This window comes from Allokutzneria oryzae, assembly GCF_042429765.1.
Taxonomy (GTDB): Bacteria; Actinomycetota; Actinomycetes; order Mycobacteriales; family Pseudonocardiaceae; genus Allokutzneria; species Allokutzneria oryzae.
The window spans coordinates 1-55,847 of the sequence record NZ_JBHLZU010000021.1; the positions used below are offsets into that span (position 1 = coordinate 1).

The window sequence follows — 55,847 nt, forward strand, 5'->3', positions numbered from 1 at the left end:
GTTTTCCGGCCTTCTGGAGTTCTTTGTGGTTGAGGAACCGGGCCTGCTCGGCCAGGACTTTCTCGGCGTCGTCGGTGACCTCGACCGGGAGGGTGGCGGGGAGGGCGCGGAGGACGTCGGAGACCGCGAGGGCGTGGTCGAGGGTGATCGCACCCTCCCGCAGGGCTTGCTGGGTTTCGGGGAGGGCGGGGAGTTCGTGGACGAGACGGCCGCGTCGGCGGGCTTCGTGCGGGGTCAGGTTGAGCGCGCCGCGCAGCAGGGCGGCGATGTCGCGGCAGCCGTGCCGGGTGTGCAGGCTGCGCTGCTCGGCCTGGGTCGCTAACTCGTGGGAGACGGCGGTGATGAGCCGGGAGGCTTTCTCCAGGGCCTGCAACATGGGCAGGATCTCGGCTTCGGGCATCTGGTTCGAACGGCCGGACGCGAGGTGCTCCGACAAGTGATCGATGTAGTCGTGGGTGTCCATGGGGGTTCACCTCCTTTCGGTTTCCATTGAACTCGAACACGTGATCGACAGCAAAGCGCGAGCGGGTGAAACCGTTGGGGTGAAAGGGAAATCGGAGACGCGGCACTCCCCAACCGGGTGACGGGACCGTACCCGAGCGGCGAGATTGCCAGAACGCCCCGGACCCGGTCCTCCAACGAACCGCTTGACGACGCGACCAGGACCGGCCGAGAGACGGCCGCACACACGGTCCCGCTCGCGGACAGGACTCCGTCAACGAGGCAGGCAACGATCACCTCGGCGACACAGTCACTGCACGGGCAAACCCGTTGGAGCGAAAGGGAAACCGAAGACACACCACTCCCCAACCGGGCGACGGGACGGCACCCAAGCGGCGAGACGGGACGGCACCCGAGCGGCGAGACGGACGCGGGGCCTCGGCATTGCCGAGGCCCCGCGACTGCCACTGCACGAGCGCGGGCTATCTGGCCCGCGAGGTTGCCAGGACGTCTCGGATCCGGTCCTCCAGCGAACCGCTTGACGACGCGGCCGGGACCGGGCGAGGGGCGGCCGCACACGCGGTTCCGTTCGCGGGCAGGACTCCGTCGACTAGGTAGGCGTCGATCACCTTGGTGACGCAGTCGTTGCGCGCGTAGTGCCCGTGCACTCCACTGTCTACAACGGACACGAGGCGGTAGCCCATTCGCGATGCCATCACGGGGCCGCCCGCGTATCCCGTCACCGGGTCGTGGTCCCCTTGCACCACAAGGCCCGTCGGGTAACCCGCACGGCGCAGGTTCACCATCGGCTCGGGTGGGGTGAACGACCGGAACGCGCATTCCGAGGCTGCTGCGGCGTGCGCACCGCGTCCGTAGGGGTAGATCGCCGCGAAGTGGCGCATCTGGTCGGCGTAGAGCCGCGTGTCACGCGACCAGTCCGCCTCGCACGTCACCGTGGCGAACGCGCCGGAGTGCAGCAGTCCCAATCCGATCCGGAGATCGTCGAGCATCAGGCCGATCGCCTTCGCGGTGTCCAGGTCCAGCGTTCCCGACGCCGCCGCGTCGCGCACCTTCTTGATGGTCGCGGCGAACACGTCCCACGCCGCGCGGTTCGGGGTCTGCGATCCCAGCACGATGTCCAAGGCGTTGCGGTCGATCGGGTGCGGCGCGCCCTGGACCACCAACGGCTTCCGCGCGAGCCGCTGCCCGAGGTTGTCCATTGTGGACTGAACTGCCGTCGCCGTTGCGCCGAAACCGTACTGGGCGTCGTGCTCAGCGGCCCATGCCGACCAGGTGCGGAAGTTCTGGCGGGCGGACACCGCCTGCTGCTTGGCCTGCTCGTAGTACAGCCAGTCCGGGTTCATCGAGGAGTCGAAGACGCTGCGGTTCATCCGGTGCGGGAACAGCGAGCCGTAGACCGCTCCGAGGTACGTCCCGTACGAGAAGCCGAGATAGTTGATCTTCTTGCCGCCCAGGGCGGCCCGGATGACGTCCATGTCGCGTGCGGCGTTCGGCGTGTTGATGTGCCGCCGGACCGCGCCTCCCGCCTGCTGGCACGCGCGCTCGCGACGCCGCGCGTCCAGGGTGTACTGCCGGATCTGCTCCTCGGTCGGCCTGGTGACCGGAAGACCGGGCTCCGGACCGGTGCCGCAGTCCAGCAGGGAGCTCCCGGTTCCCCTCGGGTTGAAGCCGACGACCTCGAACTTCGCCGCGATCGCGTTGTCCTTGAACGCCATCGGCAGGCCGATGCCCTCGCCGCCGGGGCCGCCGGGGTTGAGCAGCAGGAGCTCCCGCCCCTTGCCGCCCGTCGCCTTCAGCCTGCTCACGTCGATCGTGAGGCTGCCGGAAGCCGGGGCGCGGTAGTCCAGGGGCACGTCGAGCTTGGCGCACTCCAGCTCCGCCGGGAGCTGGGAACAGGCTCCCCAGGTCACCGCGGGGACGGGGTGCGCGAGCGCCGGGCTCGCCGTCACCAGCACCGCGGCCCCCACGCACAGTACGAGCGCCCGTGTCTTTCTCAGTCTGTTCAGCACAGTCGCTCTCTCCCTGTCAGCACAACAACAGGGGCATGTTACCCAAAAGAGACCTGCCGCTTTTCCCTTCTACAGCAGGGAAAAGCGGCAGATTACGTTCTTTCGGACCTAGCGCGGAACGCTCCACTTCTGGTTCGCGGCGCCCGAGCAGGACCACACCTGCAACCGGGTGCCGTTGGCGGAGTTGTTGCCCGTCACGTCCAGGCACCTGTTCCCCGAGATGCTGACGATGTCCCCCGCCGCGGGCGTCGCCCACTGCTGGTTCGCTCCGCCGTGGCAGTCCCACAACACCACTGCCGCACCGTCGTTGGCGCCGTTGTTGTTCACGTCGAGGCACTTGCCCAGTGCGCGGATCGTGCCGTCGGAGGCGACGGTCCAGTTCTGCGCGGCGTTGCCGTTGCAGTCATGGAGCTGGATCGGCGTTCCGTTGGCGTTGTTGGCGTTCGCCACGTCGACGCACTTGCCCGCGAGGCCGGTGATCCGGCCGGTCGGGCCGGTCGGGCTGCCACCTCCGCCGTTGCCGTCCGTGACGCGGACGTAGTCCACGACCAGCTGCTGCGGGAAGACCGTGCTGGCGTTGGGGTCACCCGGCCAGTAGCCGCCGACGGCCAGGTTGAGGATCAGGAAGAACGGGTGGTCGAAGACCCACTGGCGGCCGCCGAGGTCGGCAGGAGTGCGCGTCTGGTAGGCGTTCCCGTCGACGTACCAGGTGATCCGGTTCGGCGCCCAGTCGACGGCGTAGGTGTGGAAGCCGTCGGAGAAGTTGGGGCCGTTGTAGGCGGCGCCGATGCCCCCGGAGCCGGAGTAGCCGGGGCCGTGCAGCGTGCCGTGCACGGTGTTCGGCTCGAAGCCGACGTTCTCCATGATGTCGATCTCACCGGCCTGCGGCCAGCCGACACTGCCCATGTTGTTGCCCAGCATCCAGAACGCCGGCCACATGCCCTGGCCGCGCGGGAGCTTCATCCGCGCCTCGAAACGGCCGTACGCCTGGGTGAACCGGCCCGCGGTGTTCAGTCGCGCCGAGGTGTACTCGCACCGGCCGTACCAGCACTGGTAGTTGCCGGGGTTCTCCTTGCGGGCGGTGATGACCAGGTTGCCAGCACCGTCGTGCACCGCGTTGCTGGTGCTGTTGGTGTAGTACTGCCGCTCGTGGTTGTTGACGTTGTCGCCGGTCTCCAGCTGCCATTTCGAGCCGTCGACCGGGGTGCCCGCCGGGGCGTTGAACTCGTCGGAGAAGGTCGTCGCCATGGTCGTCGGCCCGCTGGCGGGAGCCGGGTTGGCGGCCTGGGCGGTGCCGCCCAGTGCGAGTGCCAGCACGGCGACCATGGCCGCACCGGCGCGGAACGCGCGCGCAGGGAGTTTCGTTGACATCACGCTCGCCTCTCATGCAGGGACCCAGGACGCTCCGCGGGGGCGGAGGCGTCCGTGGACACCACTGAGGCGGCAGTCAGCGGTGACTACGGGACAGGAGCCCGGCGAGGTGCAGGGGCCGCCGGGCTCGTGCGTGATCGGGAGTATGTCCGGCCGGGACCGCCAAGGGCAATACCCGTGGCGGAACCGGTTCCGGGCAGTTCAGCGGGCCAGGTGCGCCAGCAGCTCGGGGATCACCTCGTCCGGCGCCTCCTCCGGCAGCCAGTGGCTGGCGCCGGTCAGCTCGACGAAGCGGTAGGGCGCGTCGACGAAGGCCTCCGTGCGGTGCGCGGCCTCGCGGCCGAGCGCCACGTCCTCGCTGCCCCAGAGGTAGAGCGTGGGCACGGTGGTCCGCCCCGCCGGGATGCGGAGCTGGTCGTTGGCGGCGCGGTACCAGTTCAGCGTCGCGGTCAGCGCTCCCGGCTCGGACAGCCGCCGCACGTTCTCCTCGACCAGGTGCGCGGGAACCCGCCCGCCGTAGGCGGCGCGCAGCCGCTGGGCGTCGTCGGCGAGCAGCGACTGCTCGGCGAGACCGCCCGGCTGCCGGAAGAACCGGACGTAGTCGACCCGGCGGGACTGGTCCTCGGAGCTGGCGATCACCTCGCCGAGCGCCTCCGGGTGCGGCGTCGCGAGCACCGACAGCGTGACCAGCCGGTCCGGGTGCGCTCCGGCGACCGCCCACGCCACGATGCCGCCCCAGTCGTGGGCGACGAGGTGGAACCGTTGCGCGCCAAGGGCGTCAGCGAAGGCGATCACATCGGAGACGAGGTGCTCCACGTGGTATTCGGCGATCTCCCGCGGTCGCGCGCCCGGCGAGTAGCCGCGCTGGTCCACCGCCACCGCGCGGTATCCGGCGTCCGCGAGGGCGTTGATCTCCTCGGTCCAGCAGTCGGCGAACTCCGGCCAGCCGTGCAGGAGCAACACCAGCTGCCCGTCCCTCGGTCCGGCCGCGAGCGCGTCGTACTCGTGCTCGCCGACCGCGATGGTGAACCTGTCCAACGACATCACTTCTCCTCCGGGAGCCAGGGCAGGGCGATCCGGTGCTGGGGGTCGAGAACCTCTTGCAGCTCAACGATGTTGCCGTCCGGGTCGTGACCGTAGGCGGTCCAGACGCCGGGGAAGACCTCCTGCGGCTCGCTGTTGAACGGCACCCCGGCCGCGCTGAGCCGCTCGTACTCGCCGTGGATGTCCGTGACGTCAAGGCAGAAGTGCGTGACGCCCGGCTCGTGCGGCTTCAGCTCGGCGTTGGGCCTGCCGGGCTCGGGGGTGAAGTACTGGAACAGCTCGACGTAGGCGTTCCCCTTGCGCAGCATGAGGCTTCGCGCCGAGGTGCCGGTCAGGCCGGTGACCTGGTCGGCTGCCTTGTTGCCCGGTTCCCACCGGTAGTCGGTGACGACCTCGCACCCGATCAGGTCGAGGTAGAACGGCAGGATGGCTTCGATGTCCTTCGTGGCCACACCGACGTGGTGGACTCCGCGGATCATGACTTCGTCTCCCTGGGTGGTCAGATCTTGGCGCGCAGGTCGGCGAGCCAGCCCTCGTGGTCGGCGCCCTTGAACGCCATCCGCTGTGCGACATCGGGGTGCGGCAGAATCAGCAGCCGCTCGGCGTCCATACCGTCCACAACGGACTGGGCGACGTCCTCCGGGTCGATCAGCCCGGCCGCGGCGACCACAGTGGACGCTCCTTCGGTCTGTCCCATGGCGGCGTCGAGCATCTGCGTCCGCACGGCCTGCGGGCACACGCACGAGACGCGGATCCCCTCGTTGCCGTAGGTGATCGAGAGCCACTCGGCGAGCGCGACGGCCGCGTGCTTGGTGACCGTGTAGGGCAGCGCGGAGGGCTGGGTGAGCAGACCGGCGGCGGAGGCGGTGTTCAGCAGGTAGCCCTCGCCCGCCTCGCGCATCTGCGGCAGAACCGCGCGGGAGGCCCAGACGTGCGCCATGACGTGGATGCGCCACAACGAGTCCCAGTCCTCGTCGGTGGTCTCCAGCGGGCCACCGGCGGGGCCGGTGACCCCGGCGTTGGAGAAGAAGACATCGATGCGGCCGTTGGTGTCGTTGGCGTGGCGGACGAGGTCCTTGACGTCGGACTCGACACCGGCGTCGAACCGGCGGGCGGTCACGGTCGGCCCGGCGACCTCGGCGGTGGCCTGCGCGCCCGCGAGGTCGTAGTCGGCGGCGACGACGGCGCGAGCGCCCTCAGCGACGAAGCGGTGCACGAGAGCGCGGCCGATGCCACCGGCGGCGCCGGTGACCACGATGTGCTTTCCCTGGATCTTCACGACCGCGAAGCTAGGGCGTGCCGCGCCCGCGACCGCGCGGTCCCGGACAGGAGCAACCGTGCGGTTGTCAGTGGGGGACACCCGCTCGAAGGACACGGTCGGAGACGCACGTCACTCCTTCGTTGAGTTGTGCGCGATGTAAACGCGGGCTATGTTTTCCCTCGTCCGCCGAACACCGACCCACTCACTCAGGAGGCACCCCATGCCGAGCCGCGACGCCACCACCCACTGGGAAGGCGGACTCCAGAACGGCAAGGGCACCGTCACGTTCGACTCGTCCAACGCGGGCCAGTTCGACGTGTCGTTCCCGACCCGCGCGGGCAACCCGGACGGCCAGACCAGCCCGGAGGAGCTCATCGCCGCCGCGCACTCCTCCTGCCTGGCGATGAACCTCTCCGGCGTGCTCGGCGCCAACGACCTGGTCGCCGACTCCATCGACGTCAGCGCCGAGGTCACCCTCGGGCCGGAGGCCGGCGGCGGCTTCCGGATCAGCGGCATCGCGCTGACCGTGCGCGCCACGGTGCCCGGCGTGGACGCCGAGAAGTTCGCCGAGCTCGCCAAGCTCGCCGAGAGCACCTGCCCGGTGACCAAGGCGCTCTCCGGCACCACCATCACCCTCGACGCCGCCCTGAACTGACCGCGGCGGCAGGACCGGGTCCGCTCAGCGGGCCCGGTCCACCGTGCTGAACGGGTCCGGCGGCAGCGGCGGTTCCGGGAGCAGGTCGCGCAGCTGCATGTTCACCCCGCGCAGCCGGTTCAGCTCGCCGCCGTCCACGGCGGCGTGGCCATCGGCGATCAGCCGGTCGGCGTGCGGGCCGTTGCGCATCTCGCCCCGCATCTCGGCCAGGCTGTGGAAGAAGTGCACCTGGAGCACGCCGGTGCGGTCCAGCACTCGCATCACGTGCAGCCGCAGCTCCTCCATCCGCTGCCGCAGCAGGTCCGCCTCCCTGGACTCGATCGCCGCGTTGATCGCGTCCTCGTAGAGCGGGAGGTCGTCGCGGTCGGACTGCTCGCCGTAGGTGGCGATCATGTCGCGGGCCTCGGCGACCATGCCGCGCGCCTCGCCGACCAGCTCCGGCCACGCCAGCTCGTCCTCGACGTCGTCGATCGCCACCCGCAGGTCAAGCAGCCTGCGCTCCGCGGCGGTCGCCGCGTCCGGATCGGCCTTCGCCGCCCGCACCAGCGACTCCACGTCGTGCACGATCCGCTCGCTGTCGATCCGCGCGATCAGCACGTCCGCGACCGGGTTGCCCAGCACGCGCTGGCGTTCGCGGACCGTGGCCAGCCGCTCGCGCTCCAGGTCGGCCGCGCGCGCCAGGCTCTGCTGGCTCGGCGCGAACTCCGTGCGCAGGTTCACCGTGTCCTGGAACTCCTCGTCCAGGATCGGCACGTAGGCGCTGGCCTTGATCAGCCGGGACTCGTCGACCTCGATGGTGAAGACCACCTCGCTGCCCACCGGCACCGCGCGGTCGACCCGCTCCGTGCCGAACTCCAGCCGCCCGATGCGGCGGTTGCGGTCGGCGCGCTGGTACTCCCCTTCCAGCACCGGGATCCGGATCAGCCCGCCGCCCTGTCCGCCGCGCACCGCGACCGTGGTGCGCAGCGTCACCGTGCGGCGCGCGGGCAGACCGGTCCCGCGCTCCAGCAACCACAGCGTCTGGTTGCCGTCCAGGCCGACGCCGATCGAGTGGGTCAGCGGCGGCTCGGTCTCCACCGCGCCGACCGTGTAGGTGATCCGGTCCGGCTCGACCTCGCGGCGCGCGCCCGTGCTGTCGGTCAGCTCGACCGCGAAGGTGTTGAGCCGCCCCGGTTCCGCCCACAGCGAGGCCGCGAACAGGCCCGCGTCGGTGACGGTGATCCGGCCGCTGCGCCACGGCGGGCGGGTCTCGGAGTTGACCAGCTCCACCGACAGCCCCGGCTCCGCCGGTTCGACCCGGCCCGCGACCAGCGGCTCGGTGTCGGGGCCGACCGGCTGGTACTCGAAGCGCACCGCGAAGCCGCCCGCGGCCGGGGCGGGCGCGCCCAGGTCGGGGATCCGCTGGGTGCCCGCGAAGATCGCCGCTCCCCTGGCGACCACGGTCATCGGGTCCTGTCCGAAGTCCAGCGGGACCCCGAGCCCGTGCTTCGGGTCGGCGAGCCGCTCGCGCAGGTACGGCGTCAAGGTCGGCCCGCCGACCAGGATGACCTTCTCGATGTCGGCCGGGCCGAGCTCGCGCTCCCGCAACGCCTTGTGGCACAGGTTGATCGAGCGCACCAGCAGGGGCTCGGCCAGCCGCTCGACATCGGCGCGGGTCAGCTCGTGGTCGAACTCCACCCGCCTGCCGTCGGCGTCCTCCAGCTCGACCAGGATGTTCGCTGTGTCCACTCTGGACAGTCGGATCTTCGCCGTCTCCGCGGCGAGCTTGAGCTTGTTGACCGCCGCGAACCACCTGGGGTCGCCGCGCCGGAGCCCGGACAGCGCGGGCACCTGCCGGACCGCCGCGGGGACCAGCAGCTCCTCCACGATCTTCCAGTCGATCAGCTTGCCGCCGAGGAAGTTGTCACCGCGGTCGTTGACCACCGAGAACTCGCCGTCGCGCAGCTGGATGACGGCCGCGTCGAACGTGCCGCCGCCGAGGTCGTAGACCAGCCAGAGCGCGTTGTCCTCCGCGGCCTGGAACCCGTAGGCCAGCGCCGCGGCGGTGGGCTCCTGCAACAGCGGGGAGAACGACAGCCCGGCCAGCCGCGCGGCGCGGCGGGTGGCGTCGCAGGAGTTCATGTCGAAGGCGGCGGGCACGGTGACCACCGCGGCCCCGATCTCCTCGCCGGTGCGCTGGCGGACGTCGGCCCGCAGCGACTTGAGCACCTCGGCGGAGAGCTCCTCCGGGGTCAGCTCCCTGCCGCTGGTCTCGAACCGCTTGGCCGCGCCCGAGGTTCCCATGCGCAGCTTGAACTCCATGCACGTGTTGCCGGGGTCGAGCTCGGCGCGGTCACGGGCGGCCCTGCCGACGTAGAGCCGCTCGCGGCGGTCGATCCACACCGCCGATGGCGTGGTCTGGTCACCGTCGTTGTTCTTGAGCACCTCGGTGTCCACGCCGCGCAGCAACGCCACGGCGCTGTTGGTGGTACCGAGGTCGATGCCGACGTCGACCGTGCCGCTCACCGCTCACCCTCCGCCGTGCTCTCGCTGACCGGGGTCCCGACGATGACCTCGCCCATGCCGATCACCTTGCCGTGCAGGTAGATCGTGGGCCGGACGGTCTCCACGATGGTCTCCCGCGCCAACCCGGGACGGGGCTGGAAGGCCAGCACCCGGATCGCCAGGCCGGGGTCGAAACCCTGGTCGCGGTAGGACTGGACCTCGATCCCGGCCTCGGCGAGCGCGTCCATCGCGGTCTGCGCGTGCCGCCGCGCCGGCGAGCTCTCATCGGCGAGCTTGGTGCTCAGCCGCCACACCGCCGTGGCGACGTCGGCCAGCGAACGGGACTCCACCTGGACCGTGCGGGGGGTGGGTTGGACAGCCATGGTTCTCCTCGCGAACAGGGGCTAGAGACCGGGTGGGCGCGCGCCGATCCGCCAGCCCAGCGCTTCCAGGTGCTGGATCGGCGGGAACCCCGACACCGACGCGTTCAGGTGCGACAACCGCCGCGCCGCCCTGCGCTGCCGCGCGGTGATCAGGGCGCCGTAGACGGCGAACAGCACGAAGACGAAGACGAGCACGAACAGCACGACCAGGACCACGGCGGTGTCCGAGGTGATGAGCCACCCGGCACCGATGACCAGCGCGGGCACGCCGAGCAGCGGGATCGGCGCGGCCACCCAGCCGGAGTCGAGCCAGTCCTTCTTGTTGTGCTCGGCGAAGCAGCCGATGCAGCGCGGCACCGGCACCGTGGCGGTCTTCCACGTCACCCTCGGCAGGGCGGAGTGGTCGACCTCGCCGTGCAGCGCGGCCTCGAAGGTGGTGCCGTCATGGGCCTTGCCCCGGCAGAACCAGCAGTCCGTGCCGTGTCCGCCCCGCACCACCTCGATCGCCTGCTCGATCGCCGACCTCACCTCGGCGCCGACGGCGACCCCCAGCGCGCTGCCGAGCCCCGCGATCGTGGCCTCGTCGTCGCCGGTCGCGCCGTGGTAGGAGCCCAGGCAGCTGACCACGCACAGCGCCACCCCGTCCAGGCACTCGCGGTAGTGCGCGTCCAGCGGGTCCACGCGCTCCGCCAGGACGGTCAGGGTCGGCCGGACCACGGCGAGCAGGCTCTCGGCGATCCGCGCGCCCTCCTCCGGCAGCGCGGCGGCGCGGGCGGCGGCGTCCTCGCAGTGCTCGCCGAGCACGTTGGAGCCCGCCGCGACGAAGCTGGGCTCGATCGCGGCGCGCACCTGGCGGCTGACGGCGATGTCCAGCACCTCTTCCAACTGCTCGAACGCGTCGCCGAAGTCGTGCCCCGCGTTGACGTAGCGGATCACGCAGGTGTTGACCGACAACGCCACCGCGTCGGCGGCGGCGCCGAAGGCGGCTGAGCCCTCGCCCAGCGCCAGCCGAAGTGCGCGCAGCAGCGGCTCCACCTGCTCCAGCATCGTGTCGACGGCCTCGGAGCCGTCCTCAGGATCGGCGGCCGTGACCTGCTCGGCGTGCTGGCAGGCCGCCCGGATGCGGGAGGTGAGGTGCCTGGTCGCGGCCGCGAGCGCCTCGGTGACCGTGTCGGCGGCGAACCCCGACCGGCGCAGGGACTCCAGGTGCGCGCGGGCGGTCCGCTCGTCACCCGCCTCGGCGGCGCGGACCGTCAGCGTCGCCTGCGGGGCGAGCAGCGCCCTCGGCAGCTCCGCGCGGATGGTGTCCACCGTCCGCTGGCTCAGCCTGCGGTCGTCGAGCTGGGCCACGCGCTGCTCGATCCATTGCCAGCACTCGGTTTCGTCCAGCACCGCGTTCCAGTACTCGTACGCGCGCCGCCACAGCGCCGGGTCCGCGTCGTGCCCGGCGTCCAACGCTTGGGCATGTGCCAGTACGGCGGCGTCGTGCAGGGCCGGACCGCTGTCCTCGGCTTGCTCCGACTGCCTTTCCCAGAACCAGAAAACCTCTTCGACGATCCGTCTCGTGGGGTCGCGGACGATGCTCAGCGCCTCACGGACGGCCGCGGGCTCGGGTGCGGGCACCGGCGGCAGCGGGCTGGAGGTGACCGTGACGGGGGCACCGAGCCGCTCGGCGGCGCGCAGGTGCTCACCACGGCGGCGCAGGTCGCGCGCGGTGGCGTCGACGGGAAGACCGCTGAGCCGGAAAGCGTTGCGGCGGTAGAGATCCGGGTTGGCCACCGGCTCCAGCAGCTTCGGCTCGGCCGCCGCCAGCGGCGGCATCGCCGGGCCGCCGAGCCTGCGCGCGGCCACCCGGGCGTGCAGCGGATGCCCCGAGTCGACGGCGTCGCGGTAGGCCGAGCGAGCGCCCCCCAGATCGCCGAGCGCGGCGAGCACACCGCCGAGCCGGACCGCCGCTGCGGGCGCGTACTCCTCGTCACCGGTCTCGATCGCCTTGTCGTACAACGCCTTCGCCCCGCGAAGATCACCAGAGGCTTCCAGGTCGACGGCGGTGCCGAACAGCTGCTGCGCCGATTCCACGCGCTCTCCCTCGGGTCCTCAGGTTCTCGACCACGTCCAGTGGCCGCCCCGAGGCCGGTCCGAGTCTTACCGGCGCCGCGCGGTTCGATCAACGCCTCCCGGGGACATCGGCCAAGCCGTGACCAACTCAATCCCGAATCGGAACGGCGATCACGCTGCCGCACACCCGTTCCACCCCGTTCTCATGATCGACTTTCCCGCCATCCGGACAAGGTGACGAACACCCCAGCGCGGCCGCGCGGGCACACCCGGTCGTTGCGCGGCCGTTGCCGCTCCGTTGCGCAAGGCCGGATCCGTGACCGTTCCGTAGTCCCGGCGCGAGTGGATTGGTACCGGTGAATTCATTGACAATGATCGCCTCGAATGAGCACGAGTCGAATTTTGTCGGGCATTGCGGGCCTTCGGCCTTTTCCGCCCCGACGCGCGTCCCATCAGGTGGGAGAAAACCGGCCGCAGTTGCTCCACCTGTGCTATCGCGCTACGCCGGACGTCTGCGGGACGGGACGTGGACGTGCGGCCGTCCGGCCGGTCACCGGTCCGCACGGGCGGACACCCCCGAGGAGCTACGGAAGCGTTTCGGGAAAGCGCACGCAGAACCGAATGGCACGACTACGCCAAATATGTCCGTACACCTTGCGGAAAATGTGGTACTAAAGTCAGACCAAGGCTGTTACTTTGGTACCACCGGCCGGTCGGCCGATTCGAATACTTCATCGACGACAGTCCGGTCGAAGCCTGACTACCGGACAGTAACTTCACTCGAAATGAACCCTCGTCACCCGTCGGAGCAGGACGTTACAGGAAAAACGTCGCCGATAGGGTGAATAGTGGTGACCCCGGTCAAACCTCGGACTACAACTCTTCACCCTGTTGACATTGCATTCGGCAATAGTTCCTCGAATGCTCCATTTGGCGGTCGCCGAAAACGAACCGGGTTGACACCGTTGCCCTGCACCCAGCTAGAACAAAGGCCTTACATACTCCGTGCGGGGCACACGGAGTCGCAGCACCGGCCCAAGATGTCTTGTGGGTCACATTCTCAGGTAGTACTTCGGGTAGTACTTCGGGACGGTTCACGGGCGTGGTGAACCGGCTGCGAGCACGCGTGCCCCTGAGAAGTCCCTAGAGCGAGGATCGATGAATTTCGCCCACATGTCGCGACGGCTCGCGGAGCTCGGCGAGAGCCACTCCGTGCCCGGCGCCCAACTGGCCGTGCACCACGACGGCCGGTCGGTGTCGGTCGCCGTCGGCGAGGCCGAGCACGGCAGCGGCCGGCCGCTCACCGAGGAGGCGAAGGTGCCGGTGGGCTCGGTCAGCAAGACCTTCACCGCGGCACTGGCGCTGGCACTGGTCGCGGACGGCGACCTGGAGCTGGACGAGCCGATCGCGGAGTACCTGCCCGAGCTGCGGCGGGTGGCCGCGGAGCTCGGCGACGAGGTGACGGTGCGGCACCTGCTCAGCCACACCAGCGGGCTGCCGTCGGACGCCGAGGACCTGAGCGCGACCTCGTTGCGCAGGCACGCGGTCAACGCCTGCCGCACGCTGGTCCCGGTCGGCGCGGCGGGCACGGGTTTCTCCTACTCCAACATCGGTTACGTGCTCGTCGGCGGCATCGTCGAGGCCGTGACCGGGATGAGCTGGCGGGAGGCCGTCGACGCGGTGCTGGCCGCCCCGCTCGGGCTGGACCTGCGCTACACGGCCGGGGACGGGGCGGGCGGTTTCGTGACCGGGCACGCGGTCCGCACCAGCCCGCACCGGGTGCGGCCGGTCCGGCAGTCCCTCACCGGGCTCGACGCGCCCGCGGGCGCCGTCGCGGCCAGCGCGGCCGACCTGGTGGTGCTGGGCCGGATGCTGCTCGGCGACGGCCCGGGGCTGATCGACGACGAGGTCCTGCTGGAGATGCGCGAGTCCGTCGCGCACGCCGAGCCCTTCGGCATGGCCGACGGCTGGGGCCTGGGGCTCGCCCAGTACACCCGGCGGGCGACCACGTGGTTCGGCCACGACGGCACGAGCGACGGAACATCGGCGCACCTGCGCGTGTGCCCCGCCTCCGGCACCGTTGTCGCGGTGACCGCCAACGGCAGCACCGGGTACGCGCTGTGGCAGGAGTTCGCCGCGGAGTTCGGCCTCGGCGACTACGCGGGTCCCGCCGCGTCCTCCGCGCCGTCCTGCCGGGTGCCCGCGCCCCGGGACTGCCTGGGCCGCTACGTCAACGGCGACCTGGAGTACGCCGTCACCGACGCCGGTGGCGGGCGGCTCGCGCTGGCCGTGGACGGCGAGCCGTTCGCCGAGCTGACCCCGCTGGACGGCCTGGTGTTCGCGATGCGCGACGTGGACACCGGCGACACCGGCCAGACCGGGCGGTTCCTCACCGGTCCCACCGGTGGCATCGACCGGATCCAGGTCGGCGGGCGCCTCGCGCGCCGCCGACGCCAGGCGCAGGAAGTCGCCTGACGCCGCCGGACACGCGGCCCTCCCCCGCCGGGTCCGTCCCGGCCCTGACGCATGCCCCGACCTAGCCCCGAAAGGGTCGACCATCGATGACCGCTGAGACGGCCTCCCCGACGCCGTTGTTCGCCGACCTGACCCGACACCAGTGGAACGACACCACGCGCCCCGTGCCCGTGCAGACCTTCCCCCAGCTGTTCGAGGCCCAGGTCGCGCGCTCGCCCGAGGCGACCGCGGTCATCGACGGCGGGCGGACGCTGACCTACGCCGAGCTCAACGCGCGCGCGAACCGGTTGGCGCACAGGCTGATCGCCTCCGGCGCCGGCCCGGAGGACATCATCGCGCTCGCCCTGCCGCGCTCGGTGGACATCGTGGTGGCGCAGCTGGCGGTGCTCAAGGCGGGCGCGGCGTACCTGCCGGTGGACCCGGCCTACCCGCGCGAGCGGGTCGCGTTCATGATCGACGACGCCCGGCCGCTGCTGGTGGTCACCGGGGCGCTGGACACCGAGGGCTTCCCGGACACCGACCCCGTTGTCGAGCTGTCGCCGGACAACGCCGCCTACGTCATCTACACCTCCGGGTCCACCGGCCGCCCCAAGGGCGTCGTCGTCTCGCACCGGGGCCTGGCGAACTTCTCCGCCGCCGAGGTGGACCGCTTCGACGTGCGGCCCGGTGACCGGGTGCTCCAGTTCTCCTCACCGAGCTTCGACGCCTCGGTGCTGGAGCTGTGCATGTCGCTGCCTGCCGGTGCCGCGCTCGTCGTCCCGCCGGAGGGCCCGCTGCTGGGCGAGCAGCTGGCGGAGGTCCTGGCCCGCGGCCGGATCAGCCACGCGCTCATCCCTCCGGTCGCGCTCGGCACGGTGCCCGACGGGGTCCGGCTGCCGGAGCTGCGGACGCTGGTCGTCGGCGGTGACGCGTGCTCACCGGAGCTGGTGCAGCGCTGGGCGCCGGGCAGGCGCATGATCAACGCCTACGGACCGACCGAGGCCACGGTCGTCTCGACGTGGAGCCGTCCGCTCGCCCCGACCGGGACGCCGCCGATCGGCGGGCCGATCTGGAACACCTCCGCGTACGTGCTCGACCGCGAGCTGCGGCAGCTGCCGGTCGGTGAGGTCGGCGAGCTCTTCGTCGCCGGGATCGGCCTGGCACGGGGGTACCTCCGCCGTCCCGGCCTGACCGCGGAGCGGTTCCTCGCCGATCCGTTCGGCCCGCCCGGTTCCCGGATGTACCGCACCGGGGACCTGGTGCGCAGGCGGGAGGACGGCGAGCTGGAGTTCGTCGGCCGCGCCGACCACCAGGTGAAGCTGCGCGGCTTCCGCATCGAGCTCGGCGAGGTCGAGTCGGCCGTCCAGGCGCTGCCCGGTGTGCGCCAGGCCGTCGCGGTGGTGCGCGAGGACCGCCCCGGCGACAAGCGGCTGGTCGCCTACCTCACCGGCACCGCGGACCCGGCGGCACTGCGCGAGGCGCTCTCGTCGAGGATGCCGAACTACATGGTGCCCGCCGCGTTCGTGGTGCTCGACGCGTTCCCGTTGAGCCCCAACGGGAAGCTGGACCGCAAGGCGCTGCCGGCACCGGCCTCCTCCGTGGCCGCGCCCACCGGCACGGCGCCGCGCACCGAGCGGGAGGCGTTCGTCGCGCGGCTGTTCACCGAGGCGCTGGGGACCGAGGTCGGGGTCACCGACGACTTCTTCGGCCTCGGCGGGGACTCCGTGCTCGCGGTGAAGGTGCTCTCGCGGCTGCGGGAGAAGTACGGCACGTCGATCTCGCCCCGAGCGGTCTTCGACGCGCGGACGGTGGAGAGGCTGGCCGCGCTGCTGCCGGAGACCGCGACGGCGGCCGAGTGGATCCCCCGCGCCGACCGGAACCGCAGGCTGCCGTTGTCCTCGGCGCAGCAACGACTCTGGCTCGTCGAGGATCTCGCGCCCGGTGGCACCGAGCACAACACCGGCGTCGGCCTGCGCCTGCGCGGACACCTCGACCTCGCCGCGCTGCGGGCCGCCCTCGACGAGCTCGCGCAGCGGCACGAGGCGTTGCGCACGACGTTCGACTCCGTTGACGGGCAGCCGTTCCAGGTCATCGCCGAGCGGGGCGAGATCCCGGTGCGGATGGTGGACCTGTCCCCCGTTCCCGCCGTCCAGCGCGACGCCGAGCTCGACGCGGAGCTGGAGCGCGAGCTGGAGCGCCCGTACCTGCTGCGCGCCGGTTCGCTGACCCGCGTGCTGCTGGTCAGGATGAGCGCCGTCGAGCACGTGCTCGTACTGGCGCAGCACCACATCATCACCGACGGGTGGTCGGTCTCGCTGCTGCTGGAGGAGCTTGCCGAGCTGTACTCGGCGTCCGTGCAGGGTCTGCCCGCCGTCCTGACCGAACTGCCGATCTCCTACGCGGACTACGCCGTGTGGCAGCGCGGGCGGGACAGCGACCTGCTCGGCGGCATCACCTCAGGGCACCTGGCCTACTGGCGGCACAAGCTCGACGGCATCGAGCCGCTGGACCTGCCGACCGATCGCACCCGTCCGCCCGTGCGCACCTCGGCGGGCGCGGTGCACCGGCGCGCGCTGCCCGCGAGGCTCGTCGAACGACTGTCCACTGTGGGCAGGGCGCACGACGCGACGTTGTTCATGACGCTGACCGCCGCCGTGCAGGTCATGCTGTCCCGCTACTCCCGCCAGCGCGACATCGCGGTGGGCACGGTGAACTCCGGCCGCTCCCGCACCGAGCTGGAGGGGTTGGCCGGGTTCTTCGTGAACACGCTGGTGCTGCGGTCGTGGGTGGACCCGGGCCTGGAGTTCTCGGAGTTCCTGTCCGAGGTCAGGGAAACCGTCCTGGAGGCGTTCGCGCACGACGAGGTGCCCTTCGACCGGCTCGTCGAGCACCTGCGACCGGAGCGCGACGCGAGCCGGACCCCGTTGGTGCAGGCCATGGTCGCGTTGCAGCAGCCGCTGGTGCGGCGCGAGCGGATGGGACCGCTGCTGGTCAGCGAACAGGAGCTGCCCCGGCCTTCCGCGCGCTTCGACGTCGTGGTGGAGTTCTGGCCAACGCCGGACGGACTGACCCAGACCATCGAGTACAACACCGACCTGTTCGACGCGAGCACCGTCGAACGGATGAGCGAGCACCTTGAGGTGCTGCTGAACGGGATCGTCTCCGATCCGGACCGCAAGGTCGGCCAGCTGCCGATGCTCGCCGATGGCGAGACGGCGGAGGAGCTGGCAGGCGCCGCCGAGGACGTCGTCCGCGTGCGCGGCTTCCGGGTGGACCCCTCGGTCGTGGAGTCCGTGCTGCTGCGGCACTCCGACGTCGTGGACGCGGTCGCGGTCGTGACCACCGACGAGTCCGGGCGTGGCCGGCTCGCCGCGTTCGTCAAACCCGGTCCGGTGGCGCCGGACTCCGCGGTGCTGCGAACCTTCCTGTCCCAGGCGCTGCCGGACCACATGGTGCCGACGGTGTTCGTGGTCGTCGACGAGCTGGACCGGGAGAACCTGCCTGAGGTGCCGGCCGAGGCGCGCGCGGAGTCCAGGCACGTCGCGCCGCGCACTCCGGTCGAGGCCACCCTCGCCGGGATCTACGCCGAGGTCCTCGGTGTGCCACGGGTGGGTGTGCGGGACAACTTCTTCTCTCTCGGCGGCGACTCGATCCTGAGCATCCAGGTCGTCACCAGGGCGCGTCGCGCCGGGCTCGTGCTGACGGCCAGGGACATCTTCGTCCACCAGAGCATCGCCGCGCTCGCCCCGCACGTGACCGAGGCGGGCGACGAGCAGCGCGGGGAACAGGGCCCGGTCACCGGTGAGGTGCCGCTCACCCCGATCCAGCACTGGTTCCTCGCCAACCACACGGTCTCACCCGAGCGGTTCAACCAGTCGACGCGGATCGTGCTGGACGGCAAGGCCGACCTCGCCGCACTGCGCACCGCACTGGTCGCGGTGATCGAGCACCACGACGCGCTGCGCATGCGTTTCCGCCTGGTTGACGGGAAGTGGGAGCAGGACAACGCCCCGGTCGGTGACATCGAGCCGTTCAGCGACGCCGAGCCGGACGAGGCGTTCGACCTCACCGCCGGCTCGCTGCTGCGGGCGAAGCTGCTCGACGCGCGGACGCTGCTGCTCACCGCGCACCACCTCGTGGTCGACGGCGTGTCCTGGCGGATCATCGCCGAGGACCTGGAAACCGGGTACCGCCAGGCGTCCCAGGGCCTGACCGTCCACATCGGAGCGAAGACCACGTCGTTCCGCGAGTGGTCCCGCCGCCTCACCGAGCACACCGCCGACGGCGGCTTCGCCGACGAGCACCGGCACTGGCACTCCGTGGAGGAGGCGGGCGCGGAGCTGCCGACCGACCACAGTGGACAGGGTGGCAACACCACGGGTTCGCTGCGCGAGGTCACCGTCGGGCTCTCCGAGGCGGAGACGGCGGCGCTGCTCCAGGAGGTGCCGAAGGCCTACCGCACGCAGGTCAACGACGTGCTGCTCACCGCGCTCGGCCGGGTGCTGGGCGACTGGGCCGGTTCCGGCCGGGTGCTGCTGGACCTGGAGGGCCACGGCCGGGAGGAGATCGTCGAGGGCGTGGACCTCTCGCGGACGGTCGGCTGGTTCACCACGATCTTCCCGGTCGCTCTGGACGTTCCCCGCGACGACTGGGGAACCGCGCTCAAGTCCGTGAAGGAGCAGCTGCGGGCGATCCCCCGGCGCGGCATCGGGCACGGCGCGCTGCGCTACCTCGCCGAGGACTCGGGGCCCGTCCTCGCTCCGCAGGTCAGCTTCAACTACCTGGGGCGTTTCGACGGGAGGCAGGGCGACCTCGCGCTGGACGCCGACCCGGCTGCTCCGCGCGCGCACGTGCTGGACGTGGTCGGCAAGGTCGAGCGGGACGCACTCGGCCTCACCTGGTACTACTCAGAGGGCCTGCACCGCGAGGACACCATCCGGCGGCTCGCCGACGCGGTGGTCGGCGCGCTGCGCGAGATCATCGAGCACTGCGCCCAACCGGGAGCCGGTGGCCGCACGCCGTCGGACTTCCCCTTGGCGAAGCTCACCCAGGACCAGGTGGACCGGCTCGCAGGGGAGTCCACACAGGACATCTACCCGCTGACCCCGATGCAGGCGGGCATGGTCTTCCACGGCCTGTCCCAGGGCGACCAGGGCGCGTACTTCCAGCAGATGAGCTTCGTGCTCGACGGGGTCCGGGACAGCGAGCTGTTCGCGCGGGCGTGGCAGCGGGTCGTCGACCGCACCCCGGTGTTGCGCAGCTCGGTGGTCTGGGAAGGCGTCAGCGAACCGGTGCAGCTCGTGCACGAGGCAGTTCAGCTCCCGGTCACCCACCTGGACTGGACCGGGTCGTCCGACGAGCAGCGGCAGAACCTGGTGGCGGAGTTGCTGGAGCGCGACCGCGCCGAGGGCTTCGACCTGGCTGCCGCGCCGCTGACGCGAGTGGCGCTGGCGCGGCTGTCGGAGTCCGAGGTCCAGGTCCTGTGGACCTTCCACCACGTGCTGCTCGACGGCTGGAGCGTCTTCCAGGTGCTCTCCGACGTCTTCGAGTCCCACGCGGCGCTGGGTCGCGGATCACAGCACCTGGGCCTGCCGGACCGGCGGCCTTTCCGCGACTACGTGCGGTGGTTGCGGGAGCAGGACAAGGGGCTCGCGGAGGCGCACTGGCGCAAAGTGCTCGGGGACTTCACCGAGCCGACCCCGCTGCCGCAGGACCGTCCAGGTGACGGCCTGCACAACACCCTCGCCTCGGAGCAGCAGGCGTTCAGTCTGTCCACTGAGGACTCGGCTCGGCTCTACGAGTTCGCCAAGGAGCACCACCTGACACCGAGCGCGGTCGTGCAGGGCGCGTGGGCGCTGTTGTTGTCCCGCCACAGTGGACGGAGCGAGGTCTGCTTCGGCTCCACCGTGTCCGGCCGTCCGGCGGACCTGGCCGGCGTCGACTCCATCACCGGCATCTTCATCAACACGCTGCCGGTGCGGGTGCCGGTGCGCGAGGAGGCCGAGGTCTCCAGCTGGTTGCGCGAGCTCCAGGCGGCTCAGGCGGACGCGCGCGGGTTCGAGCACGTGTCGCTGACCCAGATGCAGGCGTGGAGCGGGGTCGCGGGCGGTCGTGGGCTGTTCGACAGCCTGCTGGTGTTCGAGAACTACCCGATCGACGACGAGGCCGCGAGCGCGCACGGTCTGCGGCTGCGCGAGCTGCGCGCGGTGGAGACGACGAACTTCCCGCTCAGCGCCACGGTCTACCCCGGGGCCAAGCTGACGTTCGTGCTGGGCTTCGAGCCGAAGCTGTTCGACGCCACCACGATCAGCCGCCTCGGCGAGGACCTGCGCGCCCTGCTCATCGGCATGGCGTCCGGAACGTCCACTGTGGCTGGTCTGTCCGCGTTCACCGGCGTGACCGCGGCCCCGGCCGCCGAGGTGGCCATCGAGCGCTTCGCCCCGGCCCCGGCGGGCTACGTGGCACCGGAGACCGAGACCGAGGAGGTGCTGGCCGAGATCTGGGCCGAGGTGCTCGGCGTGGAGAAGGTCGGCATGGACGACAACTTCTTCGACCTCGGCGGCGACTCGATCCTGAGCCTGCACATCACGTCGAAGACCAAGGAAGCCTTCGACATCGCGCTGACGCCCCGCGACGTACTCACCGCGCGCACGGTCGCCGCGTTCGCCGAGCTCGTCGAGGAAACCGTTCTGCGAGAGCTGGAAGCTCTGGCAGCCGCAGAAGAAGACTGAGGGACCCGCACAATGTCGTCGAAGCACAGCCGCGTCTCCGCCCTGCCCGCCCACCTCCAGGAGAAGCTGAGGAAGCGGTTGGCGGGCAAGGGCAAGCGGGCCGACGTCATCCCCCAGGCCCCGCGCGACGAGCCGCTCCCGCTCTCGCTGGCACAGCAGCGGCTGTGGTTCCTGTACGAGTTCCAGCCGGAGGACAACGAGTACAACAGCGCGCTGGCCTTGCGGCTGACCGGTGAGCTGGACGTGCCGAGGCTGATCGCCGCGGTGCGGAAGCTACACGAGCGGCACGAGTCGCTGCGCACCACCTTCACCGATGCCGGCGGGCAGGCGGTCCAGGTCGTGCACCCGGCGACCGAGCTGCCGGTGCCGGTGGTGGACTGCGTCCGCGAGGACCTGGGCTCCTTGCTGGAGCGGGAGTTCTCGTGGACCTTCGACCTGCGGAACGGGCCGCTGTTCCGTGCGGTGATCGCCAGGGTCAGCGGCCAGGAGCACGTGCTGCTGCTCAGCTCGCACCACATCGTGGTGGACGGCTGGTCGATGGGTGTGCTCGCATCGGAGCTGAGCGCGCTCTACGCGGGCGGCGCCGAGCTGCCCGAGGTGACGGTGCAGTACGCCGACTTCTCGGTGTGGCAGCGCGGACGCCTGGCGTCGATGGACGAGCACCTGGACTACTGGAAGAAGCAGCTCGACGGCATCACGCCGCTGGACCTGCCGACGGACCGGCCCCGCCCCGCCGTGCGCACCTCGGCGGGCGCGGCGCACGAGTTCGTGCTCAGCGCCGAACTCACCACGAAGCTGGGCGAGCTCGCCCGCGCCAACGAGACCACGCTGTTCACCGTGCTCATGGCGGCGTGCAAGGTCCTGTTCGCCAAGTACTCCGGCCAGGACGACATCGCCGTGGGCACGGTCAGCTCCGGCCGCAACCGCCCCGAGCTCAGCGGCGTGGTCGGCTTCTTCATCAGCACCGTGGTCCTTCGGTCCACTGTGGACATGAAGAAGACGTTCGCCGAGTTCCTGCGCGAGGTCAACACCACGGCACTCGACGCGTTCGCTCACGACGAGCTTCCGTTCGACCGGCTGGTGGACGCGGTCGGAGCGGAGCGGGACGCCAGCCGCAACGCGCTCTTCGACGTGATGGTGCTGCTCCAGAACGCCCAGCGCGGGCTGCCGGAGTTCGCGGGACTGCGGGCGGAGGAGGTGAGCCTCAACCGCTGGGCGGCGAACTTCGACCTGAGCGTGGAGTTCACCGCACGAAGGGCCGCTTGCGGGTCCGAGCATCAGCAGGTCGCCGAGGTCCTCGAATGCGTCTTCGAGTACAACACCGACCTGTTCGACGCGACGACCATGCGGCGGCTGGCCACCCACCTGACCACGCTGCTCACCGACATCGTGGCAGCGCCGGAGCGCCCGGTGGGACAGCTGGCCGTGCTCGGCTCCGAGGAGCTGCACCAGGTCACCGAGGAGTGGAACGACACCGGACTTGACGTCCCTCGGACCACCTACGTCGAGCTGTTCGAGTCGCAGGTGGCGCAGCGGCCGCACGACACGGCCCTGGTCTTCGGCACGGAGGAGCTGACCTACAAGGAGCTCAACGAACGCGCGAACCGCCTGGCGCACAAGCTGATCGCCGCGGGCGCCGGGGCGGAGCGGGTCATCGCGCTGTCGCTGCCACGGTCGTTGGAGATGGTCGTGGCGATCCTCGCGGTGCTCAAGACGGGATCGGTGTACCTGCCGATCGACCCGGAACTGCCACGGGCCCGCCGCGAGGACATGATCGCCGACGCCGCACCGCTGCTCGTCGTCTCCTCGCTGTCCGAAGTGTCGGAAGTATCCGACGTATCCGAAGTGGACGGTGTGCGCGGGTTATCGGCGGCCAACCCGGGCGTGCGGATCTCACCCGACCAGGGCGCGTACATCATCTTCACCTCGGGGTCGACGGGGCGGCCCAAAGGAGTCGTCGTCGAACACCGCAACCTGGTGAACCTGCTGTTCAACCACCGCAACGACTTCGTGGCGGCGGCGGGCGGCGGGCGGTTGCGGGTGGCCCTGTCCGCGGTGTTCTCCTTCGACACCTCGTGGGAGGGCCCGGTCCTGATGGCCGACGGCCACGAGCTGCACCTCCTGGCCGACTCGACCCGCCTCGACCCGGACGCCCTGGTCACCTACGTCCGTGACCACCGGATCGACTTCCTGGACCTGACTCCCTCCTACGTCCAGCAGCTCGTCCCCGCGGGCCTGCTCAGCGGCGCGCACCGGCCGAAGGTCCTGATGCTGGGCGGGGAGGCGCTGAGCGAGTCGCTGTGGCGCGAGCTGGCCTCGGCCGAGGGCACAACGAGCTACAACTTCTACGGCCCCACCGAGGTCACGGTGGACGCCCTGTCCGCGCCGGTGACCGGTGACCGGCCGGTGGTCGGCCGCCCGCTGCGCAACCTCCAGGCGTACGTGCTGGACTCCGCGCTGCGACCGGTGCCGACCGGGGTCGCGGGCGAGCTGTACCTCGCGGGAGCCCAGGTCGCGCGCGGTTACCTCAACCGCCTCGGCCTCACGGCCTCGCGCTTCGTCGCCAACCCGTTCGGCACCGCGGGCTCGCGCATGTACGCCACTGGCGACCTGGTGCGCTGGACCGCGTCGGGCGAGCTGGAGTACCTGGGCCGCACCGACGACCAGGTCAAGATCCGCGGCTTCCGCATCGAGCTGGGCGAGATCGAGACCGCCCTGCGCACCCACCCCGCCGTCACCGAGTCGGTCGTCCTGGCGCGGGAGGACAACCCCGGCGTCAAACGCCTCGTGGCCTACGTGGTCGGCGACAGCACCGCACTGCGCGAGCACCTCAGCGTCCGGCTGCCGGAGTACATGGTCCCGGCCGCGTTCGTGGAGCTGGACGCGCTGCCGCTCACCGTGAACGGGAAGGTGGACCGTCGCGCGCTGCCCGCGCCGGAGTGGGAAGGCGACCGCGACTCCTACGTGGCTCCGCGCAACGACGTCGAAGCCGCGCTCTCCGGGATCTGGGCCGACGTGCTCTCCGTCGAGCGGGTTGGCGTCCAGGACAACTTCTTCGGTCTCGGCGGCGACTCCATCCTCAGCATTCAGGTGGTCTCGCGGGCGCGGCAGGCTGGGCTCAAGCTCGCGTCGCGGGACATCTTCCTGCATCAGACGGTCGCAGAGCTGGCCGTCGCCGTCTCCCCCGCCACCCCGGTGGCAGACACGGCGCCCGCGGTCTCGTGGCCCGCGCCGCTCACGCCGATCCAGCGCTGGTTCCTCGCCGAGCACGGTCCGATCGACCACTTCACCATGTCCGCGCTCATGGACATCGCGCCGGACGTGGACGCCGAAGCCCTTGAGCGCGCGGTGAACGCCGTCGTCCAACACCACGAAGCCCTGCGGCTCCGACTCGACGGCACTACGCAGTCCCCTGTGGACGGTGTGATCCACTTGGAGCGGGGCACGGGCATCGAGGAGGCACAGGCCGGGCTGTCCCTGTCTCATGGCCCGCTCATCAGGACTGTCCTCTTCGAGGAGTTCCCCCGCCTTTTCCTTGCTGTGCACCACTTCGCCATGGACGGCGTGTCCTGGCGCATTCTCCTCGGTGACCTGGAAACCGCGTACGAGCAGGCCCGCGCGGGCAAGCCCATCGAGCTGGAGCCGGTCGGCACCTCGTTCGGCCAGTGGGCGCACGCCCTTGCCGCGCATGTGGAGAGCGGTGCGCTGGACGACGACCTGGCCTACTGGACGAGCGTGCCGACGAGTACTCCGCTGCCCGTCGACCGAGACGGCGCGAACACCGCCGGTTCCACCCGGAGCATCTCGGTTCGGCTCAACAAAGCCGAGACGGACGCGCTGCTGCACCAGGTGCCCGGTGCGTACCGGACGCAGGTCAACGACGTGCTGCTGAGCGCACTCGGCCGGGCGCTGTCGTCGTGGACCGGGGAGGGCACCGTCGCGGTCGCCCTCGAAGGGCATGGCCGGGAGGAGATCCTCGACGGCGTCGACCTCTCCCGCACCATCGGCTGGTTCACCACGCAGTTCCCGGTCGCGCTCAGCATGCCGACCGAGGACTGGGGCACCGTCCTCAAGTCCGTCAAGGAGCAGCTCCGCGCCGTCCCGCACCGCGGCCTCAGCTACGAGGCCCTGCGCTACCTCAAGCCCGGCAGCGGGTTGGACGAGCACGTGCTGCCCGGCGTGAGCTTCAACTACCACGGCCAGTTCGACGTGGCCCAGAGCTCCAACGGGCTCTACCGGGCGCGGCACGGGGCCGTCGGCCAGGACCTCTCGCCGACCGAGACCCGCACGTACCTGCTCGACGTCGCCGGAGTGGTCGAGAACGGCGAGCTGGAGCTGACCTGGATCTACTCGGAGAACGTGCACGACGAGCGCACCGTGCGCCGGGTCGCCGAGCAGACGATGTCCGCCCTCCGCGAGATCGTCGTCCACTGTGGACGACCGGGCAGCGGTGGGCGCACGCCGTCGGACTTCCCGCTGGCGAGGCTCTCCCAGTCCCAGGTCGACCTCGTCGCGGGCAACGGGAACAACATCGAGGACATCTACCCGCTGACGCCGTTGCAGGCGGGCATGCTGTTCCACAGCCTCGTCGACGCCGACTCGGGCGTGTACGTGGACCAGATCCGGCTGACACTGGACGGTGTACGGGACCCGAACGCGCTCGCCGAGGCGTGGCAACGCGTCGTGGACCGCAATCCGATCCTGCGCAGCGGCGTGGTCTGGGACGGCGTCGACGAGCCGGTTCAGGTCGTCCGCCGCGACATCACCCTGCCGGTCAAGCACTTCGACTGGCGCGAACTGTCCGAAGAGGACCGTGACCGCGAACTGGAGCGGGTGCTCACCGAGGACCGCGCCGAGGGCATGGACCTCACCGGCGAGGTGCTGATGCGGGTGGCGATCGCTCGCTACACCGACGACCGCGTGCTGTTGGTCTGGTCCTCGCACCACGTGCTGCTGGACGGCTGGAGCACCGCGCAGGTTTTCGGCGAGGTGTGCGACATCTACGCGGGGGTGACGGCTCCCGTTGTGCGGCGGCCGTTCCGCGACTACCTGCGGTGGCTCGGCGCACAGGACACCGCGCGGGCGGAGGAGCACTGGCGGCGGGTGTTGTCCGGCTTCGAGTCCCCGACGCCGCTACCCTTCGACCGCCAGCCCACCGAAGCACATCGCGCCGAGGGAACCGAGGCCGTCCGTGTCTCCCTGTCGCTTGAGGAGTCGGCCGAACTGCGCCGGATGGCGCAGCACAACGGCCTCACCGTGAACACCGTGGTGTCCGGCGCGTGGGCGCTGCTGCTGTCCCGGTGTAGCGGCGAGTCGGACGTGACGTTCGGCAGCACCGTCTCCGGCCGCCCGGATGAGCTTCTCGGTGTCGAGTCCATGGTCGGCATGTTCATCAACACCGTCCCGACACGGACCACTGTGGACAGTCGGCGCGACACCGCTGAATGGCTTCGCGAGCTTCAGACCGCGCAGAGCGAGTCCCGCCGGTTCGACTTCGTGTCCCTGGCGCAACTCCAGGGATATGTCGGCGGAACGACGCTGTTCGACAGCGTGCTGGTCTTCGAGAACTACCCCTTCGACGACACGTCGGGCGGTGACGGGGTGCGGGTGGCTGGCGTCGCCGCGCTGGACACCACGAACCTGCCGCTGACACTGACCGCGCATCTGGTCGATCGGTTGAACTTCGACCTGGCTTACGATCCCCGGCTCTTCGACGCGGTGACGGCGGAGCGGATCGCCGAGTGGTTGCGCGTGCTGCTGCGCGAGATCGCCAGCGGTGCGAACCGCCCGCTGGCCGAGCTGAACTGGCTCACCGAGGACGAACGCCACCGCGTGGTGACGGAGTGGAACGACACCGCCCTGGAGACCCCGGCGGTGTTGTTCCCGGAGGCGTTCGAGCACCAGGCCGCGCGGACGCCGGACGCCACCGCCGTGGTGTTCCAGGCGGAGAAGCTGACCTACGCCGAGGTCAACGAACGCGCGAACCGCCTGGCGCACAAGCTGATCGCGGCCGGAGTCGGCCCGGAGCAGGTTGTCGGCCTGAAGCTCCCCCGCTCCGCTGACATGATCATCGGTATCCTGGGCGTGCTCAAGGCGGGCGCGGCGCACCTGCCGATCGACCGCGAGCTCCCCGCCGAGCGGGTGGAGTTCCTGCTCGCCGACGCCGCACCGGCTCTGGTGCTGTCCGAGCTACCGCCGCTGGCGGACCAGCCGACCACCAACCCCGGCGTGACCGTGCGGCCGGAGAACGCCGCGTACGTCATCTACACCTCGGGATCGACCGGCAGGCCCAAGGGTGTCGTGGTCTCCCACCACAACCTGGCGACGCTGTTCCACGGTCACGTGCACGACCTGATCACGCCGCTGGCGGAGTCCGGCCGGGTCAAGGCCGCCGTCACCGCCGTGTTCTCCTTCGACACGTCGTGGGAGGGCCCGATCTTCCTCGCGGCGGGCCAGGAACTGCACGTGATCGACGACGAGCTGCGGTTGGACCCGCCCGCGCTGGTCCGCTACGTCGCCGAGCACGGCATCCACTTCATGGACCTCACCCCGTCGTACGCGCAACAGCTGATCGCGGCCGGGCTGCTCGACACGGGTCTGCGCGCCCTGATGCTCGGCGGCGAGGCGACGGGCGAAGCACTGTGGCGGGACGTCCGGGAGTCGAACGTCATCGGCTACAACTACTACGGCCCCACTGAGACCACAGTGGACGCTGTCTGCACGAAGATGGCCGACAGCGACCGCCCGGTGATCGGCGCACCGGTCCGCAACCTTCGCGCCTACGTGCTGGACGCCTCGCTGCGGCCGGTTCCGCCCAGGGTTCCGGGTGAGCTGTACCTGGCGGGCGACCAGGTCGCACGCGGCTACCTCAACCGCCCCGGCCTCACGGCCTCGCGCTTCGTCGCCAACCCGTTCGACGCGCCGGGCTCGCGCATGTACGCCACGGGTGACCGAGTCCGCTGGACCTCGGCCGGAGTGCTGGAGTACCTGGGCCGTAACGACGACCAGGTCAAGATCCGCGGCTTCCGCATCGAACTCGGCGAGATCGAAGCGGCGCTCACGGCGATCCCCACGGTGACCCAGGCCGCGGTCATCGCCCGCGAGGACGCACCAGGCATCAAGCGCCTCGTCGCCTACGTGGTCGGTGACAGCGCTGGACTGCGCGAACACGTCTCGAAGTCACTGCCGGAGTACATGGTGCCCAGCGCGTTCGTCGTGCTCGACGAGCTGCCGTTGAGCGCCAGTGGCAAGCTCGACCGCCGGGCGCTGCCCGCGCCTGACCTCAGCTCCGACGACACCGCCCACGTCGCTCCCCGCAACGAGACCGAACAGGTCATCGCCGACGCTTGGGCCGAGGTCCTCGGTGTGCGGCGGGTCGGGGCGGAGGACAACTTCTTCGCTCTCGGCGGCGACTCGATCCTGAGCATCCGGGTCATCTCCAAGCTGCGCGCGGCCTTCGACGTGCACCTGTCGCCGCGTGCGGTGTTCCGCAACCCCACGGTCGCAGGGCTGGCCGCCGCGCTGCCGAAGGCCAAGGCCGCGGTCATCCCCACCGTGGCCCGTGCCGAGGACGGTGCGGCGCGGCAGTCCTTCGCGCAGCAGCGTCTGTGGTTCCTCGACCAGTTCGAGCCGGACAGCACCGAGTACATCACCCCGACCGCGCTCCGGTTGCGGGGCAAGCTCGACGTGGACGCGCTCAACCGGGCTCTCACCGAGCTGGTCATCAGGCACGAGTCGCTGCGCACCGTCTTCGACGAGGGCGTCCAGATCGTGCGTCGCCCCTTCGAGATCCGAGTCCCGGTGCAGGACATCACCGCCGACCAGCTCGACGGGATTCTCACCGAGGAGAACAGCACTCCGTTCGACCTGCGCCGGGGACCGCTGATCCGGACGCGGTTGCTGCGGCTGTCCGAGGACGAGCACGTGCTGCTCGTCGTGCTGCACCACATCATCACTGACGGCTGGTCAACGGCAGTGCTCACCGATGAGCTCAGCACGTTGTACGCGGGCGGTGAGCTTCCCGAGCTGCCGTTGCAGTACGTCGACTTCGCGCAGTGGCAGCGGGACCAGCTCTCCGCTCCCGTGCTCGCCGACCAGCTCGGTTACTGGAAGCAGCAGCTGACCGGCGTCGAACCGCTTGACCTGCCCACTGATCACGCACGGCCGGCGGTTCGCGGCGCGGCGGGCGCGATGTACGAGTTCTCCGTGCCCGCGAAGGTCCTGTCCAGGCTCAAGGGGCTGGGCAATGCGCAGGACGGCACGCTGTTCATGACGCTGCTCGCCGCGTGCAAGGTGTTGTTCGCGCGCTACTCCGGCCAGGACGACATCGCCGTCGGCACCGTGGCGTCCGGCCGCGAGCGCGCCGAGCTCGAACGCGTCATCGGCTTCTTCGTCAACACACTGGTTCTTCGGTCCACTGTGGACCTGCGCAGGACGTTCACCGAGTTCCTCGGCGACGTGCGGCGGACGACGCTGGAGTCCTTCGCCCGGCAGGACGTCCCGTTCGAGCGGGTGGTGGACGCGCTGCGACCCGACCGCGACCCGAGCCGCAACCCGCTGTTCGACGTCATGGTGATCCTCCAGAACACCGCGAGCGAGGTACCCGCCCTCGCGGGCATGGAGGTCTCCGAGGTCCAGCTGCCGGTGGTCACCTCCACCTGCGACATCACCGTGGAGTTCCAGGAGTCCGGCGACGCGCTCCTCGGCGCCTTCGAGTACAGCACAGAGCTGTTCGACGAGAGCACCATCGCCCGCCTCGCCGAGCACCTCGTCGTGCTGCTGACCGGGATCGCCACCGATCCGAACCGGGCACTGTCCTCGTTGCCGCTGATCACCGAGGCCGAGCGCGAACTGGTGCTCACGGGCTGGAACGACACCGTGCTCGACGTTCCCCGGTCGACCTTCCCCGCGATGTTCCAGGCCCAGGCCGCACGGACACCCGATGCGACGGCGCTGGTGTTCGAGGATCGCCGCCACACCTTCGCGGAGCTGGACGAGCAGGCGAACCGCTTGGCGCACGCGCTGATCGCCGAGGGTGCGGGACCAGAGCGGATCGTCGCGCTGAAGCTGCCGAGGTCGGCGGAGATGGTGATCGCGATCCTCGCCGTGCAGAAGGCGGGCGCGGCCTACCTCCCGATCGACCCGCAGCTGCCCGCGGAGCGCGTGGAGTTCATGCTCTCCGACGCCAAACCCACCCTGGTGCTCACCGAGCTTCCCTCCACTGTGGACCAGCCAGCCACCGCGCCGGAGGTCGGCCTGCTCCCCGAGCACGCCGCGTACGTCATCTACACCTCGGGCTCGACCGGCAAGCCCAAGGGTGTCGTGGTCACACATGACGGGCTGGTGAACCTGCTCGTCAGCCACCGCAACGACTTCGTGGCCGACACCGGCGGGGATCGCCTCCGGGTGGCGTTGTCCGCGGTGTTCTCCTTCGACACCTCGCTCGAAGGGCTGGTGCTGCTGGCCGACGGCCACGAGCTGCACCTGATCTCCGACACTGTCCGGATGGAACCGCACCTGTTCGTCGAGTACGTCCAGGAGCACCGGATCGACTTCCTCGACCTCACCTCCTCCTACGCGCAGCAGCTGATCCCGGCGGGCCTGCTCTCCGGCCCGCACCGGCCCAGGGTGCTCTCCCTTGGCGGAGAGGCGGTCAGCGAGCCGCTGTGGCGCGAGCTGGCGTCCTTCAAGGACACCGCGACCTACAACTACTACGGCCCCACCGAGGTCACCGTCGACTCGGTGTCCTGTCCGGCCCGCGACTTCGAACGCCCGATGATCGGACGACCGCTGCGCAACCTCCAGGCGTACGTGCTGGACTCCGGGCTGCGCCCAGCGCCGATCGGGGTGCCGGGTGAGCTGTACCTCGCGGGTGTCCAGCTCGCGCGCGGCTACCTGGACCGTCCGGGCCTGACCGCCGACCGGTTCACGGCCAACCCGTTCGGCGAGCCCGGCTCGCGCATGTACCGCACCGGCGACCGCGTCCGCTGGACGTCGTCGGGGGTGTTGGAGTACCTCGGTCGCACCGACGACCAGGTCAAGATCCGCGGCTTCCGGATCGAGCTGGGCGAGATCGAGGCCGCGCTGCTCGCCCACCCCGGCGTCACCCACGCGGCCGTGGCGGCGCGCGGGAACCGGCTGGTGGCCTACGTGGTCGGCGACAGCGGTGACCTCCGCGAACACCTCGCGAGGTCGCTGCCGGAGTACATGGTGCCCAGCGCGTTCGTCGAGCTGGACGAGATGCCGCTGACGCCGAGCGGCAAGGTGAACCGGCGCGCGCTTCCCGACGTCGACGTCCAGGCTGACAACGCGGGCAGCTACGTCGAACCCAGGGCGGGCGTCGAGGCGCAGCTGGCCGCGATCTGGTCGGAGGTCCTCGGTGTGCGGCGGGTCGGGGCGCGGGACAACTTCTTCGGTCTCGGCGGCGACTCCATCCTGAGCATGCAGGTGGTGTCGCGGGCACGGCAGGCCGGGCTGCGGCTCACCTCGAAGGACATCTTCCTCCGGCAGACCGTGGCCGAGCTGGCCGTCGGCGTCACCCCGGAGGTGGTGGCCGAGCGGGTCGAGGATGAGCCGACCGGGCCGGTCCCGCTGACGCCGATCCAGCGGTGGTTCTTCGCCACCCAGGACCACGACAAGCACTACACGATGTCGATGTTCCTGGACCTGGCTCCGGACCTGGACGAGGACGCGCTGCGAACCTCGTTCGAAGCGCTCGTCCAGCACCACGAAGCACTGCGCAGCAGGTTCACCGCGCGGACCCAGGACGTCGTGGCGGACTGCGACGTGCTGCGCGTGGTGTCCACCGACGACCTCGACGCCGCCGCATACGAAGCCCAGTCCACTCTGGACGTCCATAATGGACCCGTCATCCGAGCGGTCCTGTTCCGCGAACCGGCGCCCCGATTGTTCATTGCGGCGCACCACCTCGTGGTCGACGGTGTCTCCTGGCGCATCCTGCTGGAGGACCTTGAGGTGGCCTACGCACAGGCGATCGAGGGTAAGCCGATCGACCTGGGCGTCAAGAGCACGAGCTTCCGGTCCTGGGCCAGGAGCCTGACCGAGTACGTCCACAGTGGACTCCTTGATGACGCGCTCCCCTACTGGACGGCGCTGCCGACGCCAGGGCCGCTCCCGGTTGACCACAGCGGTGGTAACACCGTCGGCTCCGCGCGCAGCGTCTCGGTGAGCCTCACCAGGGACGAGACCGAGGCGTTGCTGCACGGCGTTCCCGGGGTGTACCGCACACAGGTCAACGACGTGCTGCTCAGCGCGCTCGGCCGAGTCGTGGCCGACTGGACCGGGCAGGACACCGCGCTGGTAGCCCTGGAAGGGCACGGCCGCGAGGAGATCGTCGACGGCGTCGACCTCTCCCGCACCATCGGCTGGTTCACCAGCCAGTTCCCCTTGGCCCTCACCGTCGGCGACCGGGACTGGGGCGCCACTCTGAAGTCCGTCAAGGAGCAGCTGCGCGCGGTTCCGCACCGCGGCCTGAGCTTCGAGGCGTTGCGCTACCTCAAGGCCGACAGCGGTCTTGACGAGCACACGCTGCCGGAGATCTGCTTCAACTACCACGGCAGCTTCGACATCGGCGGAGCCGAGACCAGCGGCCTGATCCGCGGTCGTGGCGCGGAGATCGGGCAGAACCAGCCCGACGACGCCACCCGGGGCCACCTGCTCGACATCACCGGTGGCGTCGAGGGCGGGGTGCTCCAGCTCGACTGGGAGTACTCCACCGAGATCCACGACGAGGCGACCGTGCGGCGGCTGGCCGAGGCCATGACTCAGGCGCTGCGCGAGATCATCGAGCACTGCGCCCAGCCGGGAGCCGGTGGCCGAACGCCGTCGGACTTCCCGCTGGCGAAGCTCACCCAGGAGCAGGTCGACGCGATCGGCGACGTGGAGGACGTCTACCCGCTGACGCCGTTGCAGGCGGGAATGTTGTTCCACAGCCTGGTGGACACCGACACGACCGCGTACTTCAACCAGACCCGGATGCGGCTGTCCGGCGTCCGCGACCCGCACGCGCTGGGCGAGGCGTGGCAGCGCGTCGTCGACCGGACTCCGATCCTGCGGACCGCCGTGGTGTGGGAAGGCGTGGACGAGCCGCTCCAGGTCGTGCACGGCGACGTGACGCTGCCGATCACCTACGCGGACGTGACCGCCGAGACCGTCGCCGCCGATCGTGCGGCCGGGATGGACATGACCGTCGCTCCGCTGATGCGCCTGACCATCGGGCGCGTGTCGGACGACGAGGTCGATCTGCTGTGGACCTCGCACCACATCCTGCTCGACGGCTGGAGCACGTCGCAGGTCTTCGGCGAGGTCATCGAGGAGTACGCGGGTTTCGTCACCGGCAAGCCGCCCGTCGTCGAGGCGCGCAGGCCGTTCAGCGACTACCTCCGCTGGCTCGGCGAGCAGTCCCCGAACGCGGCCGACGAGCACTGGCGCGGGGTGCTCGCGGGCTTCGAGACGCCGACGCCCCTGCCGTTCGACCGCGCCCCGGTGGACGCCCACCGCGCGGAGTCGTCGGCGTCGGTGACGCTGGCGGTCCCCGCCGACAAGCTCAACGCGGTCGCCCGCTCCGGCGGCTTGACCGTGAACACTGTGGTGCAGGGCGCATGGGCCTTGCTGTTGGCGCGCTACAGCGGCGAGTCGGACGTGGTGTTCGGCACGACGGTCTCCGGCCGTCCGGCCGAGCTGCCCGGTGTCGAGTCCATGGTCGGCATGTTCATCAACACCGTCCCCGCGCGGGTTCAGGTGCGAGACGACGAGGACACGCTCACCTGGCTGCGGGCGTTGCAGGTGGAGCAGAGCGATTCGCGCCGGTTCGACTTCGTCTCGCTGACGCAGTTGCAGAGCCTGGTCGGTGGATCGCGGTTGTTCGACAGCATGCTGGCGTTCGAGAACTACCCGATGGGCGACGACACCCTCGAAGGCGCGCCGAAGCTCGGGCAGGCCGAGGGGTTGGACACCACCAACTTCCCGCTCAGCGTCGCGGCCTACCTGGACGACGACAACCCGGTGCTGCGCGTGGAGCTGGCCTACGACCCGAGGCTGTTCGACGACTCCACTATGGACACTCTGGCAGCGCGACTCGAACTGCTGCTGACCGGTATCGCGGAGAACCCGAGCCGCACCATCGGCGAACTGCCGTGGATGTCAGCAGAGGAACGCGACCGGGTGCTCGTCGAGTGGAACTCCACGGCGCACGACGTGGCCCCGGCGACGTTCCCGGAACTGTTCCGCGCCCAGGTCGAGCGGACCCCGTCGGCCGTCGCGGTGGACAGCACCGAGGAGTCACTGTCCTATTCGGACCTCAATGCTCGCGCGAACCGACTGGCGCACAAGCTGATCGAACTCGGCGCCCGGCCGGAGACGGTCATCGCTCTGGCATTGCCGCGTTCGGTGGACATCATCGTCGCGCAGCTCGCGGTGCTGAAGACCGGCGCGGCGTACGTGCCGATCGACCCCGCGTACCCGGCCGAGCGCATCGCGTTCATGCTGGAGGACTCGCGCCCGCTGGTGGTCCTGACTCGGCGGGACCTGGTCGGTGCACTGCCGGACTCGGCGAACGCGCTGCTCATGGACACCGTGTCGGACAACGCCACTGACCCGGTCGTCGAGCTGCGCCCCGAGAACGCGGCGTACGTCATCTACACCTCCGGTTCCACCGGCCGCCCCAAGGGTGTCGTGGTCCCGCACGCCGGCCTGGCGAGTTTCGCCTCCGCCGAGGTGGACCACTTCCAGGTCAACGCGGGCGACCGCGTGCTGGAGTTCTCCTCGCCGAGCTTCGACGCCTCGGTGCTGGAGCTGTGCATGGCGCTCACCGCCGGTGCGGCCCTGGTCGTCCCACCGCCCGGCCCACTGCTCGGCGACCAGCTCGCGGCAGTGGTCACCGAGCGCGGTGTGACGCACGCGCTGGTCCCGCCGGTCGCACTGGCCACAGTGGATGCTTCGCTGCCCGGCCTGCGGACGCTGGTGGTCGGTGGTGACGCGTGCTCCGCCGACCTGGTCGCGAAGTGGGCCCCGAACCGCAGGATGATCAACGCGTACGGCCCGACCGAGGCCACGGTGGTCTCCACGTGGAGCCGGGCGTTGGTTCCTGGCGAGGCCCTGACCATCGGCGGTCCGATCCGGAACACTCAGGCGTACGTGCTCGACCGTGCCCTTCGCCCGGTTCCCCCCGGTGTCGCGGGCGAGCTGTACGTCGCGGGCGTTGGCCTGGCACGCGGCTACCTGGACCGTCCCGGCTTGACCGCTTCGCGCTTCATCGCCAACCCGTTCGGCGCACCCGGCTCCCGGATGTACCGGACCGGCGACGTCGTGCGGTGGACCGCCTCCGGTGAGCTGGAGTTCGTCGGCCGCGCGGACGAACAGGTCAAGATCCGCGGCTTCCGCGTCGAGCTCGGCGAGATCGAAGCCGCGCTCCTCGACCACCCATCGGTCCGGCAGGCCGCCGTCATCGCCCGCGAGGACAACCCCGGCGTCAAGCGCCTCGTCGCCTACGTGGTCGGCGACAGCTCCGCGCTGCGCGACCACCTCAGCGTCCGAGTGCCGGACTACATGGTCCCGGCCGCGTTCGTGGAGCTGAACGCGCTGCCGCTGACCACGAACGGCAAGCTGGACCGCAAGGCCCTGCCCGCGCCGGAGTGGGAACCGGCCGAGTCTTCCATCGCCCCGCGCACCGATGACGAGCGGACGATGGCCGGGATCTGGGCCGACGTCCTGGGCACGAGTGTCGGCGCCGAGGACAACTTCTTCGCCCTCGGCGGCGACTCCATCCTCAGCATTCGTGTCACCTCGCGGGTCCGAGCGGCCTTCGGCGTGGAGATCTCCCCTCGGGAGCTGTTCACCAACCCCACGGTCGCCGCGCTCACCGCCGCGATCACCGGCGAGCAGCCAACCGAGGCGGTCCCGGTAGTCCCGCGCGACGGCTCCGAGCTGCCACTTTCCTTTGCCCAGCAACGGTTGTGGTTCCTCAATGAATTCGAGCCCGACAGCACCGAGTACCTGACGCCGCTCGCCGTGCGCCTGCGCGGCGACCTCGACGTGGACGCGCTCAGCAGTGCCATGACCGCGCTCGTCGCCCGCCACGAGGCGCTCCGGACGACCTTCGAGTCCGTGGACGGCCGAGGCGTGCAGCGCGTCAGTCCACCGCAACCCGTCCGAGTCCCCGTGGTGGACACCGATGACCTGGACGCGGCGCTGGCCGAGGAGGCCACCAAGGCCTTCGACCTCGCCACCGGGCCGTTGTTGCGGGCCGTGCTGTTCCGGGTTTCCCCCCAGGAGCACGTGCTCTCGCTGTGCATGCACCACATCGTCACGGATGGCTGGTCCGGCGGCGTGATCATGGCTGACCTCAGCGAGTTCTACCGGGCCGAGGTGCTGGGCGTGCCCGCCGAGCTGCCGGAGCTTCCCGTGCAGTACGCGGATTTCGCGACCTGGCAGCGCGGGCGCACTGACGTGCTGGACACGCAGCTCGGCTACTGGCGGCGGCACCTGGGCGGCGTCGCGCCGCTGGAGCTGCCGACCGACCGGCCTCGGCCCGCCGTGCACACCACCAACGGCGCCAACGTCGAGTTCGCCGTGCCGGCAGAGGTGGCGGACCGGCTCCGCGAGCTGGCGCGGGCGCAGGACGGCACCCTGTTCATGGCGCTCGTCGCGGCGTGCAAGGTGCTGTTCCACCGCTGGTCCGGTCAGGACGACATCGCGGTCGGCACAGTCGCCTCCGGACGGGAGCGGGCGGAGCTGGAGCGGCTGGTCGGCTTCTTCGTGAACACCATCACGTTGAGGTCCACAGTGGACAGCTCGCGGACGTTCACCGACTTCCTCCGCGACGTGCGGGGGACGGTGCTCAGCGCGTTCGCCAACCAGGACGTGCCGTTCGAACGCGTCGTGGACGCGGTGCAGCCCGACCGCGACACCAGCAGGACACCGCTGTTCCAGGTGATGGTGGTGCTGCAGAACCTGCCGGGCCACGCCGAAGGGCTGACCGGCCTGGTGGCGGAGGACGTCGAGCTGCCCGTCACCTCGGCGAGCTTCGACCTGACGGTGGAGTTCTACGAGCCGGCGGACGGCGACCTCACCGGTGTGATCAACTACAACACCGACCTGTTCGACGCGGGCACGGCCCAGCGGTTGTCCGACCAGCTCTCGGTTGTCCTGCGCGGTGTCGCCGCCGACCCCGAGCGCCCGCTGTCGCGGCTCCCGGTGCTCACCGAGGCGGAACGACGCCTGGTCGTCGAGACGTGGAACGACACCGCACGGGAGGTCCCGGGGGCGACGTTCGCGGAGATGGTCGAAGCACAGGTCGCGAGGACTCCGGACGCACCCGCCCTGGTGTTCGACGGCGGAGCGGTGAGCTACGCGGAGCTGAACGCACGCGCCAACCAGCTCGCCAGGCTGCTGGTCGAGCGCGGGGCCGGTCCGGAGCGGATCGTGGCGGTGTCGTTGCCCCGCTCGGTGGAGATCATCGTCGCGGAGCTGGCGGTCGCGAAGTCCGGCGCGGCGTTCCTGCCCGTCGACCCGGCGTACCCGGCTGAGCGGATCGAGTTCATGCTCGCCGACGCCAAGCCGGTCTTCGTGCTGGACGACCCGTCCATCGACGCGTCCACAATGGACTCCTCGAACGTCACGGACGAGGACCGCATCGCGCCGCTGCGCGTGGAGAACGCCGCGTACGTGATCTACACGTCCGGTTCCACTGGCCGCCCCAAGGGCGTCGTGGTCTCGCACTCCGGCCTGGCGAGCTTCTCGGCGGCCGAGGTGGAGCGCTTCGACGTCCGGCCGGGCGACCGCGTCCTGGAGTTCTCCTCGCCGAGCTTCGACGCGTCCGTGCTGGAGCTGTGCATGTCGCTCCCAGCCGGTGCCGCGCTCGTCGTCCCGCCGCCCGGTCCACTTCTGGGCGACCAGCTCGCCGAGGTGATCAACGCGCACGGGGTGACCCACGCGCTGATCCCGCCGGTGGCCATGGCCACGGTGCCGGACGTCGAGCTGCCGACCTTCCGCACCCTGGTGGTCGGCGGCGACGCGTGCTCCGCCGAGCTGGTCGCGAAGTGGGCCCCGGGCCGCCGCATGATCAACGCATACGGCCCCACCGAGTCCACAGTGGTCACAACGTGGAGCGATCCCCTCGTTCCGGGCACGGTCCCGCCGATCGGCCACCCGATCCCCAACACCCGGGTGTACGTGCTGGACAACGCGTTGTGCCCGGTACCGATCGGGGTCTCCGGTGAGCTGTACGTGGCCGGAGACGGTCTGGCGCGCGGCTACCTCGACCGTCCGGGGCTGACCGCCTCGCGCTTCGTCGCCAGCCCGTTCGGCGAACCCGGCTCACGGATGTACCGCACGGGCGACGTGGTCCGCTGGACACCGGCCGGTGAGCTGGAGTTCGTCGGCCGCGCGGACGAACAGGTCAAGATCCGCGGCTTCCGCATCGAGCTCGGCGAGATCGAGGCGGAGCTGCTGTCCCACCCGTCGGTCAGCCAGGTGTCGGTCATCGCCCGCGAGGACGCCAACGGCGTGAAGCGCCTCGTCGCCTACGTGGTCGGTGACAGCACCGTCGACGCCGCGGAGCTACGGGAGCACCTCGGCGCGCGGGTGCCGGAGTACATGGTGCCCAGCGCTTTCGTGGAGCTGGACGCGATCCCGATGAGCCCCAACGGGAAGGTGGACCGCAAGGCACTGCCGGAGCCGGATCTCAGCGCCGCGCTCGCCGCACGGTACGTGGCGCCCGGCTCTCCCGTGGAGACCACGCTCACCGAGATCTGGGCCGATGTGCTCGGGCTGGACCGGGTCGGCGTTGAGGACAACTTCTTCGCACTCGGCGGCGACTCCATCCTCAGCATCCAGGTCTCGGCCAGGGCGCGTCAGGCGGGGCTGCGGCTGGCCACCAAGGAGCTGTTCCTGCACCAGACGATCAGCGCGCTCGCGCCGCACGTCGCGGTGGTCGAGGAGAACCCCGCCGACCGCGCCGCGGTGGTGGGCGAGGTCCCGCTGACCCCGATCCAGCACTGGTTCTTCGAGTCCGGACGGACGAACCCGCACCACTTCAACCAGTCGCACCTGGTGGAGCTCACCGGGCCGCCCGACCACAGCGCGCTGAGGGCCGCGCTGAACGCGCTGCTGGCGCAGCACGACGCGCTGCGCATGCGGTTCGAGCAGCGTGACGGCCGGTGGCACCAGTACAACGCGGACATCAACGAGGTCGATGCGCTGACTGTGTCCACAGTGGACTCGGAAGCGGCGATGGAACTCATCGCCGACGAGGTGCACGCCAGTCTCGACCTCACCACCGGACCGTTGCTCAGGGCGGTGTTGTTCGAACGCGGTGCCGAGCGGCCGTACCTATTCCTCGTCGCGCACCACCTCGTCGTGGACGGCGTGTCGTGGCGAATCCTCCTCGACGACCTTGACACCGGCTACCACCAGGCACTTCGTGGCGACAAGATCGACCTGGGCGGCAAGACCACGTCGTTCCGCGACTGGTCGCACCGGCTCACCGCTTTCGTCGCCGAGGGTGGTCTCGACCACGAGCGCGACTACTGGGCATCAGCCATGGACGCACCGGAGCTGCCGGGCGGGAACGTCGAACCCACGCCGGGCACCGAAGCGCGCTCGGTTCCCGTTCTGCTCAGCGCCGAGGACACCGACGCGCTGCTGCGGGGCGCTCCGACCGCCTACCGGACGCGGATCAACGACGTCCTGCTCGCCGCACTGGCGTGGGCGCTGTCGCGGTGGACCGGCCAGGAGCGGGTTTCCGTTGCCCTGGAGGGACATGGCCGCGAGGACGTGCTCGACGACGTGGACCTGACGCGCACCGTCGGCTGGTTCACCACGATGTTCCCGGTCGCGCTGACCGTCTCCGACGGCGGCTGGCGGGACCTGGTCAAGTCCGTGCGCAAGCAGCTGAGGAAGCTGCCGGCCAACGGGTTCGGCTTCGGCGCGTTGCGCTACCTCGGCGGCCTGCCGGAGAGCGGGGCGGGTCCGCGGATCTCGTTCAACTACCTCGGGCAGTTCGACTCCCGCGCCCAGGACGCCGAGCACAGCCTGTACCTGGCGGCGCGCCCGTCCATCGGCGCCGACCACGATCCGCGCGACCGCGGTCCGCACCTCGTCGACGTTGTCGGTGAGGTCGGCGACGGAGTGCTCGGGTTCTCCTGGTACTACCACCCCGACGTGCACGACACCGCGGTGATCGAGGCGGTCGCCGCCGACTTCGCCGACGCGCTGCGCGGCATCGCCGAGGATTGCCGAGGTTCGAAGTGACCAAGACGGTTCCGTTGTCCCGGAACAGGAACTACACGATCCTGTGGACGAGCCAGGCGCTCGCGGAGGTCGGCTTCAGCGCCACCTCCTTCGCGTTCCCGTTGCTGGCACTGGTGATCACCGGTTCCCCCGCCGTCGCGGGCGCGATCATGGCGGTGGAGTCGCTGGCCCAGGTCCTCGTCGGGCTGCCCGCGGGCGCGCTGGTCGACCGGTGGGACCGCAGGAGGGTCATGGTGTGGTGCGAGGCGGCCCAGGTGCTCTCGCTGGGCAGCCTGGTCGCGGCGCTGGTCTGGGACGCTGTGACGGTCCCGCACATGATCGTGGTCGCCGCGGTGATGGGCGTGTGCCGGGCGTTGTTCGAGCCCGCGGAAGACGCCACCCTGCCCAACCTGGTGCCGGAGAGCCAGCTCGCCACGGCGGTCGGCCTCAACGCCGCCCGCACCGCGCTGGGCGACGCGGGCGGCAAGGCGATCGGCGGCGTCCTGTACGGCGTCAGCAGGACCCTGCCGTTCCTGCTGGACATGATCACCCACCTCGTCGGCTTCGTCGCGCTGCTGTTCCTGCGGGTTCCCCGGCGCGAGCCGGTCGAGCGCGCCGACCCGCCGCACCTGGGCCGCGAGATCGGCGAAGGGCTGCGATGGGTGTGGCAGCGCAAGGAGATCCGCGTGACGACGCTCTGCGCGGCCGTGCTGAACATGTTCTTCGCGGGCTTCTACCTCGTGGTGCTGGTGCTGGCAGAGGGCAAGGGAGTCCCCGCGGGCGAGATGGGTTTCATGGCCGCGATGCTCGGGGTCGGCGGCGTCGCGGGCTCGCTGCTCGCGCCGTGGCTGTGCGAGAAGCTCAGCCCGTACCTGTCGATCGTCGGCGTGTTCTGGGGCGTGAGCCTGCTGACACCGCTGACGTTGTTGTTCGACAACGGCTATCTGATCGGTGTCCTCTTCGGACTGATGGCGCTGCTGGCGCCGACGGCGAACACCACGATCACCACGCACCAGCTGCTGGTCACCCCGGACGAGCTGCGCGGAAGGCTGGGCAGCGTGCTCACCCTCGTCGTCGGCGCGGCGTTCGGCCTCGGCTCCCTGCTGGGCGGCCAGCTCTCCTCGGCGCTGCCGCCGGCCGAGGCGGTCCTGGCGTGCACGGCGGGCATCGCCCTGGTCACCCTGCTCGTCACACTCAACCCAACCCTGCGCCACTACCCCCGCTAACCCGGCCATTCGCGGGCTTATGGACCTTCGCGAGCGCGCTCAGAGGTCCATAAGCCCGCGAATGGCGGTCAGTTGATCTCGTAGTAGTCGCCGTAGACGTGCCAGCGCAGCGGGGTGTTGAGGTCCAGGTTGCCCTCGTTGAGGAATCGGCGCTGGGCGGTGTCCACGCGGCTGGTGTCGCTGTGGGCTGGCTCCGCCTTCATCGCCCGCACCCGCTCGTCGAGGAACGCGTGCAGGTAGGCCACCTCGTCGCCGCCTTGGGCGGGCGTGGCCGCACGGGACATCGCCTTGCGGCGGATGCTGGAGAACCCGAGGTCTCCGCCGTCGCCGTGCATCACGATCGCGTCGTAGTAGGCGAACTGCCCCAGCGTGCGCAGGCCGTCGGACTTCGCGCTGTTCACCGCCGGGTTGAAGTAGACGCGGTCGCGCTCCTCCTCCTGCATCTGCCGGAAGACGCTGTCGTTGGCCGCCGTGCGCCAGTCCCCGACGAACCCGGGGTCGAGTCCCTCGTGCGAGGCGGTGCCGTTGACATTGCGCAGCGCGGGCAGGTACTTCGCGAGCACGTTGTTCGGCGAGCGGTCCGTGTAGCGCTGGACCAAGTCGAGCATGTCGCCTGTGCCGGAACAGAACCCGATGATGCCCGCCGTGTAGCCGCGTCCGTCGTCGATGTCCTCGATGTAGGCGAACTGGGCCCGCCAGTCCAGCGAGGAGTTCTCCGCGCTGGACACGAGCTGCATCGCGATGTCCTTTTTGTACGGATCGTTCAGGCCGTCCGCCGGGGCCGCCGCACCGACGCCCAACAGCGCCGCGACCACAAGTCCCAGGATTTTCACGCACACCTCCGACTACGCGTTCGGCGGCGGCCCGCTTCGCAGTGAACTCCCCTTGCCCCGCAAGGTCAACAGGTAACGAGAACGGTCCCGGCGAGACGAATGCTCAGGCGCTGACCCCACGACAGCGCCAGAGCATCCGCTTCGAGGCCGTCGCCGAAGGCCACCAGGCGGTCCGACTCGACCTGCACCGTCAGCTCCCCCGCCGACAGCTCGCCCTCGGTGTTCTCGGTTCCCGTGCTGGGTGACGGCCACGCCTCTCGCACGAACCACACCAGCCGCCGCTCCTGCGGCTCCGGCAGGCGCAGCCCGCTTTTCCTTTCCTGCCAGACAGATCGACACCAACCGCTCGCACCGGTGCCGGTCCCCACCAGCAGCCCCGACGACGCCTGCCGCTCGGCACCCAACCGGTAGCGCGCGGTCTGGTGACTCGCGTGCCCGAGGTAGATCTCGTTGAGCGCCAACAGCTTCTGGCCGTCGTCGGCCTCCGCCTCCACCATCGTCCTGCGCAGCAACGGAGCCGTCCCCGCCGCCACCGAGCCCAGCACCCTGCCGAACTCGCTCGGCTTGTGCCGCACCAGGACTCCGTCCCCCACGCCGATCACCGGCTGCCCGCGCAGGTACTTCGCCACGTTCGCGACCAGTCCGTCCTGACCGACGACCACGACGACGTCCTCCGGCCCGAACAGGAACCGAGGCAGGTCGTCGCGCTCCACCGAGCCGCGCCGCCAGTCCAGCGGGATCGCCGCGGCCACCTCGGCCAGCGCCGCGGACTGGGCGGCGTCGCGCGCGGTGACCTCGGCCAGGTCCCGCCCCCGCCCGGCGAGGAAGAACTCCGCCTGGCCACGGGTTCCGTGCCGGGCGAGGAGATCGGCCAGCTCGGTGCGGCGGTGCACCAGCACCACGCGCGGGGCGAGGCTCACCGCCCGACACCGAGCTTGGTCAGCAACGGCGCGAGCAGGTCCGGCGTGAGCACCAGGTTCTCGATCTTGGGCAGGTTGGCCGCGAGCTCCTTGACCGCCAGGCCCATCAGCACCGCCTCCGGCAGGTCCCGGTAGGCGTTGAGCCTGGCCGCCTCCGCCTCGGCCAACGCCTTCTCCCCCACCGCTTTCGCCTCGGCCAGCCGCACCTCGCGCGCGGCGAGCGCCGCGCTCTCGACGCGGTCGGCCTCCGCCGCCTCCTCCGCCTGGCGGCGGGCGTTGGCGCCGCGCTGCGCGACCAGCTGCTCCTCGCGCTTGGCCAGCTCGATCTGGTTCTGCAGCTCGTTCTCGCCGATCGCGCGTTCGCGCTCGACGGCTCGCGCGCGGCGCTCGTAGATCGCGCGGTCGGCGTCCTGCTGCACCTTCTCCCGCGCCGAGGTCCGCAGCGCCTTCTCCACCTCCGGCTCCGGGCGGATCGCCACGACCCGCACGTCCACCACTGCCAGCCCGGTCTGGGCGAGGCGGGCGTCCGCGCCGAGTCCTCGGGTGATGCGGTCGTGCACCGCGCCGACACCGTCGACCAGGGCCTCTGCCAACGGGGTGCGGCTCAGCAGCGCCAACGCGTGCTGCTGGGCGCTTTCGGTGAGCAGTCCGCCGACCTGGGCCAGCGGGTCGCCGCGCCAGGCCCCGCTGTCCGGGTCGATCGAGAAGTCCACGCGGTCGGCGGCGGTCGCCGGGTCGGCGAACCGGTAGGTCAGCGTGAGCTGCACGGTGACGTCCTGGAAGTCCGAGGTCCGCGCGTGGAAGAGCATCGGCAGCTCACGGTCGTCGACCGGGACCTCCGAGAGCACCGCGGTGCGCGGCCGGAACCAGAACGACAGCCCCGTGCCCTCGTGCACCAGCTTGCCGTGCCGGATGTGGCGCACGTGCACCGTCGGTGCCCCGCGCAGGTGTCGCAGTCCCAGCGTCGCGCTGATGTCGGCCATCTCGCCCTCCCGCTCTTATCGTCGCGATGACGATAAACAGCATCTCCAGTTCTCGTCAAGCTGACGATTAACGGCTACGGTGGTGGGGTGAGCCACACCGAGTACCCACCCTTCGCCGTGACCGCCGACCTGGTCGTGCTGACGATCCGCGAGGACGCCCTGTGCGCCCTGCTGGTCCGGCGCGCCGCCGATCCCTTCGCCGGGTGCTGGGCGCTACCGGGCGGCTTCGTCGGAGAGGACGAGGACACCGACGCGGCCGCCCGCCGCGAGCTGGAGGAGGAGACCGGCCTCGCCGACGGCACGGTCCACCTCGAACAGCTGGCCAGCTACGGAGCACCCGGTCGCGACCCCAGAATGCGGGTGGTCACGATCGCCTACCTCGCCCTGGCACCGGACCTGCCCGCGCCGACCGCCGGCAGCGACGCGGCCGACGCGCGCTGGTGGCCGGTCGAGGAGCTGCTCGCCGATCCCGGGCGGCTGGCCTTCGACCACCACCGCATCCTCAGCGACGGCGTGGCACGGGCCCGCGCGATGCCGGAGAACGCCACGGTGTTCTGCCGGCCGGAGTTCACCGTCGCCGAGCTGCGCCGCGCCTGCGAGGTGGTCATGGGCACGCCGCTGGACCCCAGGAACTTCCACCGCAAGGTCACCGGCAGGCCCGGCTTCCTCGCGCCCACGGGCACGATGACCACCCGCGACGGCGGACGGCCCGCCAGGCTCTACCGGCGCAGCCTGGTGTCGAGGTCGTCGCAGAGCAGCGACGACTTCTCGACAGCACCCGTGCGGTAGGCCGCGCGGCCGAGGAACTGCGACAGCACCGGAGCGGTCAGCACCTGGAACAGGCCGACCAGCGCCAGGCCCACCGCGTAGGACGGTGGGAGCCGCAACGCCGTCCCGGCCAGGATCAGCAGCAGCCCCAGGGTCTGGGGCTTGGTCGCCGCCTGCAACCGGCTCGGCACGTCGGGCAGCCGCAGCATGCCCACCGCACCGAGCACGCAGAAGGTCGCGCCGCCGAGCAGCAGCACGCTGGAGATCACGTCGAGCACGCTCATCGGTGGTCCTTCCTGCCCTCGGTCAGCCGCACGGCGCTGATCGAGCCGAGGAAGCCGAGCAGCGTGATCCCCAGCAGCAGCGCGATGTTCATCGCCCGGCCCGATGCCGCCATCTCCACGGCGACCCCGCACGCGATCAGCACCACGAGCACGTCGATCGCCAGGATCCGGTCCAGCGTGCGCGGTCCCCGCAGGAGCCGGACGAGTGTGAGCGCCCCAGCGAGCACCAACAGCCCGAAGGTGATCGTGAACACGACGGTCATGCGGGCTCCTCCTCTCGGGCGCCGAAGGCCCTGATGACCCGGCGCTGCAGGTTGACCACCTCGTCGCGGACGCGGGTCACGTCGGCATCCGAGCGCACGCCGAGGGCGTAGACGTAGAAGACCAGCTCCCGCCGGTCCAGCTGGAGCACGAACTTGCCCGGCCCCAGCGACAGCAGGTTCGCCGCGGAGGCGATCACGTAGTCCTCATCGGAGAGCACGGGGACCGCGATCACCGCCGTCTTCACCGTCGGCCCGTAGCGCAGGGCGTCCCACGCCACCCTGACACCGGAGAGCACGAGGTCGGTCACGAGGTACCACCCGAGCCCCACCAGGCGGTGCGGCCGCGCGAGCATGCGGAACCTGATCGACGGCAACGGGTACAGCGTGAGGATCGCCGCCGCGACCACCGCGCCGAGCAGCACCAGCCCGAGGTCCACCGAACCCCAGAGCATCAGCCACACCACGATGAGCCAGAGGAAGGTCGAGATCATCGGGCGGCTCCCAGCACGGCCTCGCGGTAGGACTTGCCGTCGATCAGGTCGTTCGCGGCGCGCCCGCTCACCCCGGCGAGCGGCCCGGCGAACAACGCGATCGCCACCCCGGCCGCCACCAGCGACGCGGTCGCGGTCACCATGCCGCGCGAGGTGTTGCCGGTGCCGACGGTGACCTCGTCGGTCGGATCGGGGTCGGGATAGGGCGCCTGGACCTCGCCCCAGAACGCGCCGACCCAGATCTTGGTCACCGCGTACAGGCTGAGCAGGCTGGTCAGCACCGCGCCGCCGGTCACCAGGTAGGCGGTGAAGGTCGCCGACTCCGCGCCCGCGCGCAGCAACGCGATCTTCGCGACGAAGCCGGAGAACGGCGGCACCCCGGCCAGGCTCAGCGCCGGGATCGCGAACAGCACCGCCACCAGCGGGTAGGCCTTGGCGACCCCGGACATCGCGCGCAGCGACACGGTCCCGGTGTGCCGGGTGATCAGACCGCCGACCAGGAACAGCGAGGCCTGCACGGTGATGTGGTGCACGACGTAGAGGATCACGCCGGTCAGGCCGATCTCGGTGTAGAGCGCGAGGCCGAACAGCATGTAGCCGATGTGGCTGACCAGCAGGAAGGACATCATCCGGTTGATGTCGTTCTGGGCGAGCGCGCCCAGGGCGCCGACGATCATCGTCAGCAGCGCGATCACCAGCAGCAGCGTCCAGATCGCCTCGCTGGTGAAGATCAGCGTCTGGGTCCTGATGAGCGCGTAGACGCCGACCTTGGTGAGCAGTCCGGCGAACACGGCGGTGACCGGCGCGGGTGCGGTGGGGTAGCTGTCCGGCAGCCAGAAGTGCAGCGGCACCAGCGCCGCCTTGATGCCGAAGACCACGACGACGAACAGGCCGAGGCTGGTCTGGATGCCCGGCGGCAGCGCACCGACCTTGTCAGCGAGGTCGGCGAGGTTGACCGTGCCCGTCGCCGCGTACACCAGCGCGATCATCGTGATGAACAGCAGCGAGGACGTGAGGCTGACGATCACGTACGTCATGCCCGCGCGGATGCGTTGCGCCGTGGTGCGCCTGGTGATCAGCACGTACGACGCGGAGAGCATGATCTCGAAGCCGACGAACAGGGTGAACAGGTCACCGGTCACGTAGGACAGCGCGACGCCCGCGCACAGCACCAGGTACATCGGGTGGAAGGTGTTGGACGCGGTGTCCCTGCCGTAGTCGGTGATCCGCTGGCCGATCGAGAAGACCAGCACGGCCAGTGTGACCACGGCGGAGACCAGCAGCAGCAACGCGGAGAGCCGGTCCGCGACCAGGGTGATGCCGATCGGCGGGGTGTAGCCGCCCATCCGCAGCACCAGTGGTCCGCCGGCGTCGACCTGCACCAGCAGCGCCGCCGCGTCGACCACGATCGCGGTCAGCACGAGCACGCCGATCACCCGCTGCACGCGCGGGAAGGTGTTGAACGCCAACGACAACGCCGCCGCGAGCAGCGGCAGCAGCACCGGAAGGGCGACCAGGATGCTCATTCGGCGCCCTCCTGAACCAGGTCGTTGCGCTCGGCGGTGGTGCCGACGCGGCGGTCCTCGACGTCGTCCTGCACCTCGTCGTGCCCGAGCAGCACGAAGGACCGGAACGCCAGCGCCAGCAGGAAGGTGGTCAGCGCGAAGGTGATCACGATCGCCGTCAGCGCCATCGCCTGCGGCAGCGGGTCCACCATCGCCTCGGGGGCCGCCAGCCCCGCGAACGGCGGCACCCCGGGCGGGCCGCCTGCCACCTGGAGGAACAGGTTCGCGCCGTGGCCCAGGATCACGATGCCGAGGATGACCCGCATCAACGACCGCTGCATCAACAGGTAGAAGCCCGCGGAGTAGAGCCCGGCCATCAGCACGGCCATGGTGAGGTTGATCGTCATCGGTCCTCCTCCAGGCTCACGCCGAGGGTGCCGAGCAGGTCCACCACCACGCCCACGATCAGCAGGTAGACGCCGACGTCCAGGAACAGGCTCGTCGCGAGCTTGACCTCACCGACGAGCGGCAGCGCGAAGGTCCACAGATCCGTTGCCAGCACGGGTAGACCGACGAGGGCGGGCGCCAGCGCGGTCACCACGGCGATGCTCAGCCCGGTGCCGATCAGCACCGGCGGGCGCACCCGCACCACCGCGGTCAGCTCGACCCGGCCACCTGCCAGGTAGCGCAGCACGAACGCGAGGCCCGCGACCAGCCCGCCGGTGAAGCCGCCGCCACTGTTGTTGTGCCCGGCGAAGAGCAGGTACACCGACAGCAGTAAAACTGTCGGGAACACGATCCGGGCGCACACTTCCAGCAGCAGCGACCTCGGCCACCCGTTGCAGTCGCGCTCGGTCAGCAACCACCGCTCGCGCGGGGCGTCCCACTCCCACCACGGTTCCCGGCTCACGGCGCCACCTCCGTGTCCTCGCTCGGCTCGACTCTTCGGCGGGCCCGCTGCGAGGCCAGGATCAGACTCGCCGCGCCGGTCGCAGCGACCGCGAGCACGGCGATCTCCCCCACCGTGTCGAAGGCGCGGAAGTCCACGATGATCGCGTTGACCACGTTGCTCGCGCCCGCGTCCGCCTTGGCCCGCTGGATGTACTCCAGGCTCGCCTCGGGCAGGCCGTTCCGGTTGGCGGAGAACAACACCGCGAGCACGGCGACGAAGGTCCCCGCGACGCAGGCGATCACCGCCTTGACCCACCGGCCCTCGCTCAGCGGCCGCCGCTCCTCGGTGAACCTCGGCGGCATCCTGCGCAGCACGAAGACGAACACCACCAGGGTCAGCGACTCCACCAGGAACTGGGCGAGCGCCAGGTCCGGCCCACCGTCCACAAGGAACAGAGCGCCGATGCCGTAGCCGATGACCCCGGTCACCAGCACGGCGGTCAGCCTGCGCCGCGCCATGACCGCGAGGCCGACCGCGACCAGGACCAGCACCGCGAGCGGCACCTGCAGCGGCGAGTCGAACCAGTGCATGGCCGGGATCGGGACCAGTCCGGCGAGCAGCCCCATGCCGGGCACCACGACCGCGACGGCGAGGATCACGCCGAGGTAGACCGGGACCGAACCGGCCTGCAACCGGCCGGTCACCCCGCGCGCGACGCTGTCCAGCGCCATCACCACGCGGTCGTAGCCGGTCTGCGCGTGCACCGACTCCGGCAGCCAGCCGGACCTGTCCCCGGCGACGCGGTGCACCGCGTAACCACCGGCGAGCACGACCGCGGACAGCAGCAGCGGAACGGTGAACCCGTGCCACAAGGCCAGTCCGTACGGAGCGGTCGACGGGTAGGCCGACGCGTAGGCCCAGATCAGCGGCTCGACGATCCCCGGCACGAACGCGAACACCAGCCCGGCCAGCGCCGGGATGATCACCGGGACACCGAGCACGGCGCTCGGCGCGGGCGCTTCCCTGGGGGCCACAGCGGGTTTGGTGCCGAACGCGCCGACCAGGAACCGCAGGGTGTACGCGACGGTCAGCGCCGACCCGATCACCAGGACGGCGAGCACGAACACATCCCGCACCGCACCGGTGTGGAACGCCTCGAACGCCGCTTCCTTGCCGACGAACCCCAGCAGCGGCGGGGCGCCCGCCATGGACGCCGCCGCCAGCACGACGAACCCGGTGAAGACCGGCCACCGCTTGCCGAGCCCGGAGAGCTCGCGGATGTCCCTCGTGCCGGTGAGCTTGTCGATGACGCCTACGGACAGGAACAACGCGGACTTGAACAGCCCGTGCGCCAGCACCATCGTCGCCCCGGCGAACGCGGCGAGGTACTCGCCGGAACCGAGCAGGACGATCAGGAACCCGAGCTGGCTGACCGTGCCGAAGGCCAGCAGCTTCTTCAGGTCGTGCTCACGCAGCGCCCGTATCCCGCCGAGCACCATCGTCCACAGGCCGAGCACCACCAGCGGGACCCACCACGACGGCAGCTCGGCGAAGCCCGGCGCGAACCTGGCGACCAGGTACACACCCGCCTTCACCATCGCCGCGGCGTGCAGGTAGGCGCTGACCGGGGTCGGCGCGACCATCGCCGCGGGCAGCCAGGGGTGGAACGGCACCTGGGCGGACTTGGTGAGCGCGCCCAGCAGCAGCAACGCGACCGCGACGTCGACGACGGCACCGGTCGGCGGGTAGGCCACGATCGCGGAGATCCGGAAGGTGCCCGCCGCGGTGCCGAGCAGGATCAGCCCGAGCAGCATGGCCAGCCCGCCGAAGCCGGTCACCAGCAGCGCCTGGGTGGCGGAGCGGCGCGCGGCCTTCGTCAGCCCCAGGCCGCCGACCAGCAGGAACGAGCAGACGGTCGTGAACTCCCAGAAGATGTAGAGGGAGAACACGTCGTCGGCGGTGACCAGGCCGAGCATCGACCCCGCGAAGACCACCAGCAGCGCGGAGTTGCGGCCGATGCCCTCGGGCGAGGTGTAGCCCGCGTAGTAGACGAACACCAGCGCGCCGACCCCGGCGACGAGGATGATCATCAGCAGCGAGAGCGGGTCCAGCCGCAGCGTCAGCTCCAGGCCGATCGACGGCGCCCACGCGAGGGTCTCGGTTGGCGGGGCTCCACTGAGGACGGCCGACGACCAGGACAGGGCCGTGCCGAGCGCGGCGAGCGGCGGCAGCGCGGCGAGCACGAAGGCCGCCCTGCCCCAGCGACCGGCGACAGCGGGCAGCAGCGCCGCGACCACGAAGTGCGCGGCGATCAGGATGAACACTCAGGTCACCGCCCAGCGGGGCGCGGCCCGTCGGCGGCGAGGACGTCCACACGTTCGGGAGGTGTCCGGTCGAGCAGGCGCACAGCGCGTCGCGCGTCGAGCGTGTAGCTCACGAACACCACCACCAGTCCCTCGATCCGCCGCAGAACCGCGCCGCCGGACGCGCGTGAGCGGCGGACCCGCGACGGTCCGCCCGGCGTGATCGGCGACACCGTCACCCTACGTCGCTGACCAGGCGTGCGCGCTCCCGACAGCCCGTACGAGCGGTTTTGTGACATCCGACCCATCCGGGTCACCATCCGCTCCGGATGTGCGATGGGGACCGACCACCGAGGGAGGGCGCGGAGATGTGCGAGCACCACCACTACACGGACGAGCACTTGGTGGAGTGGCACTGCCGCCGGGTGCCCGCCGAGGGCACGCCGCTGGCGGAGATCGGGCTCTGGATCGGCGAGCTGCTCGCCGGCTGGGCGCCCGCCACCGTCTTCGACGTCCAGCTGCTGGCCTGCGAGCTGGTCGGCCACGTGCTCACGCACGCGGGCGGCGCGGGCGAGATCGCGCTGACCGAGCCGGTTCCCGGGGTGGCGCGGGTCGAGGTCACCGCGCTCGCGCACCCGGCGAAGGTGGTCATGCCTTGCGCCCACGAGGACACCGCGTGCACCGCGGCCCGCGCCATGGTCACGAGTCTGACCAGCGGGCACGGCACCACTTTCAGCGCGCGCGGGCCCGCGGTGTGGGGCGAGGTGATCAGTGTCGCGACACGCTGAGGGCCCGGAGCACGACGGCTCCGGGCCCTTGCGGTGTGCCGCGCGTCAGAGCTGCTGGCTGATCAGGCTCGCGTAGGAGGAGACCCTGGCGTAGACGCCGGGCTTGCCCGCGAGGGCGCAGCCCTCGCCCCACGACACGACGCCGATGAGCCTGCCGCCCGCGACCAGCGGTCCGCCGGAGTCGGCCTGGCAGCTGTCCTTGCCGCCGTTGGGGTACCCGGCGCAGACCATGGCGCTGCTCTTGTAGTCCGCGCCGTACCCGGCCGCGCAGGTCTTGTCGGAGGTCAGCGGCACGTCGACCTGGTTCAGCGTGCTGGAGTAGGTGCCGTTGCCGGTGGTGTCGCCCCAGCCCAGGGTCTTGGCCACGGTGCCGGTCGCGTACAGGTCGTTGTTGGCCGTGGTGGCCAGCGGCAGCGTCTTGTACGGCAGGTTGCGGTCCAGCGTCAGCACGGCGACGTCGTCACCCTGGGTCACGCCGCGGTAGTTCGGGTGCTGCCAGACCTTCGTGACCTTGGCGGCGACGCCCTCGTTGGTGCGCAGGTCGGTGCGGCCCGCCAGGACCTGCCAGGAGCTGGCGGCCTTGCCGCTGGTGCAGTGCGCGGCCGTGACGACCTTGTTGGCCGTGACGAGCGTGCCGCCGCACCACTGGGTGCCGTTGTACATCAGCGCGACCGTCCACGGGTACTGCTGCGTGGTGGCCGCGCCGCCGCCGACGATCATCGGCGACAGCGTTTCGGACGGAGCCGCGGGAGCGGCGGTGGCCGTCGCCGTCGCGGCGAGACCGAGCGTGGTGGCGGCCGCCGCCACGCCGAAGAACCGGACCAGGTGGCGCAGGGAGCTCACTGGTCCCTCCTTTCCTCGTGCCCTCGAACGAGGTCCGGCCGCGGTCGGGCCGGTGAGGCACAGGCAACGCCAGGAGAGCGGGTCAGGACAACCGTCGTCGGAAGCGCCGCCGATCGGAGCACCCGCGCGGGCCGAACGTCCCAGCACACCAGGGTTTTTCGCCGCGGTCAGGAACGCGGGCGGCGGGTGTCAAGCCCCGCGCGGCCATCGCGGGCGCGGCGAACCGCCTGTTGATTCCACAGTGGACGATCGGGGACATCGTCGCCGGAACCCAGGAAAGCAGATGCTGTACGCGAAATCCACAGTTCAGGTCAGCGCCGCGAGCGCGGCCTCGGACGCCGATCCCGGCTCGGCCGTGTACATCACCACGCGCTGCCCCTCGTCGTCGGGCAGCAGCATCAGCTCGTCGGTCAGCGTCAGCCGCCCGACAACGGGATGGTCGTACTCACGGGCGTTGAACGCGCAGTTGCGAACGGGATGCTGGGACCACAGCGTGACGAACTCGGGACTGAGCGCAGTCAGCTCGTCGATCAGCGCACCCAGACCGGGATCGTCCGGGTACACCCCCGTCACCATGCGCAGGTGCGCGACGGCGTCCCGCATCTTCCGGTCGTGGTCGACGTAGAGACGCCTCGTGCGCCGGTCGAGAAACACCAACCGCGCCAGGTTCACGGTGTGCGGCGCCGCGAAGTCCAGGTGCGGTGCGAGCAGGGCGTGGGCGAGCCGGTTCCACGCCAGGACATCGGTGCGCCGTCCCATCACCAGCGCCGGAACGTCCTTAATGGACTTGATCATGAGTTGGACGCTGGGCCGCAGCCGTTCCGGCTCGGCGCTCCTGGTGCGCCGAGCCAATCGGTGGAGGTGCGCGCGCTCATCGGCGTCGAGCCGCAGCACGCGGGCAAGGGAGTCGAGAACCGAGTCCGAGGCGTTGCGGTCCCGTCCCTGTTCGAGCCGCGTGTAGTACGGGACGCTCACCCCGGCGAGCCGCGCCAGCTCCTCACGCCGCAGCCCCGGAACGCGCCGCCGCCCGCCGTAGTCGGTCAGCCCCGCCTCCGCCGGGCTGATGCGCGCTCGACGCGCCCGCAGAAACTCGCCCAGCTCCACTGTTCCAGTATTCCTGACCCTGTCAGGGTCCTGGTTACCTTCGGTGGGCCGGGCGAGGCTGGTGCCATGAGGATCATCGTTATCGGCGCCGGCGGAACCCTCGGCGCGGCGGTCTCCGGCAAGCTGGAAGAGCTGGGCCACGAGGTGGTTCGCGCCTCCCGGTCCGGCCCCGTCCGCGTGGACCTGACCGATACCCGCACCCTCGACGACCTGTTCTCCTCGGTCACCGGGGTCGACGCGGTCGTGTGCGCGGCGGCCCACGCGCCGCTCAAGCCGCTGCTCGACCTGACCGACGCCGACCTCTCCCAGGTGAAGCTGTACGGCCAGCTCGCGTTGTTCCACCGCGCGGTGCGCCACGTCCGCGACGGCGGCTCCATCGTCCTGACCGCCGGGCGTTTCGACGGCCCCCTGTGCAAGGGAGCCGTCGGCGCGATGGTCAACGCCGCGCTGGAGTCCTTCGTGGAGACCGCCACCCCGGAGCTTCCGCGCGGCATCACCGCCACCGTGGTCAGTCCGGGGTGGATCGCGGAGACCCTGGCCGCTCTGGGACGCGACCCGGCGGACGGCACCCCGGCCGACCAGGTCGCGCAGTCCTATGTGGACTTCATCATCTGACCTGGCGCGACGGTCAGCGGGTGGAGACGAGGTCCTCGGCGGACTCCGACGAGCGGCGGAACGGGGCCAGGAGGGTGGGGACGATGTGCGCGCGGTTGCGGACGAGGGCCGCGAGCGCGATCACGCCGTAGACCACGCACAGCGCGTAGCGAGCCTCCTGGCCCGGCAGGACGAACTGCACGGCGAACAGGCCCAGCAGCGTCCACGCGGCCCACCTGGGGAAGCGCAGCGCCAGCAGCGCCGCGACGCCGAGCAGGGTCTGGGTCGCGGTGAGCAGGAACTCCTCGACCTGGCGGGCGTCCAGGACCAGCGTGCCGGAGCCACCACCGACCAGGTAGGCCAGCGGCAGGCTGCCGACGAGCAGGGTCCACTGGTTGACCTTGCTGGAGATCAGGGTGCCGATCGCGGCGGAACCGTTGCCGCGCAAGGCGAACAGGATCGCCACGATGAACTCGGGGGCCTCCGAGGCCAGCGGCGCCAGCCACTGGACGAGCAGGAACTGGTCCACGCCGAGCTGGGTCCCGGTGTCGATCAGCGCGTGCGCGAACGGCTCGGCGCACAGCAGGATCACCACGGCGGCGAAGACGAACAGCCCCGCCACCAGGGGCCGCCGCACCGCCGGGGACAGCGCGCCGATGACCGAGGCCGGGCCGACCAGCTCCGGCTCCTCGGATTCCGCGCGGGAGACCCTCCAGAGGTAGAAGCCGAAGAAACCCAGCAGCGCCAACCCGAACAGCAGCGTGATCTGGCCCGTGACCGGAACGACGAAGGCCACGACCGAGGCGATCGCGAGGAACCCGAGCTCGGTGCGGTGCTCGGGGTCGAGGACCAGCTCACGGACGCGGCGGCCACCGCGGCGCGCGGCGACCGCGAGCGAGACCAGCACCACGGTCGACCAGCCAAGGCCGAGCAGCAGCCGGTTGGACCCCGTCATGTTGGCCGCCGCGTAGGCGACGAACTCCGGGTTCTGCCCGGCGGTGTAGGCGAAGTAGAGGTCGACGACGTACTCGGGCAGCACCGCGATCAGCGCCAGCAGCGCGATCGCCAGGCCGCCGGAGATGTCCACCTGGGCCGCCTCCGCCGCCCACGCCAGCACGAAGGACGCGGCGACCACCGCCGCGCCGAACAGCAGCAGCGCGAGCCACGGCGCCGTCTCGCCCCCGGTTGCCCGGATCACCAAGGCGGGCAGCGCGAACGCGCCGCACAGCGACAACGGGCGGATCAGCTTGGCGAACACGGCGACGCACCTTCCCTCGACCGGCTTCGAGCGTGGCACACGGTTCGACGTTTTCGCAATCGACGAAATGTTGGCGCGGCTGGCCTCCGGGTTGCGGGGCAGGGAAGAATCACTCTCGCCATGCCGAAAAATCCCGAACCACCCCCCGGCGACCCCACCGCGGACGCCGCGACGGAACCGACAACGGTGCAGCTCAGCGCCGCGGCGGCCACGTTCGCGCTGCTGTCGAGCCCGCCCCGGCTCCACCTGGTCTGGCTGTGCGCGCACGGCTCCTACGACGTGGGCACGCTCGCCCAGCGCGTCGGCGTGAGCATCGCCACCGTCAGCCAGCACCTCACGAAGCTGCGCCTGGCCGGGGTGCTCACCGCGCGGCGCGAGGGCCGCCACCACTTCTACGCCGTGGACGACCCGCACGTGCTGACGCTGGTGGACCAGATCTTCGAGCACATCGCGCCGGACGGCTCCCTCGCGCCGGACCCGCCACTGCGCCGCTAGGCCGCACCCCCGCAAACCGCGCCTCCCCCACCCGGCACCGCCTCCCGGCGGCGCCTACCCCTCCCGGCGCCCCCTCCCGGCGGCGCCCTCCCCCGACGCCCTCGCCCGGCTCCCCCTCCCCCTCCCGGCAGGCCCCT

Annotated in this window: 31 protein-coding genes and 1 pseudogene; 9 read left to right on the top strand and 23 right to left on the bottom strand. The window is 70.7% G+C overall.

The annotated features are described in order from the left end of the window. The 6 genes from ACFFQA_RS26445 to ACFFQA_RS26470 all read right to left on the bottom strand — a co-directional run. A partial coding sequence (locus ACFFQA_RS26445; RefSeq protein WP_377857742.1) for a DUF222 domain-containing protein occupies positions 1 to 463 on the bottom strand: 463 nt, incomplete at its 3' end. Positions 464 to 923: 460 nt separating this feature from the next. Continuing rightward, positions 924 to 2,471, bottom strand: a complete 1,548-nt coding sequence (locus ACFFQA_RS26450) for an alpha/beta fold hydrolase (protein ID WP_377857745.1) — start codon at positions 2,469 to 2,471, stop codon at positions 924 to 926. Between the two features lie 108 nt (positions 2,472 to 2,579). Beyond that, positions 2,580 to 3,842, bottom strand: coding sequence for a family 16 glycosylhydrolase (locus ACFFQA_RS26455; RefSeq protein ID WP_377857749.1), 1,263 nt, complete (start codon positions 3,840 to 3,842; stop codon positions 2,580 to 2,582). Positions 3,843 to 4,043: 201 nt separating this feature from the next. Next, the gene (locus ACFFQA_RS26460; protein WP_377857753.1) at positions 4,044 to 4,886 is read right to left on the bottom strand and encodes an alpha/beta fold hydrolase; all 843 of its coding nucleotides are present in this window, start codon (positions 4,884 to 4,886) and stop codon (positions 4,044 to 4,046) included. Continuing rightward, positions 4,886 to 5,365, bottom strand: a complete 480-nt coding sequence (locus tag ACFFQA_RS26465) for a VOC family protein (RefSeq protein WP_377857757.1) — start codon at positions 5,363 to 5,365, stop codon at positions 4,886 to 4,888. The genes ACFFQA_RS26460 and ACFFQA_RS26465 overlap by 1 nt, the downstream gene beginning before the upstream one ends. Before the next feature lie 20 nt (positions 5,366 to 5,385). Continuing rightward, positions 5,386 to 6,165, bottom strand: coding sequence for an SDR family oxidoreductase (locus tag ACFFQA_RS26470; protein WP_377857760.1), 780 nt, complete (start codon positions 6,163 to 6,165; stop codon positions 5,386 to 5,388). Between the two features lie 202 nt (positions 6,166 to 6,367). Between ACFFQA_RS26470 and ACFFQA_RS26475 the strand changes: the two genes are divergently transcribed. Beyond that, a complete protein-coding gene (locus tag ACFFQA_RS26475; protein ID WP_377857763.1) occupies positions 6,368 to 6,802 on the top strand; it encodes an OsmC family peroxiredoxin in 435 nt (144 codons plus the stop codon). A 24-nt stretch (positions 6,803 to 6,826) separates the two neighbouring features. Here ACFFQA_RS26475 and ACFFQA_RS26480 read toward each other — a convergent pair whose 3' ends face one another. From ACFFQA_RS26480 to ACFFQA_RS26490, 3 genes are read right to left on the bottom strand one after another with little or no spacing between them, the layout of a single operon-like run. After that, a complete protein-coding gene (locus tag ACFFQA_RS26480; RefSeq protein WP_377857767.1) occupies positions 6,827 to 9,307 on the bottom strand; it encodes an Hsp70 family protein in 2,481 nt (826 codons plus the stop codon). Next, entirely contained in the window at positions 9,304 to 9,669 is a 366-nt protein-coding gene (locus ACFFQA_RS26485) for a hypothetical protein (RefSeq protein ID WP_377857770.1), read from the bottom strand. The genes ACFFQA_RS26480 and ACFFQA_RS26485 overlap by 4 nt, the downstream gene beginning before the upstream one ends. 21 nt (positions 9,670 to 9,690) lie before the next feature. After that, entirely contained in the window at positions 9,691 to 11,748 is a 2,058-nt protein-coding gene (locus tag ACFFQA_RS26490) for a hypothetical protein (protein ID WP_377857774.1), read from the bottom strand. A 1,152-nt stretch (positions 11,749 to 12,900) separates the two neighbouring features. Between ACFFQA_RS26490 and ACFFQA_RS26495 the strand changes: the two genes are divergently transcribed. The 4 genes and pseudogenes from ACFFQA_RS26495 (at position 12,901) to ACFFQA_RS26510 (ending at position 41,386) form a co-directional block, all read left to right on the top strand. Then, positions 12,901 to 14,202, top strand: a complete 1,302-nt coding sequence (locus ACFFQA_RS26495) for a serine hydrolase domain-containing protein (protein WP_377857777.1) — start codon at positions 12,901 to 12,903, stop codon at positions 14,200 to 14,202. A gap of 125 nt (positions 14,203 to 14,327) precedes the next feature. After that, positions 14,328 to 20,912: pseudogene (locus ACFFQA_RS26500) on the top strand (amino acid adenylation domain-containing protein); the annotation flags it as partial. A 12-nt stretch (positions 20,913 to 20,924) separates the two neighbouring features. Further along, on the top strand, positions 20,925 to 40,181 hold the full coding sequence (locus ACFFQA_RS26505) for a non-ribosomal peptide synthase/polyketide synthase (RefSeq protein WP_377857780.1): 19,257 nt from the start codon (positions 20,925 to 20,927) through the stop codon (positions 40,179 to 40,181). Beyond that, positions 40,178 to 41,386: an MFS transporter gene (locus ACFFQA_RS26510; protein WP_377857782.1), complete on the top strand. Its 1,209-nt coding sequence runs from the start codon at positions 40,178 to 40,180 to the stop codon at positions 41,384 to 41,386. The genes ACFFQA_RS26505 and ACFFQA_RS26510 overlap by 4 nt, the downstream gene beginning before the upstream one ends. Positions 41,387 to 41,454: 68 nt before the next feature. Here ACFFQA_RS26510 and ACFFQA_RS26515 read toward each other — a convergent pair whose 3' ends face one another. From ACFFQA_RS26515 to ACFFQA_RS26525, 3 genes are all read right to left on the bottom strand, one after another. Further along, on the bottom strand, positions 41,455 to 42,219 hold the full coding sequence (locus ACFFQA_RS26515; RefSeq protein WP_377857784.1) for a chitosanase: 765 nt from the start codon (positions 42,217 to 42,219) through the stop codon (positions 41,455 to 41,457). A 65-nt stretch (positions 42,220 to 42,284) separates the two neighbouring features. Further along, complete coding sequence (locus ACFFQA_RS26520) at positions 42,285 to 43,139, bottom strand: NAD(+)/NADH kinase (RefSeq protein WP_377857786.1); 855 nt, start codon at positions 43,137 to 43,139, stop codon at positions 42,285 to 42,287. Beyond that, positions 43,136 to 44,122, bottom strand: coding sequence for an SPFH domain-containing protein (locus tag ACFFQA_RS26525; RefSeq protein ID WP_377857789.1), 987 nt, complete (start codon positions 44,120 to 44,122; stop codon positions 43,136 to 43,138). The genes ACFFQA_RS26520 and ACFFQA_RS26525 overlap by 4 nt, the downstream gene beginning before the upstream one ends. Positions 44,123 to 44,209: 87 nt before the next feature. On the opposite strand from ACFFQA_RS26525, the gene ACFFQA_RS26530 reads away from it, so the two are divergent. Further along, the gene (locus ACFFQA_RS26530; protein ID WP_377857791.1) at positions 44,210 to 44,911 is read left to right on the top strand and encodes an NUDIX hydrolase; all 702 of its coding nucleotides are present in this window, start codon (positions 44,210 to 44,212) and stop codon (positions 44,909 to 44,911) included. Here ACFFQA_RS26530 and mnhG read toward each other — a convergent pair. The 8 genes from mnhG to ACFFQA_RS26570 are packed head-to-tail and all read right to left on the bottom strand — an operon-like array spanning position 44,842 to position 50,867. Beyond that, the gene (gene mnhG / locus ACFFQA_RS26535) at positions 44,842 to 45,174 is read right to left on the bottom strand and encodes a monovalent cation/H(+) antiporter subunit G (RefSeq protein WP_377857794.1); all 333 of its coding nucleotides are present in this window, start codon (positions 45,172 to 45,174) and stop codon (positions 44,842 to 44,844) included. The two genes, ACFFQA_RS26530 and mnhG, sit on opposite strands and share 70 nt — an antisense overlap. Further along, a complete protein-coding gene (locus tag ACFFQA_RS26540) occupies positions 45,171 to 45,437 on the bottom strand; it encodes an MrpF/PhaF family protein (protein ID WP_377857796.1) in 267 nt (88 codons plus the stop codon). Before ACFFQA_RS26540 ends, mnhG begins: the two co-directional genes overlap by 4 nt. After that, positions 45,434 to 45,928: a Na+/H+ antiporter subunit E gene (locus tag ACFFQA_RS26545; RefSeq protein WP_377857799.1), complete on the bottom strand. Its 495-nt coding sequence runs from the start codon at positions 45,926 to 45,928 to the stop codon at positions 45,434 to 45,436. The genes ACFFQA_RS26540 and ACFFQA_RS26545 overlap by 4 nt, the downstream gene beginning before the upstream one ends. After that, positions 45,925 to 47,454, bottom strand: coding sequence for a Na+/H+ antiporter subunit D (locus ACFFQA_RS26550; RefSeq protein WP_377857801.1), 1,530 nt, complete (start codon positions 47,452 to 47,454; stop codon positions 45,925 to 45,927). The genes ACFFQA_RS26545 and ACFFQA_RS26550 overlap by 4 nt, the downstream gene beginning before the upstream one ends. Beyond that, complete coding sequence (locus ACFFQA_RS26555) at positions 47,451 to 47,840, bottom strand: Na(+)/H(+) antiporter subunit C (RefSeq protein ID WP_377857804.1); 390 nt, start codon at positions 47,838 to 47,840, stop codon at positions 47,451 to 47,453. Before ACFFQA_RS26555 ends, ACFFQA_RS26550 begins: the two co-directional genes overlap by 4 nt. After that, the gene (locus ACFFQA_RS26560; protein WP_377857807.1) at positions 47,837 to 48,343 is read right to left on the bottom strand and encodes an MnhB domain-containing protein; all 507 of its coding nucleotides are present in this window, start codon (positions 48,341 to 48,343) and stop codon (positions 47,837 to 47,839) included. The genes ACFFQA_RS26555 and ACFFQA_RS26560 overlap by 4 nt, the downstream gene beginning before the upstream one ends. Then, positions 48,340 to 50,649 (bottom strand): hydrogen gas-evolving membrane-bound hydrogenase subunit E, encoded by a 2,310-nt coding sequence (gene mbhE / locus ACFFQA_RS26565; RefSeq protein ID WP_377857809.1) that lies wholly within the window; start codon positions 50,647 to 50,649, stop codon positions 48,340 to 48,342. The genes ACFFQA_RS26560 and mbhE overlap by 4 nt, the downstream gene beginning before the upstream one ends. Before the next feature lie 5 nt (positions 50,650 to 50,654). Then, on the bottom strand, positions 50,655 to 50,867 hold the full coding sequence (locus ACFFQA_RS26570) for a hypothetical protein (RefSeq protein WP_377857812.1): 213 nt from the start codon (positions 50,865 to 50,867) through the stop codon (positions 50,655 to 50,657). A gap of 129 nt (positions 50,868 to 50,996) precedes the next feature. Between ACFFQA_RS26570 and ACFFQA_RS26575 the strand changes: the two genes are divergently transcribed. Beyond that, entirely contained in the window at positions 50,997 to 51,416 is a 420-nt protein-coding gene (locus ACFFQA_RS26575) for a hypothetical protein (protein WP_377857815.1), read from the top strand. Between the two features lie 45 nt (positions 51,417 to 51,461). Here the strand turns inward: ACFFQA_RS26575 and ACFFQA_RS26580 are convergent, their stop codons facing one another. Further along, on the bottom strand, positions 51,462 to 52,259 hold the full coding sequence (locus ACFFQA_RS26580; RefSeq protein WP_377857818.1) for a S1 family peptidase: 798 nt from the start codon (positions 52,257 to 52,259) through the stop codon (positions 51,462 to 51,464). A gap of 306 nt (positions 52,260 to 52,565) precedes the next feature. After that, on the bottom strand, positions 52,566 to 53,363 hold the full coding sequence (locus tag ACFFQA_RS26585; protein ID WP_377857820.1) for a helix-turn-helix transcriptional regulator: 798 nt from the start codon (positions 53,361 to 53,363) through the stop codon (positions 52,566 to 52,568). A gap of 66 nt (positions 53,364 to 53,429) precedes the next feature. Here ACFFQA_RS26585 and ACFFQA_RS26590 point away from each other — a divergent pair, with 66 nt between their 5' ends. Then, positions 53,430 to 53,978: an SDR family oxidoreductase gene (locus tag ACFFQA_RS26590; protein WP_377857823.1), complete on the top strand. Its 549-nt coding sequence runs from the start codon at positions 53,430 to 53,432 to the stop codon at positions 53,976 to 53,978. Positions 53,979 to 53,991: 13 nt separating this feature from the next. Here ACFFQA_RS26590 and ACFFQA_RS26595 read toward each other — a convergent pair whose 3' ends face one another. Further along, positions 53,992 to 55,215 carry a calcium:cation antiporter family protein gene (locus ACFFQA_RS26595; RefSeq protein ID WP_377857826.1) on the bottom strand — a complete coding sequence of 408 codons (1,224 nt, stop codon included), beginning with the start codon at positions 55,213 to 55,215 and terminating at the stop codon, positions 53,992 to 53,994. 120 nt (positions 55,216 to 55,335) lie between these two features. Here ACFFQA_RS26595 and ACFFQA_RS26600 point away from each other — a divergent pair, with 120 nt between their 5' ends. Next, on the top strand, positions 55,336 to 55,710 hold the full coding sequence (locus ACFFQA_RS26600) for an ArsR/SmtB family transcription factor (protein ID WP_377857829.1): 375 nt from the start codon (positions 55,336 to 55,338) through the stop codon (positions 55,708 to 55,710). Positions 55,711 to 55,847 lie beyond the last annotated feature (137 nt).

What these genes read in the sequence shown, in the direction of transcription:
- ACFFQA_RS26455 (WP_377857749.1), bottom strand. Translation starts at nt 3,842, where the DNA reads ATGTCAACGAAACTCCCTGCGCGCGCGTTCCGCGCCGGTGCGGCCATG.
- ACFFQA_RS26460 (WP_377857753.1), bottom strand. Translation starts at nt 4,886, where the DNA reads ATGTCGTTGGACAGGTTCACCATCGCGGTCGGCGAGCACGAGTACGAC.
- ACFFQA_RS26465 (WP_377857757.1), bottom strand. Translation starts at nt 5,365, where the DNA reads ATGATCCGCGGAGTCCACCACGTCGGTGTGGCCACGAAGGACATCGAA.
- ACFFQA_RS26475 (WP_377857763.1), top strand. Translation starts at nt 6,368, where the DNA reads ATGCCGAGCCGCGACGCCACCACCCACTGGGAAGGCGGACTCCAGAAC.
- ACFFQA_RS26485 (WP_377857770.1), bottom strand. Translation starts at nt 9,669, where the DNA reads ATGGCTGTCCAACCCACCCCCCGCACGGTCCAGGTGGAGTCCCGTTCG.
- ACFFQA_RS26495 (WP_377857777.1), top strand. Translation starts at nt 12,901, where the DNA reads ATGTCGCGACGGCTCGCGGAGCTCGGCGAGAGCCACTCCGTGCCCGGC.
- ACFFQA_RS26505 (WP_377857780.1), top strand. Translation starts at nt 20,925, where the DNA reads ATGTCGTCGAAGCACAGCCGCGTCTCCGCCCTGCCCGCCCACCTCCAG.
- ACFFQA_RS26525 (WP_377857789.1), bottom strand. Translation starts at nt 44,122, where the DNA reads ATGGCCGACATCAGCGCGACGCTGGGACTGCGACACCTGCGCGGGGCA.
- mnhG (WP_377857794.1), bottom strand. Translation starts at nt 45,174, where the DNA reads ATGAGCGTGCTCGACGTGATCTCCAGCGTGCTGCTGCTCGGCGGCGCG.
- ACFFQA_RS26540 (WP_377857796.1), bottom strand. Translation starts at nt 45,437, where the DNA reads ATGACCGTCGTGTTCACGATCACCTTCGGGCTGTTGGTGCTCGCTGGG.
- ACFFQA_RS26545 (WP_377857799.1), bottom strand. Translation starts at nt 45,928, where the DNA reads ATGATCTCGACCTTCCTCTGGCTCATCGTGGTGTGGCTGATGCTCTGG.
- ACFFQA_RS26550 (WP_377857801.1), bottom strand. Translation starts at nt 47,454, where the DNA reads ATGAGCATCCTGGTCGCCCTTCCGGTGCTGCTGCCGCTGCTCGCGGCG.
- ACFFQA_RS26555 (WP_377857804.1), bottom strand. Translation starts at nt 47,840, where the DNA reads ATGACGATCAACCTCACCATGGCCGTGCTGATGGCCGGGCTCTACTCC.
- ACFFQA_RS26575 (WP_377857815.1), top strand. Translation starts at nt 50,997, where the DNA reads ATGTGCGAGCACCACCACTACACGGACGAGCACTTGGTGGAGTGGCAC.
- ACFFQA_RS26590 (WP_377857823.1), top strand. Translation starts at nt 53,430, where the DNA reads ATGAGGATCATCGTTATCGGCGCCGGCGGAACCCTCGGCGCGGCGGTC.
- ACFFQA_RS26600 (WP_377857829.1), top strand. Translation starts at nt 55,336, where the DNA reads ATGCCGAAAAATCCCGAACCACCCCCCGGCGACCCCACCGCGGACGCC.